The sequence below is a fragment of the Streptomyces sp. NPDC050625 genome, from assembly GCF_040654755.1.
Classification (GTDB): domain Bacteria; phylum Actinomycetota; class Actinomycetes; order Streptomycetales; family Streptomycetaceae; genus Streptomyces.
Genome location: NZ_JBFAIQ010000001.1, coordinates 427,092 through 482,613, shown reverse-complemented (window position 1 = coordinate 482,613; position 55,522 = coordinate 427,092). Strand labels below are relative to the sequence as shown.

Here is a 55,522-nt window from a genome sequence, read left to right as displayed (position 1 = left end):
CTGCCGGGACAGTACGTCGCCGTGGGCGGAGGAGCCGAGGTTGTCCGTGAAGCCGAAGACCCTTACCTGGGTCGCGTTCTGCTTCTTGATCTCCTCGGCGATCGCGTCGATACGGGACTTTGACTCGGCGCTCAGCTTGGCGCTGTCCTTGCTGAACAGCACCTCGGCCTGGAGCGCGAACTTCACGTCCGCGTTGGTGTCCTCGCGGCGCTCGTCCCCGCTCTGGTCCTCGACGACCGACTTGATGTCCAGCACCTTGGGCTGGGCGAGGGTGGCGCCCTCGGGGAGCTTCAGGTCGGGGTCGGTGGGGTCGATTTTCACCGGGGCGGTGGCGGTGGCCTCGGTGCCTGGGGGGACGCTGGGGCTGGTGTCGTCGGCGTGGGCCGCCACGGTGCCGCAGAGGTTGGCGGCGAGGACGAAGCTGGTGACGACGAGGCGGCGTTTTGTGGTCACGTTTGGCCTCATCCGGAGATCTGGATGGTGGCGGATGCGAACGTGGGCAGCTGGAAGTCGACTTCGGCCGTACCCGCCGGGGGCGACGGGAACTGCATGAAGACCGCCAGGCTGTCACCGGGCTTGAGCGTCGAGAAGCCTGTGGTGGTCAGGGGCCGGCCGTCGGTGTCCCGCAGGACGTAGTAACGCTTCTTGCCCTTGGGGTCGACCAGCGTGGCACCCCCCAGAGACCTGCCGTTCTTGATGATCTCGGTCTCGTTACCGCTCAGGGCGGAGGGGACGACGATGCTCTTGGCCCCGTCGTTCTTCAGAGTGCCGTTCACGGTGACGAAGCCACCGGAGTCACGCTGAGCAGAGGTGATCTGGAGCAGCAGACCGTCCGAGCCCTTCAGTTCCGCCAGGGGCGCGTCCGACTGCCCTTCCTGCGCAGTCGGCCCGGAGCCTCCGCCCTTGGAGGCAGATGCCGACGTCTCCGGCTTCTTGTCATCGCCGCCACCGCCGCCACAGCCGCCCGCGGCAAGGGCCAGACTGGTCGCCACCGTCAGCGCGACCAACCCCCTGCGAGCGTTCGCAGTGAACCGAATGATCATCGCTCTGCTTCCTTCTTGAATCGTCGTTCGCTTGTCAGTCGGCCAGGTGGACGTCGAAGAGGTCTTCAGGTCCGGGGAGGTCGGTGAGGTCGTCCGGGTTCAGGTCCCAGTCCCGGTCCTTGCAATTGAGCTGCGGCAGCGTGTCGTCCGGGGCGTCCTCGCCGGGCAGCTTGAACTTGCACAACGGCTCGATCACGGCCTTGGCGGTCGCCGTCGAGTGCACGTTCTCCGTGCCGGGGACAACCGAGTCACCAACGGACTTGGAGGTCTTGACCCGGACCTCGAAGTTCAGCAGCCATGGACGGCAGTACTCCACGGCGGCGTCGTTCTGGGCGGCAAGCTGATATGCCCGCCAGCACGAGGGGGCGACTGGCCCGACGCCGTCGAAGATGTCCTGCCACTTGGTGGGGTCGAGCACGTCCAGCTTCCACTGGTCGGCGAGCTGGTCGCGTGTGTTCTGTGCAGCCGCGAGAGCGGCCGCGTCCGCGGCCGTCTGGGCGCTGTTCCGATTCGCCGCGGCCTGGCCGACCGCGAGGTAGGCGAACGCAAGAAAGAGCAGACCCGCCACCACCGTGATGTAGATGGGGAAGGCCTGCCCTGCGTCGCGGTAAGTACGGAGGCGGGTCAGCCGCCGGTCACCTCGGCGATCTTCGCTGTGATCGCGTCGTAGATCGACTGACCGATGCTCGTACCCGTGATCGCCAACACGATCGCCACAACCACCGCGATGATGCCGAGGTACTCCACCGCGGTCTGGCCCCTGTCGCTGCGGGCGGCGCGGGCCTGCAAGTAAGCGACAGTGGTGTTGAACCAGTTGCTCATGGTGTTCCCCTCCGGATTCGCTTCCGACGCGGGCACCGTATGCCCCGTCCCCCCGCCCCCCGGAGGGTCCCAGGGCCCATTCCCGGGCCCAATCAGAACTCCCCACTTCACGCCACCCCCAACCACTTCGCCGCCGCCTGCGAGCGGCTCGTGCTCTGGAGCTTGGCGAAGATTCGGTTGATGTGGTTCTTGACCGTCTTCTCGCTGATGAAGCAGGTCGCGGCGATCTGCTGGTTGTTCATGCCGGACGCGATGAGGTCCATGATCTCCGCCTCCCTGGAACTCAGCCGGAACCGCGACCTTACCGACTGTCCCACACCAGGTTGCAGTTGCGAAAGGTTTTGAGAAGAAATAGGCGTTGGAAAGTCCGGAAGTTCACGAACCGCGTGTGCAGTTGCACGCACTCCAAGCTGCTCCAGTAACGCCTCGGCCGCCGTCGGAGTGAAGTGCGGCCGGCCCTCCCCGATGTCCCGTACCGCCCTGACCAGTTGCTCCACGCCGAACTCGCCGTGCACCAAGTAGCCCCCGGCTCCCAGGCGTACGGCCTCCTGGACGATCTCCGGCTCGTGGCTGTACGTGAGCATCATGACCGGCGCCAGGCGCACCAGGTACGGAAGCGCCGAGATGCCGTCCACGCCGGGCATGCGGATGTCCAGGAGGATGACGTCGGGGCGGTGTTGCAGGGCCGCCTCGCAGGCCTGCCGGCCGTTCGCCGCCTCCGCTACCACGGTGATGTCCTCCCGGCCGGAGAGGAGGGCCGTGAGGCCCGCGCGGACCACGGGGTTGTCGTCGGCGACCACGAGCCGAAGCGGTGCGGCCGGGGTGGCCGGTGGGAGGTTCTCGAAGGAGTTGCCTGGCATCGGGTGCCTCCTCTCATGCGTCTGGGGACTGTTGGGGGGTGGGGAGGGTGGGGAAGGTGGGGGGTGAGGGCGTGAGGGCGGCCAAGGGGAGTTCCAGGCGGACCTCCGTGCCCCGGGCCTCCTTGCCCGTGCCCATCCGGACGCGGGCGCCCACGGACGCCGCCCGTTCGGTCATGCCGATCAGGCCGAAGTGGCCTGAGCTGCACAGTCGTTCGACCGTGGTATCGGGAGGCAGGCCCCGGCCGTCGTCGTAGACGCTCATGCGCAGGACGTCTTCGTGGACTCCCGCTTCCACCTCGACCCGCGTGGCCGACGCGTGGCGGTGCGCGTTCTCCAGTGCTTCCGCGGCGATCGCGAGGAGTTGGCGGGCCACCGCGGGCGGGATCGGTGGGAGCGGGTGGTCGCCCGTCCGGTGGTACTCGGCGGGCAGGCCCGTGCGGGACGCGAAGTCCTCGGTGCGGGCGGCCAGTTCGGTGAGGACGTCCACGCCGTGCGCGGGATCGTGCTCGCGGCGCAGGTCGGTGAGGAGTTCACGGGCCTCCGTGGCCGCCCTGCGGGCCGAGCGGGACACCAGTTCCGCCTGTTGCTTGATCAGGGCCGGGTCCATGCGCGCGCCCTCGGCCGCCGAGCCCGCCAGGCCGTCGGCGGCCAGTGCCACCCCGTACAGGGTCTTCGCCACCGAGTCGTGCATCTCCCGGGCCAGCCGGGCCCGTTCCGCGCTCACCGCCTCCGCCACCGCCAGCCGGGCCTGGACCGTCGTCAGGGCCTGGGTCGCGGCGCCGAAGCGGAGCATCAGATTGCGCAGGGTCGAGCCCACCGCGCCCGCGATGACACAGAGGCCGGGCAGGAGGAGGGACTCGGCGACCTCCGCCCGGTGGGCGTCCTTCAGCGTCGCGTGGACCAGCAGCAGGATCAGCGACTGGAGCGAGGCGAAGCAGGCCGCACCCCGCCAGCTGTAGACCAGCCCGGCAAGGAGGGGGGTGCAGACGCTGACGTAGGCGAGGGTGGTGTCCGGGCCCGCCGAGACCAGGAGCAGGGAGCCGAAGAGGGTGTCCGCGGCGAGGAGCGAGGGGTGGCGCAGGAGGAGGGGGCCGAAGCGCTCCCAGTCGCGGAACAGGACGTACGAGACCATGAAGGTGACGACCACGGCCGCGCCCACCAGGCGGACGCCCAGGCCGGGCGCGGCGTTGACGAGCGCGGCGGGCGCGGCCAGCGCGATCATCGCCAGGCGGAAGCCGAAGACCTGACGGCACATCGCCTGGAGGGCGCGGATCTGGATCTTCTCGGGGTCGAGGAGGGGGGCGGGGATGCCGCCCGCCGGGAGTCGCGTCTCCAGCGGCGCCTGCTGTGCGGCCGACGATGCGTCGAGCGGGGTCGCAGGCGGCCGTGCGCGGCGCCACCGCAGTCGCGCGCGTTCCCTCGCCCCCACCCCCACGCTCGCCCTCGTCATCGCCCTCGTCGTCGCCATCGCCGTCACCGCCCCGCCTACTTCCCCGTGACCGAGCCGAAGTCCACCCCGGAACCCAGCAGCAGACCGGCGCCGAGCAGCAGCAGGGTCGCCGGGACCATGAACGTGGTGATCATCAGCGTGGCCCTGGGGACCGCGCGGGCGGCCTTGCGGCGGGCGTTCTGGGCGTCCGTGCGGCGCATGTCCTTGGCCAGGGCGACGAGGGTGTCGACGATCGGCGCGCCCAGCTCCTCGCCCTGCTGCAATGCGGTCACGAACATGGCGACCTGCTCGGAGTCGTTGCGGCGACGCAGCTCGGTGAAGGCCTGGCGGCGGCTCATGCCCAGGTCCATCTGGCGCAGCGTGATGCGGAGTTCGTCCGCCCAGGGGCCCTCGTACCGGGACGCCACGCGGTCCAGCGCCTGGCGGAAGCCGAGGCCGGCGCTGACGACCACCGCGAGCACGTCGAGGAAGTCGGGCAGCGTCCGCTCGATCACGTCCCGGCGGATCCGGATCGCCGACCAGATGCCGACCTCCGTCCAGAACGCGCCGAAGGCGAGCAGGATCAGGGCGACGAGGTAGTTGCCGCGCATCAGCATCACCAGGAAGCCGACGCCGCCGAGTGCGCCGTAGACCGCGCGGCGGGCCGCGTAGCGATCGATGGTCAGGCCTCCGGGGTTGCCCGCGAGGTCGATCCTGCGGCGGTACTTGGCGACCTGTCTGGGGCCCATCAGGCGCAGCACCGCGGGCGCGTAGCGCATGCCCATGCGGTCGATGAGGGAGTCCACCGCGCCGGTGCGGGTCGCGCCGACCTCCAGGGCCACGGCAAGGTCCCCGGGCAGTTTGGTGTCCGCGCGGTACATGCGGATCCCGGCGAAGACGCCCCAGACGCTCAGGCCCATGGCCAGTGCGAGAAGAAGTCCGATTCCCATGTCGTCAGCCCCCTCAGACGTCGATCCGGCTCATACGGCGGATGAGGACGAAGCCGATCGCGTACAGCCCGAACGCGATGATCACGCAGGCCTGGCCGATCGGTGAGCCGGTCATGCGTTCCAGGGCGCCTTCCTTGACGCCGTCCATGAGGAACAGGGCGCCGATACCGAGGACTGGGACGGCGTACGAGGTCATGGTCACCTGGGAGAGCTGGGTGCGGATCTCGCGCCGGGTCTCCTTGCGCTCCTCCAGCGTCTCGGTGAGGTTGCGCAGGGCGGAGACCACCTGGCCGCCCGCCTTGTTGGACAGGACGAGGGTGGTGACCAGGACGACCAGTTCGCGGGACGGGAGGCGGTCCGCGAGTTCGCCCAGCGCGTCGTCCATGGAGTGGCCGATCGACAACTGGTTGGCCACCTTGGCCAGTTCCTCGCCCGCCGGGGCCTCCAGCTCCTCCGCCGCCATGCCGATGGCGGTGCGCAGGGCGAGGCCCGCCTGGGTGGCGTTGGCCAGGATGCGGGCCAGTTCGGGGAGTTGGTTGATGAAGCGCTCGATGCGCTTCTGGCGTTGCCAGTTGAGGAACTGGAACGCCGCCCCGATGCCGAGCAGACCGGCGAGCGGGCCGAAGAAGGGGGCCAGGGCGGCCTGGCCGATGAGCCAGAGGGCGGCGACCGTGGCGAGCATGTAGGCGAAGAACTCGCCCGGGGTGACGTCCAGGCCGGTGGCCGCCAGCCGCAGTTCCAGTTTCCGGCCGGGCCGGGTGCGGCGCAGCCGGCGGTCGAGGGTGCGGAAGCGCCGCCTGCGGCCGGTCTCCGGGAGCCGGCCGGTGTAGGAGAGGCGGTCGATGAGCTCGGCGCGCTGTGCCCGGCCCGAGGCGTAGGTGTGGACGCCGACGACGGCCAGGACGCAGGTGAGCAGGGTGACACCGGTGGTGAGGGTGACGAGGTCGTGGAGATCCATGGGTGGCCTACCTACCTGGCTTCTCGGGTGGCGAGCTGGTCCGCGTGCTGGGCGACGCCGAAGGCCTGGGGCAGCGGCTGGCCGGCCATGTAGAGGCGGTCGGCGGTGCGGCGCGGGAGGGGGAAGTGCTGGAAGGCGCCGTGGACACGGCCGTCGGGGGTCATGGGCTGTGCGTGGAAGTGGGCGACCGTCGCCAGCCGGTAGGGCTCGCCGCCGTGGCTGTCGAGCAGTGCGATCTCGGTGATGCGGCGGGCGCCGTCGGCGAAGCGGGTGAGCTGGACGATGACGTCGACGGCGCTGTTGATCTGGTCGTGCAGCGCCACGAAGGGGACCTCGACGTCGGACATCGAGGCGAGGGTCTGGAGCCGGGTGAGCGCGTCCTCGGCGCTGTTGGCGTGCACGGTGGCCAGGGAGCCGTCGTGGCCGGTCGACATCGCCTGGAGCATGTCCAGGGACTCCCCGCCGCGGACCTCGCCGACGACGATGCGGTCGGGGCGCATGCGCAGGGAGTTGCGGACCAGGTCGCGGATGGTGACCTGGCCCTTGCCCTCCACGTTCGGGGGGCGTGACTCCAGGCGGACGACGTGCGACTGCTGGAGCTGGAGTTCGGCCGAGTCCTCGATGGTGATGATGCGTTCGTGTGCCGGGATGAGCCCGGAGAGGGCGTTGAGCAGGGTCGTCTTTCCGGTGCCGGTGGCTCCGGACACGATGATGTTGAACTTCGCCTGCACCAGGCCCGCGAGCAGGAACAGCATGTGCTCGTCCAGCGAGCCGAACTCGATCAGCTCCGGGAGGGTGTAGGAGCGCGGGAAGCGGCGGATGGTGAGGGTGGGTCCGGTGAGGGACAGCGGCGGGATGATGACGTTGACGCGCTCGCCGGACGGGAGGCGGGCGTCGACCATCGGATTGGACTCGTCCACCCGGCGGTTGACCGTCGAGACGATCCGCTCGATCGTCTGCATCAGCTGGTCCTGGGAGGCGAAGCGCAGCGGCAGCTGCTCGACCCGGCCGCCGCGCTCGACGAAGATCGCGTCGGGGCCGTTCACCATGATCTCGGTGATGGACGCGTCCTCCAGCAGCGGTTCCAGGATGCCGAGGCCCAGCGCCTCGTCGACCACGCGGCGGATCAGCTGGGCACGCTCCACCGTCGACAGGACCGGGCCCTCGCGGCTGATGATGTGCCCGAGCACCCGCTCCAGCCTGGCCCGGCGCTCGGCGGCGGCCAGTGAGCTCATCTCCGCGAGGTCGATCTCCTCCAGGAGCTTGGCCCGGTAGGAGGCGACCAGATGGCCGTCCTCGCCCCGGCTGCCGTGCTCCTCGGGGGAGTTGATGCGTGCCCGCAGGCTCATGGGTGGGGTGCTCCTCGTTCCTGGTCAGTGGTCGAGCGGCATCGTGGCGGTCCGGCTGGCGGAGCCGAAGTCCCAGACGATCCTGGGGATACGGACGGTGGCGGTGACGGTGACGGTGTCGCCCCCCTCCGAGGAGGCGCACCGCACGTCGAGGCCGCCGCTGACCGCGTCCGCGCACGCCTGTGCGACGCCCTGTCGCAGGGAGGCGGCACGCGCCCCCGCGTGGGCCGCCGTTCCGGCCTGCTCGGCCGCGTAGGCGACGGCTCCGATCTGGATGCCGGCCAGGGCGACGATCAGCAGGATCGGGATGAAGCCGAGGTACTCGATGGCGACCTGCCCGCCGTCGCGTCGCCCCGGCCTGCGGAGGTACGGCATCTCAGTCCTTCACCTCCTCCACGGCGCCGGCGTGGCCGTGCACCGTGACCGGGAAGCCGATCGCGCCCGGGAACAGGACAGGGACCTTGAGGTACACGTCGGCGGTCACAAAGCCGACCCCGCCGCAGTTCACCGTGGCATCCCCCCTCCATGCCGCCGACAGGTGCCTCATCCCCGCGGCCCGGCAGGCGGCTTCGCGTTCCCCCCGCGGCGCCGCCGTTCCCGCCCGCACCGCCTCGTCGGCAGCATTCCCGGCGAGCGTGAAGGTGTACCCCACGAGCACGCACTGCCACATCAGCACCAGCGTCAGTACGATCAGCGGAGTCATGCCGAGGAACTCGATGCTGACCTGTCCCTCGTCCCCGCGTGGCCGTCTCATCCCCTCACTCCTTCCGGCGCCGCAGACTCACCGACCCCCGGTCCCCGCGCATCCGGCCGCCCCGGTGGGAGCCTTCGGGCGCACGCGCGAGTCCCAGCTCCCCGGCGAGCCGCCACAGGGCCTGTTTCACCGTGCTCCTGCTGTCGAGCTCGTGGATGCGTCCGGCGTCCACGGCGCTCTGGAGTTCCTTGAAGTTGGCGGGCACTGCCGTGCCGGCCAGCGCGGTGCCGGTGATGCGCTGGACCAGCGGCGGCTGGATCTCCGTACCTCGGTTGTGGCGGTTGACGACGACCGTGGTCTCCTCGGCCTTGCGGATCTGCAGCCGGTCCCACATGCGCACGGTGCGCTTGGCGGCGCGTACCGCGACCACGTCGGGGGTGGTCACCAGCAGTGCCGTGTCGGCCATCTCGACGGCTGCGGCGCTGGCCCCGCTGAGCTGGGCGCCGCAGTCGACGACGACGACCTCGTAGCGGGAGCGCACGGCGCCGACGATCTGGCGGGCGGCGCGCTCGGTGACCTCCTCGCCGCGTTCGCCGTCGCCGGGGGCGAGGAGCAGGGCAAGGCCCGTGTCGTGGCGGAAGACGGCGTCGGCGAGGACGCGCGGCGAGATGTCGGTGATGGCGGCGAGGTCGACGACCGAGCGGCGGAACTGGACGTCGAGGAAGGAGGCGACGTCGCCGGCCTGGAGGTCCATGTCGATCAGGGCGGTGGCGCGGCCGGAAGCCTGGGCGGCCAGGGCCAGCTGGATGGCGGTGAGGGTGGCGCCGACGCCGCCCTTGGCGCCGCTGACCGTGACGACCGTACCGCCGACGCCGGAGAACACGTCGGCGCCGTGTCCGAGATGGCGTCGTACGCCGTTGGACCACTGGGCGACGGCATGGACGCGGCTGGCCAGCTCCTCGTAGTTGAGCGGGAGGCCGACCAGGCCGCGGGCGCCGGAGTCCATGGCCGCGGAGAAGAGTCCGGAACTGACGTCCGTGGTGACGAGGATGACGCCGACGGCCGGGAAGCGCAGGGCGACTTCGCGGATCAGCTCCAGTGCGGGGACCGGGCCGATGCGCTCGTGCACGACGACGACCTCGGGCAGTTCGTCGACGGACTCGGCGGCGAGGCGCGCGAGGGTGTCGATCAGCTGGGTGGAGTCCGTCACCGGGACGAGCGGTTCGGCGTCGGGCAGCTGGCTGAGCAGGGTCGTGAGCGAGCGGACCGCGTCCGGGTCCGAGACGGCCGGGAGGATCCTGGTGGGCATGCGGGCCGCCTCTCACTTGTCCGTCGCGAGTTCGTACGTGCGGTCCTTGTCCGGGACGGTGGTCGCGCTGCCGGGTGCCACCAGCGCGAGCCGCACCCGCTGGGCGAACGACTCGGCGTAGGTGATGCGCTGGGCGTCGATGGTGGACAGCGCGAAGGTGATCGGGACGGCGTCGGTGGGCTGCTGGTTCTTGTTGTCGGGCTCCAGGGAGGTGAGCTTGCCGACGTCGAGCACCCGGGCGTTCGTCACGATGATCTTGGACTGGTCGGGGTCGCCCTGCTTCTTGCCCTCGAAGGTGGCGTAGACGTTGACCCGGGAGCCCGGGGTGATCTTGCCGGCGACGCCGGTGGCCGCATCGATCATGATGGCGACCTCCTGCTGGCCCGCCTGCAGCGCGGGCTGTTCGACGATCATGTCGGTCTGCAGCAGGGAGCCCTTGCGCAGGGTGGTCACGGCGATCTTGCCGTCGATCTGGCGCAGGCTCGTGACCGCGTTGGCCGACAGCCACCGCTCGGGCATCTTGATCTTCTCGAACTGGCCCGTGTTCAGCGTCGTGTACGGCGCCACGTCGGACCTGAGCCGGTACGCGGTGACCTCGGGGCCGACCTTGGACTTCACGTCGTCGATGACGGAGAGCACGCCGGCGAACGCGCCGAGGGCGCAGAGCACCGACAGGATCAGGAGTATCACGCCGCGGCGCTGACGGGAGTTCATGAACCGTGCAACCTCATTGGGGGAATCGGTCGTGCGGGATCGAAGGGGACTGAGCGGGCCGGGCAGGTCAGGCGGGCGTTCGTTGCTCCAGGGCCCGTGGAGCGGGTGGTTCATGGCCGGGCGGGGTGGCCGAGCAGAAGACGCAGCGGTCGCCGATGACGTCGATGCCGCACCAGTGGCAGCTGTTCTGGCGTACGGAGGTGACCAGTTGGTAGAGGACGGAGAGGTCGGCGAGGTAGCTGCAGAACTCGACGACCCGGCTCGTGCCCCACCAGTGGGCGGACTCGGCTGGCAGCGGGGTCTCGCGCAGCCCGTGCACGCTCCAGGCCTTGGAGAGGGTGCCGGTCCACTCGGACTGCAACTGGCCCTTGGCGACGAGCATCCAGGTGGCGAACTCGGGACCGGCCAGGGTGGCGTCGGGCCCGATCCGGACGAGCTGCGGCTCGGGATGGGCGAGGACGGCGAACTGGCTGCCGGGCACCCAGGACTTGGCGTGCGCCTTCAGGCTCACGGGGACGCGGTCGAGCCTGGCCACGGAGCCGAGGACCGCGCCGGAGTGGATGTAGTGGGTGAGCAGCCGTCCCGCGGAGGCGAGGACGCCGGCGCTGAGGTCGCAGGAGGCGAGCTGTCTCAACTGGCGGGCCAGGACGGCGATCCCGAGCGGTGGCAGCTCGGGCCGGAACAGGGCTATGCGGTCGCTCTCCATGAGCGAGCGCAGGGTGTGCAGCCGCTGTGTCACGGCGGCCGGTACGGCCTGCGAGCACACGACGATCACATGCCCGTGCTGTTCGACGAGCCCCTGGAGTTCGGCGAGCGCATGCTCCAGCGGCCGCTTGTCGATGTCCCTCAGCACGACGGCGGGCACGGTCCGTTCGTCCTGCGGCGGCAGCGCCAGGTCGGCGCTCGTCACGGCAATGGCAGTTGGCACGCGCAGCTCCCCGCTCTTCCCACCCGTCGGCCCACCGGTGTTACTCCAATGCGCCGGGACGACTTCATTGCGTGACTACCTCAGCACTGTATCCACGGCTCCGTGACCGGAGAACAGCGTTTGGGTAGCCGGTCGGGATCCGTGTGTGCGCAAGAGCCGTCAAATCAGGACAGGTTGAGCATCGGGCGGGTACTTCATTTGGTCTGGACCTATTGACAGGCGGATTGGTCTGGACCAACTTGTTGTCATGCCCAGACAGAGACGACGCACACGAACCTGGTCGGCGGTCGCCGCCCTCTCGACGGCGGTGGCACTGGCGGGGATGTCCGGGAGTCCGGCATCCGCCGCGGATGTGAACAACGTCAAGAACGCCGGCTTCGAGTCGGCCCTGAGCAACTGGACCTGCTCCGCGAGCAGCGGTACGACGGTCTCCTCCCCCGCCCACTCCGGCACGGCCGCGCTGAAGGCGACACCGGCCGGGCAGGACTACGCCCAGTGCTCCCAGACGGTGGCGGTGAAGCCCAACTCGTCGTACACGCTGAGCGCGTGGCTGCAGGGCGGCTACGCATACCTGGGCGTGACCGGTACGGGCACGACGGACGTGTCGACGTGGACCCCCGACTCCACGTCGTGGAAGCAGCTGTCGACCTCGTTCACGACGGGTGCGTCGACGACGTCGGTCACGGTGTACACGCACGGCTGGTACGGCCAGCCCGCGTACTACGCCGACGACGTGTCGGTGTACGGCCCCGACGGCGGCGGAGGCGGCGACCCGGCCCCGACGGTGCCGGGCGCACCGGCCGGCCTGGCCGTGTCCGGTACGACCTCCTCGTCGGTCTCGCTGTCCTGGAACGCGGTGTCGGGCGCGACGGGCTACAACGTCTACCGCGACGGCACGAAGGTGACGGCGGTGTCCGGCACCTCGGCGACGGTGACCGGTCTGGCCGCGTCGACGTCGTACTCCTTCCAGGTCACCGCGACCAACTCGGCTGGCGAGTCACCGAAGTCGGCGGCGGTGACGGGGACGACGGCGGCGACCGGGGGCGGAGGCGGGGGCGACCTGCCCAAGCACGCGGTGACCGGCTACTGGCAGAACTTCAACAACGGGGCGAAGGTCCAGAAGATCTCCGACGTGCCCTCGTCGTACGACATCATCGCGGTGGCCTTCGCGGACGCGACCTCGACGCCGGGCGCCGTGACCTTCAACCTGGACTCGGCCGGTCTCGGCGGATACACCGTCGACCAGTTCAAGGCGGACATCAAGGCGAAGCAGGCGGCCGGGAAGAAGGTCATCGTCTCGGTCGGCGGCCAGAACGGCACGGTGTCGGTGAGCGACCCGACGTCGGCGGCGAACTTCGCGAACTCGGTCTACTCGCTGATGCAGACGTACGGCTTCGACGGCGTCGACATCGACCTGGAGAACGGCCTCAACACGACGTACATGACGCAGGCGCTGCGTGCGCTGTCGGCGAAGGCGGGCTCGTCCCTGATCCTGACGATGGCCCCGCAGACGATCGACATGCAGTCGACCTCGAACTCCTACTTCCAGACGGCCCTGAACCTCAAGGACATCCTCACGGTCGTCAACATGCAGTACTACAACAGCGGTTCGATGCTGGGCTGCGACGGCAAGGTCTACTCCCAGGGCTCCGTGGACTTCCTCACCGCCCTGGCCTGCATCCAGCTGGAGGGCGGCCTGTCCCCGTCCCAGGTCGGCCTCGGCCTGCCGGCTTCGACGAGCGCGGCGGGCAGCGGCTACGTCTCCCCGACCGTGGTGAACAACGCCCTTGACTGCCTGACCAAGGCCACGGCCTGCGGCACCTTCAAGCCGTCGAAGACCTACCCCGGCCTACGGGGCGCGATGACCTGGTCGACGAACTGGGACGCGTCCGCGGGCAACGCCTGGTCGAACTCGGTGGCCCCGCACGTGCACGCGCTGCCGTAGGAGCGACCGGAAGGCGGCAGGACCAGGACCCCCGGCGGCCACTCCGGCCGCCGGGGGTCCGGGCTTTTCGGGGCTACGGCTGTCGCCGGTCGCAGCCGTCGCAGTCGCAGGTGCCGAGTTCGAACCAGACCGTTTCGCCCGGGCCTTCGCGGTGGCAGCCCCAGCGGCGGGCGAGGGCGTGCACCAAAGTCATGCCCCGGCCGCTCTCCGTGATGCCCGCGTCGAGTACCTCGGGTGCGCGGTGGTCGGTGTCGGCGACCTCGCAGCGCAGGACGCCGTGGGAGGCCAGGAGGGTCAGCCGGAAAGGGCTCGCCGCGTGCCGCAGGGCGTTGGTGGCCAGCTCGCTGACCAGGAGTTCGGCCACGTCGACGACCTCGTCCCGCTCCGCGAGCCCCCACTCCTCCAGCTGCCTGCGCACGACCGTGCGCGCCTCGTGGGCCGCCGAGGGAACGGGGTCGCACTCGACGCTCAGATGACCGGCCCGTATGGGCGGCTGCGGATACGCGGCGTACTGAGGGCCGGGGTCCGGAAGGCTCGCTCGACGCGGGCCGCCATCCGTCCGGCGAGGCGGGTCCTGCCGACGCCGCCGGGACCGGTGAGCGTGACCGGACGCGTCCTGGCCGGCAGTTCACGGCCCCGCGCCTGCTCGTCCCGCCGGTCGACGAAGCTGGTCGTCCCGACCGGCCGACGGGAGTCGCGTCGTGGCGCTGATCCGCCCGTGATCAGCCGGCCCTCCTCTTGGCCGGACCCCCCACTCTTCTCCGGTGGGTGCGCGGGTCCGCGCGCGCTCATCACGCCAACGAGTGCTCTTTGACCGGGGACACTCCGGTCGGTCGGCGCGCGCGTACACTGCCCGGCCGGTTTGGGCCGATACCGCTTGAACTGCTCTTGACCTGGTCATGCCAACGCTTCACCATGAGCGCCACCCACGCACGGCATCCGCACCTTGCTCGTCGCACTGAAGCACCCCCCAGCTCCGCTCCACCCCACATCCGGCGACCCCGGAATTCCTGGAGACCCAAGGAGAATTCATGCGACTTCGCACACGCGGCTCAGGCGCCCGCGGCAGCAGATGGACCGCCGCCCTCGGCGCCCTGCTGGCCCTCGCACTGGCGGCACCCGTGTCGACGACGGCCACGCACGCCACCGCCGACAGCGCCCGCAGGGCGGCACCCTCCGCCGACGACGTCCGGCAGTACGAGATCCACCAGGGCACCAACCCCGTGACCCGCACGGCCATCCAGCGGACCGGCGTCACCGTGGACGAGGCGGACGAGGAGACCGTGGTCGTCTCCGGACGCGCCGCCCAGATCCGCAAGCTGAGGCAACTCGGATACGACGTCACGCCGTTGGGCGCCGCCCCCGACCGGTCGAGCCCCGCCGACGAGCTGCGGCTGTTCGACTTCCCCTCGGCCGACTCGAAGTACCACAACTACGCCGAGACGAACACGGAGATCGACCAGCGGCTCGCCGCCTACCCGACCATCATGAGCAGGCGGGTGATCGGCAAGTCGTACCAGGGCCGGGACATCGTCGCCATCAAGGTCAGCGACAACGTGGCCACGGACGAGAACGAACCCGAGGTACTCCTCACCTTCCACCAGCACGCCCGCGAGCACCTCACCGTCGAGATGGCCCTGTATCTGCTGCGCGAGCTGGGAGCCGGGTACGGCACCGACTCACGGGTCACGGGCATCGTCAACAGCCGGGAGATCTGGATCGTGCCGGACCTGAACCCGGACGGCGGCGAGTACGACATCGCCACCGGGTCCTACCGCTCGTGGCGCAAGAACCGGCAGCCCAACAGCGGGTCGTCGTACGTCGGCACGGACCTCAACCGCAACTGGAACTACAAGTGGGGCTGCTGCGGCGGGTCCTCGGGCTCCAAGTCCTCCGAGACCTACCGGGGCTCCGCGGCGGAGTCCGCGCCCGAGGTGAAGGTCGTCTCCGACTTCGTGCGCGGCCGGGTCGTCGGCGGGAAGCAGCAGATCAAGGCGGGCATCGACTTCCACACGTACAGCGAGCTGGTGCTGTGGCCGTACGGCTACACCTACTCCGACACGGACACCGGGATGACCGCCGACGACGCCGCCGCGTTCAAGGCCGTGGGGCAGAAGATGGCGGCCAGCAACGGGTACACGCCGGAGCAGGCGAGCGACCTGTACATCACCGACGGGTCGATCGACGACTACCTCTGGGGTGCGCACAAGATCTTCGACTACACCTTCGAGATGTATCCGACGTCCGCCTGGAACGGGGGGTTCTACCCGCCCGACGAGGTGATCGAGCGGGAGACCTCCCGGAACCGCGACGCGGTGTTCCAGCTGCTGGAGAACGCGGACTGCATGTACCGGTCGATCGGGAAGGAAGCCCAGTACTGCGGTTAGCCGGTCACTCCTCGAAGTAGGCGTCCAGCACCGCGTCCAGCTGCTCCTCCCACTCCGTGAAGCGACTCCTGGCCGTCGCCTCGATCTCGATCGGGTACCAGCGGCGGTCAGGGGTGTGCACCGTGACGGTGAAGCGCTTGCCGAAGCGGGGGGCCTCCGTCTCGACCGCGCCGATCTCGTCCCAGCGGAACTCGCAGGACTCCTCGTCGAGGGTGAGGCGGACGCCCTTGCGGTCGGCCACTATCTTGGCGCGACGGTCGGCGGCCTCGAAGACGGGACCCTCCGGGGTCTCCGACTCCTCCGGCTCCTCCGACTCCGCCGATTCCTCGGCGTCCTCGCTCTTCTCCGCTGCCCCGGCGTCCGCGTCCTCCACCGATGCCGCGTCCTCGTCCGACACCGCCGCCTCGGCCGCCTCGGCCTCCGCCTCGTCCGTCTCCGGCTCGGCGTCCTCCGGCTCCGCGGACACTGGGGAGGTGAGCCCGGGGATGAAGGCCGGGTCGAATCCGGCGCCCTTCAGGGGCTTGCTGCTCGATCCTATGCGCTGCTCCACGGCGGCAGTATGGACGACATACCTGTGCCGGAACCAGCCGGACCACCCTTCACCCGGGTTCACCCCGATTGCTCGTCCTCGGCCCTACTCGTCCATGAACACGATCCGCCGCGTCCGTCCCCCGTCACCCGGCACCGGTGTCACCGCGGCCCGGCCGGCCGGCACCGCGCGCTCGCGGCCCCAGGCGCGGATCTCCTCGATCTGCTCGGGATTGCTGACGCTGAGCGGGCGTACCTGCGCGAAGGTGTCCATCACATACGAGTCCTTCAGCTGGCCCACTCCGCCCCGGCGCACCGCCTCCTCGCCCACGTCGTGCAGCGCGGCCTCGATGTCCGAGCCGGCGAAGCCCTCGGAGAGGTCGACGAGCCGGTCCAGCCGGTCGGGGTCGAGATCGGCCTGGAGATAGCGCCGGTGGTAGATGCGGATGATCTCCTTGCGGTCCTGGGCGTCGGGCAGGTCGACGAAGAACAGCTCGTCGAAGCGGCCCTTGCGCAGGAGTTCGGGCGGCAGGCTGCGGATGTCGTTGGCGGTGGCCACGACGAAGGCGCGGGACTGGGACTCCTGGAGCCAGTAGAGGAACTGGCCGATGATGCGCTGCGGCACTCCGGACATGTCGTCGCGGCCGGCCAGGCCCTTCTCGATCTCGTCGATCCACAGGACGCAGGGCGCCACCCGGTCGGCCATGGCGAGCGCCTCCCGGAAGCGGCCCTCGGACTCACCGAGGTACTTGCCGTGGATGCTGGCCATGTCGAGCCGGTACAGCGGGAGTTTCCAGTCGTGGGCGATGGCCTTGGCGGACAGGGACTTGCCACAGCCGGGCACGCCGACCAGCAGCACTCCGCGCGGCGGCCGCAGGGCGGTGTGCCTGAGGTCGCGGGAGATCATGTCGTGCTTGCGCTCCAGCCAGGTGCGCAGACCGCTCAGCCCGCCGATGGCGTAGTCGCTCTGCTTGAGCTGCACCCGCTCCAGGCCGGTGAGGTCGCTGAAGATGCGGTCCTTGGCCTGGGCGAGGCCGAGGACGTCGTCGCGCCGGATGGAGCCCTTGGCGGCGATGGTCGCCATCAGGTTGACGCACTCCGCCTCGGTGACCCCGCTCAGGAACTCCGCGGCACGGCGGGCGTCCTCCTCGGTCCACTCGATGGGGATGTGGCCGTGGTGATCACCCAGAAAGCCGCTGAGGATGCCGTACATCTCCTCGGAGTCGGGCAGGTCGAGACGCAGGCTCATGCCGAGGCGCTGCAGACCGCTCCAGATCGGTGTGTCCGTGATCAGCACGATGCTGCCCATGTTGCTGTCGGCCAGCCGCGCCAGCTCGGCGAAGTGCCGGGTGACCGGGGTGTCCGACTCCAGCTCGTCCGGGTCGACGAAGACGACGGTGGCGTTGGCGCGGCTGCCGAACTGGGCCGCGGCGAAGTCCATGGCGCCGGTGAGCGAACGGTCGTCCTGCACGGGCGCGTTGGTGCGCAGGTCGCGCAGGCCGGTGGCCCGGGTGTAGATCCAGAACGGCATGCTGCTGCGCCGGGACTGGGTCGCCGCCTCGCGCAGCAGCCTCAGGGCGCGCTGCTGCTCGATGGTACGCATCGCGATGACCGGGACGCGGGCGGAGATATAGCTGTCGAGGTGGCTGAGGCTCTCGGCGTAGTTCGACATTCGGGCCTTCTCGGAGGGTGGATTGCGGGCGGCGGGGCGGCGGGGCCGCTCACCCGGGCACGATGCGCCGTCGCGACGGTGCCGCCGGGTCGTACGCCCAGCCGTCCTGGGTCGTCCGCACGGTGAGGGCTCCGGTCAGCGCGTTGTCCCGCAGGGTGCGGCGGCGGCGCTCGACGGTCCTCGGGTCCGCGCCGCGCCGGGCCTCGTGGTCCAGGTTCTGCTCCAACTGGGCCTGAACCTGCGGGATCTGGCGGTCCACCAGCTCGGTGAGCCGGGTGCGCAGGGACTCGGGCAGGCCGGGGTGGGCCGCCAGGGCGCGGACGGTGTGCAGACCGGTGCGGGCCTGGGCGAGCTCACGGCCGTACGAGAACTCGTCCCGGGCCTGGTCCAGTGCGCGGACGAGGGACTCGGCCCAAGTGCCGAGCCGGGTGTCCAGGGCGGTCGTGAGGTGCTCGGTGAGGCGCACCCAGGTGTCGGCGTCGTACTGCTCCTGGAAGAGCGCGGGCAGCGTGGCCGGGTCGGCGGGTTCCAGGGCGGCCCAGCGGCGCAGGAAGCCGACCCAGGCCTGGTAGGCGCCGCCGTCGCCCCACAGCCCGCTCACGATGTGCTGCCCGGCCGGCGCACGACGGTCTCGCCGGGCGGCAGCGGCTCCCAGTCGGGCAGCCCCTCGACGACCCGCCGGAGCCTGCTGGTGACCCGCTCCTGCTGCGGACGGCGCTGGGCGGCCCAGGGGGAGTTCTGGGCTCGTGCGCCGTCGGCGGAGGCGGCCCACGGGGAGGCCGGAGCCTCCGGCTGGGGGGCGGTCGCCGCCCAGGGCGAATCGGCCGGCGGTCTGTACGGCGGCGGTGGGGTGGGGTCGGGCTGGGCGGCGGGGGGCGGGGTGCTCATCGGACGGTGTCCTCCTCGGGCGCCTTGGTCACGGGCTCCTTGACCTCGGACGTCTTGGCCTCGGGCTCCTTGGCCTCGGACGTCTTGGCCTCGGGCTCCTTGCGTACGGTGCGGCCCTCGAACGGCGAGGCGCCGCCGCCCGCCGTCGGCAGGGTGGCGATCAGCTCGCGGACCCGGGCCTCGATCCGGTCGGCGGCCTGGAACTTCTCGTACCAGTCCGTCAGCTCGGCGGACGCTGCCCGCAGGTGGTGCAGCGACTCGGTCTTGGCGCGGGCCAGCAGCTCACGCGCCGCGTCCTGGTTGCGCTTGGCGGTCTGGGAGCCGTTGTACAGGACCAGGCCCCAGACGATGCCGACGATCGCGGCGGCGCCGAACGCGAACCCGGGGAAGATGCCGACGAAGACCAGCAGGATGCCCGCGACCACCGCGATCAGCGGGGCCGCCTTCTTGAGCCAGGGGTAGGCGAGCGCGTCGACGAACGGGCCCGTGCAGTGGTCCCAGTGGTCGCTCAGCGCCTTCTCCAGGGTGGCCAGCGGCTGGGTGAACGAGCCGATCCACGGCGGCAGCTGGAAGGTCTGCGCGCCGACGCTGTGCGCGGTGCCGAACTGGGCCTGCACATCCTGCGGCACGGCCGCCCGGTAGTCGCGGGTGTGGCCGGCGTGCGCCTGCTGGAACCACTCGTGGCAGGCGGCCACGGCCAGCCGCTGGGTGGCCGGGGAGGTGCCGATGGCCTGCGGGTTGAGGGCCGCGGTGGTCTGCACGGTGAGGTAGTCGAGGGTCTCCTCGTACGAGGCGGCGTCCGCGTCGGCCGTCTGCCGGGCGGCGCCGAGGTCACCGTCGTGGTCCACGACCGCCTGGTTGAAGGCGAGGTCGCGGCGGAGCGGCAGCTCCTCGTTGTCGTACTCGGAGACCAGCCGGTCGAGGATGTCGTCGACGGCGTCCTCGATGCGCTCGGACGGCTCGAACTCCCGCTCCAGGATGGCCTTGTACTTGTCCAGGAGGGGCGTCTGCCCGCGCGCGGCGGACAGCACGCCGTCGAGGGTGACCCACTGCGGCGAGACGGCGGCCAGCCGCGGGAACTCGCCCTGGGCGGACGGCGCGCGCAGCGTGTCGATCTCGTCGCGCCACCGCTTGATCTGCCGGGCCTGCGCGTCCGCGCTGTCCATCAGCTGGGCGCGCCACTCGGCGAGGGTGCGGTCGAGCAGATCACGGCCGACGAGTCCGAAGGCGCCCTGCGCGATGGCCTCCAGGATGACGGCGAACTCACGCCCGAGGGCGGCCGGGTCCTGGGCCAGCAGATAGTGCCGCAGCCAGCGCACCGCCGACTCGGACCGGCCCTGGCGGCGCAGGACGAGCGCGAAGAACAGCGAGGTGCGGTCGGGCGAGCGGCGGAACGCCTCGTCGACGGCGCGGTCGCACAGCTGCCGGTCGTCGGCCGACCAGGAGGCGAGCGCGACCAGGGCGGGCGCCAGCCAGTAGCGGGGCGTCTGGATCATCAGCTGGTCGCTGACCATCCGGACGTTCTCCTCGGAGACCAGGCCGACGTCGAAGGCCTGGAGCATGCCGACCGCGGTGCGCCGGACCGTCTTGTGATGGCCGAACTCGTGGTCGATCTTGTCCTCGATGGCCCCGATCCGGGTCTCGGCGCGCTGCACGTTCGCCGTGGACTCGGCCTGTCTCACGAAGGCCAGGAACTCGTCCCGCAGCTGCTGGAGCTCGGTACGCGTCTGCTGCTGGTTGGACTCGACCGTGGAGACCTGGCCGGACACCGAACCGACCTGTTCGCTGAGCCTGATGACGAGGTTGCTGACTTCCTGCACCTTGCGGTGCAGGGCGAGGTCGACCTCGGACATGCGGGAACTCCGTTCACGTGCTGCGTCTGGGGGTGTGGAGCGTGGGGGCGGCGCCGGCTCAGGGCCGTACGACCGTGCCGTCGTCCAGTACGGGCAGGACCAGGCCGTCGGCGTACACCTCGACGTAGGCGTAGCCGCCCGAGCGGGCGAGCATCCGGGCCGCCGAGAACGGCTCGGGCATCTGCTCGGCCGGGGCGAAGTGCCGCACGATGACGTGGAACAGGTTGAGCTGGTGGTCGACGTACGGCGGGCCCAGATAGCAGCGCGCGACGAATCCGAGCGGCACCGAGCCGTACGACGTCGTGTACTGCTCCCGGACCCAGTCCGCCAGCGAGCGGCTCGCCTGCTCGTCCAGCCCCGCGTCGAGCCGGCGCACGGCCTCCAGCAGTGGTGCGGAGCGTGGCCCGTAGAGTTCGCGGCGCGCGATGCCGGGCGCGGGAGCGGCGGGCGCGGCGGACGCGTGCGACTGGCCGGTGCCGAGCGTGGGCCGCACGATACGTCGCGGACGTTCGGTGTACCCCATGTGTCCCCCGATGTCATGGGTGGTGTTACCAGGAGCAAAGTTTAGTGACGTCACGTCAAGAGTGCGAGCTCGAAGCGCAATTGACACACTCGAACTCATGGGAAGGATCAAGGCGCTCCTGGTCGGGGTCGACGACTATCCGGAATCCGTGGCGACACCACTGGGTGGCTGCGCCAACGACATTGCCGCGGCACACCGGCTGCTGACCGACCTCGCGGGCGAACGGGCCGACGTCATGGTCCTGTTGGACGACGAGGCGACGGTCGACGCGGTGACGGACGCGGTCGTACGGCACCTGGGCGCGGCGGGCGACGGGGACACCGCGCTGCTGTGGTTCTCCGGGCACGGCACCCAGCGGGAGGCCACCGGCGACGACCTGCTGATCGAGGCGACGGGGCTCAACCAGGCCCTGGTCTGCGTGGACGGCCCGCTGCTGGACAAGCGGCTGGGCGCCCTGCTCGACACGGTCGCGGCCGGGGGTGCGCAGGTGGTGGCGGTGTTGGACTGTTGTCATTCCGGGGGTGCCTCGCGCGACGCGGAGTTGACGGCGCGGTACGCACCGCCGTTGCCCGCCTGGGACTTGGAGGCACGTGACACGCAGGGGTCCCACACCACTGCCCGGCATCTGCTGCTGGCCGCGTGCCGGCTCGACCAGCAGTCGTTCGAGGGCTGGTTCGACGGGGTGCGGCAGGGTGCGTTCACGCGCGCGCTGGTCGGCGCGGCGCGCGCCGCCGGGGACGACGCCACCTGCCGGGAACTCCTGGCGACGGCCGCGGTGGGGGTGCAGCGACTCGGCAGCGGGCAGCGGCCGGTGCTGTACCCGGATCTGCCGGGCGGCGCGGCGGACCGGCCGTTCCTGGGAGGCGGGGCGGGCAGGGTGCCGAGTCCGCATCTGCTGAGCCACGGGCCGGACGGCTGGGAGGTGGACTGCGGCAGCGTGCACGGTGCGGGGGCACGGGGGACGGAGTTCGCGGTGGTGGACGGAAGATCCGTCGTACGGGCGTGGGAAGTGGGGGTGGGCCGGACGCTGGTCACGCCCGTCGGGTGGGTCCCGGAGCGGGAGCGGGTCTATCCGGTGGAACTCTCGGCGGTCGCGCTGCCGCCCGGGACGGTGGCGGTCGACGGGTCCGCCGCGGACGCACGGGAACTGACCGAAGCCCTCTCGGATGCGCCGCTGGTGCGATGCGTGGACGGGCCCGAAGAAGCTGGTGATCTGCACTTCCGGGTACGGGTACGGGACGGTGCGGCCGCGGTGCTGCGGCGCGACGGCACGCCGTTCAGCGAGCCTCTGCCGTACGGTGGCGGTGCGGACGCGCGACGGGTCGTGGACTGTCTGACGCACCTCACCCGCTGGCACCAGCTGCGCGACATGGCTCCGCGGCCCTCGCTGCTCGACGAACTGGTACGGGTGGAGATCACTCCCTGGGGCTCCGACGAGCCACTGCGACGTGATGCCGCCGGGGATATCGTCTGTCCGTACACGGACGGGCAGGCGCCCTGGATCTCGATCCGGCTGCACAACAGCTCCCCCGACCGCACGCTGTGGTGCCTGCTGCTGGACCTGACCGAGGGCTACGCCTGCCATTCCCTCCTGTATCCCGGGCACTTCATCGGCCCCGGGCGTACGGGGTACGCGCTGGACGGCGAGCCCGTACAGCTGTCGTTGCCGCGCGGCCGTGCGGCCGTGCCCGGGGCCGAGGGGCGGGACTGGCTCAAGCTGATCGTCGCGGAAGGGGAGTTGAACACGCTTCCGTTCCAACTGCCTACCTGGGATCCCTGGACCCCCTCCGGCGTCCGCGACCTGGGGCCGGTCCCCGGGACAGGGCCCGGCCGCTGGACCGCCGTCACCCTCCCCCTGCGCACACTCGTGCCCCAGCCCATCAGCGGCCCAGGTGGGTGAACCCCGCCCACGCGCTCAGGTCGTGCGGGTCGATCCGGCGGGCGCGGTCGGCCAGGGCCGGAGGGAGTTCGGCGGGCAGTTCGCGGTCGGGGTTGAGCATCCACAGCTGGGCCCGGCGCAGGGCCTTGGCCGGGGGTTCGCCGTGGGTGCGCAGGAAGTGGTGGGTGAGGAACATCAGCACCGAGGTCGCCTCGTCGGGGACCGGCCACAGTGAGCCGACGACCGAGCGGGCGCCCGCGACGAGGAAGGCGGTGGCGAGGCTGTAGGCCTCGTTGTGGCCGCGGCCGGAGACATGGCTGCGGCAGGCCGCCAGCAGGACGAGGGCCGGGCCGCCGCCGTCCCCGGCACCCGCGCCGGTGATCTCCTCGGCCGCCAACTGGCCGTCGCTGAGGGAGAGATACGAGCTGCGGCGGGCGTTCGCGGCGACGGAGGCGTGGCAGGCGAGGTGCAGCACTCCCCCGTCGGCGCCCTCGCGCAGCCAGTCCAGCACCTCGCCCGGGGTGCCCGTGCCGTCCGCCGGGCCGGTCCCGCGGCGGCCGAGGAAGCGGCCCCGGGGGTAGAACGCGCGCTGGACGGCGTCGGCCTCCTCGCCCGCGTAGTGGAGGTCGCCGGTGGGGTTGCCGACGACCAGCGCCCCGCCGGTGTGGTCGGTGGCGGGGCGGGCGGCCACCTGGCACAGGAGCCGGGCGGAGGCGGCGTAGGAGATCTCGGCGGCCTGGAGGGCGTACTGGCGCCCGCGCGGGCCGCCCGCCTCCCACGCGGCGTGCCAGGGGACCAGGCCGAGCGTCCCCATGGGGACGAGGACGAGCCGGGGCAGCCGGCCCCGCGGCATCTCGAAGGCCTCGAGGAGCGGGCGCACGGCGGCGTACCAGGCCCAGCCGCACAGGCGGTCGAGCTGTTTGCGCAGGGAGGGCGGGGCCGCGGAGAACGCGGAGCCGGGGACCGGGCCGAGGTCGCGGGTGAGGGCGCCCGCGGGGGCGTACTCCTTCAGCGGTGCCGCGTCCTCCGTGAGCGTCGGCAGGGGTATGGCGTGCACCGTGCCGTTGGAGGTGACGACCAGGGCGGTGCCGGGCGCGTCGTCGGAGGACGGGACCAGGTAGACCAGCGCGTCCTTGGCGAGGGCGCGCAGGGCCTCGGCGATCTCGTCGGGGGCGGGCGGGTCGAGGAGCCGGGCCGCGAGGGGGGCGCCGGACTCGGTGTCGGTGAGCGCGGTGAGGACGCGGCGGCGCAGGGTGCTGGGGACGGCGAGGGGCGCGCGGACGGCCGTCAGCGGGTCGGTCGGCCGGTCGGCGGCGTCCGCGCCCGTGGCCCGCCATTCCTCGGCGAGGTCGGCCCGGCCCGCCGTGGTGAGGAGGTCGGGCACGGTGGTGGAGGTCAGCGCGGCGTGCAGGACCAGGCCGCGGCAGGCGTCGAGGGCCTGGAGCGCCTCCTCGGGGCGGTCGTCCTTGAGGCACCAGCCGGCCACCTCCAGCGCCGAGCGGGTGGCGTGGGCGGCCGCGAGGGCGGCGTGGTCGGTGCCGGACTGGAGCAGTGCGGCCCAGGCGTGGCCGCGCAGGGACGTCAGGCCGAGGGTGCGGGCGGTGGCGCGGTCGCGGCGGTGGAGGTCGTCGCGGGTGCGGTGGGCACGGGCGAGCGCGAGGCCGATCTCGGCGTACAGGCGGTGTTCGGGCCCGCCCGCCTCGGCGAACCCGCGCTCCAGGAGTTCGATGCCCCGGGCCAGCCGCTCTCGACGGCGGACGCGGTCGAACTCCAGGCCGGACAGGGCGCAGTGGGCGATGCCGAGGCAGTGGCCGTATCTGAGGCGGCTGTCGCTGCCCGGCTCGGACAGCTCGTGGGCCTCCTTGAGCAGGCCGATCGCCTCCGCGATGCCGGGTCCGTCCATGGCGGCCCCGGCCCGGGTGAAGCGGGTGATGCCGGAGTCGCCGAGCACCCAGGCGCGGTGGTCGCGGGGCAGTCTGCGGGCCTGGCGGCGCAGTTCGGCCGCGCCGGGGCGGCCGGGGAGCGGTGGCAGGGGCGGGGCGCCGAGGGTGCGGGCGAGGTTGTCGCGGGCGGCACGGGCGTTCTCCAGCGCGGTGTAGATCTCGATGCGGGAGGGGTCCTCCTCGCTCATGGCGGCGTGGCCCTCGGTGAGCGCGGCGATGTGCCGGTCGGCGGCGGCCAGGTCGCCGCGCTGGATGGCGGTGTGCGCGTCGAAGCCGGCCTGCTGGAGGTCCATCATGCGGCGCAGATGCCCGGGCAGGGCGGGGTCGTCGCGCAGCCGGCGCCAGGTCCGGGCGCCCGCCTCCATGTCGTCGGCGGCGCCGCCGGTCTGGCCGCGCTGGGTCTGTGCCATGAGCCGGGCCATGGCGAGGCCGTAGCCGCCGTGGCCGTCGGCCTCCGGGACACCTGCCTCCTGCGCCCGGTCGAAGTGGGCGAGCACCTCGTCGAGGCCCGCGCCGGTGCCGACGGTCGTCTCCTCGTGCAGCCGGGCCATGCCGGCGACGACGTGTGCCTGTCCGCGCCAGGCCGGGTCCCGCTCGGCGCGTTCGAGCACCGCCTCGGTCAGCTCCCGCCGGTGTTCGACGGTGATGTAGGTGCCCTCCGGGTCGACGACGGTGAGGTTGCACAGCATCATCGCGGCGAGCTGGGCCCGGCCCGCGCTGCCCGGTTCGGCGGCGCGCAGCTGGGCGAGGGCCTTCTCGAAGCCCTCGATACGGCGTTTGCGGCCGGTCACGTCCCGTTCCATGCCGCGCAGGAATTCCTCCTCGCCGAAGTCGAGGAAGGCGCGTCCCTCGCGCAGGTCGTCGAGCATCGTGTCGACGGTTCCGCGGAACGCCTCCGCGTCGAGGCCCTCCGGGAGTCCGTCGTCGGTCCGGGCGAGGAGTCCGTGCTCGGCGAGGGTGAAGCGGGCCCAGCCGTCCAGCATGAGGGCCGACTGCGTCAGTTCGTGGTTGCCGTGCTGTCCGTCCAGGAGCCGTCCGGCGGCCTCCAGGACGTCCTGGGCCCGGCGCGGGTCCGGGTCGTCGTGGTAGCGGGCCTGCTGGAGGAGGGCGAGGAACAGGGCGGCGGGCGCGACCTCGCCGTCGCGGTCCGGGTCCCACTCGGTCACGGACCGCCGTACCAGCGCGATCCCGCGGTCCCGGCCCTCGGCGTCGTCGCGTTCGGCGGCCCGCTCGTACAGCAGCCGTCCGAACGCGTCGAGGTACTGGGGCAGCAACTGGGCCTCGGCGCCGGGACGGTCGAGCAGCCGGCGCAGTTCGACCTCGGCGGCGAGGGCGTGCCCGACGTCCTTCCAGGTGGACCAGATCACGGCGCGTACGAAGATGGCGTTGACCTCGGCCTCGAAGGCCCAGTCGGGCTCGGGGCCGCCCGCCCTGCGGGCCTCGGTGAGGGCCGTGTCGAAGGCGTCCCGGGCCGTCTCCAGCTCCTGCTGGTCGCCGGTGGCCCGGCCGTGCAGCATCGTGGCGAGGCCCATGCTGTAGCGGATGTGCGGGAGGTCCTGGGGCCCGGCCGTGCCGAGTACGGCGCGGTAGTGCGCGGCCGACTCGGCGGCGGCTTCCAGGTCGCCGTACCGGCGGGCCCGTTGCAGCTGGAGGAAGCCCAGTGCCGTCCGCAGGTCGGCCTCCTCCTCCCCGTCCGGTGCCACGTCGTCCAGCGCGTCGGCGTGGCGGCGCAGGGCCTCGTCGAGGGCGTCCCGGTCCGGGGCGGCGAGGTAGCGGGTCTTGGCGCAGACGGCGAGCAGATACCGGCCCCACGCCCGCTCGTTGCCGAAGTCGGGGTCGTCGGCCGCCAGCCCGTCGACCCCGGCCCGCAGCAACTCCCAGCCCTCGTCGAGGAGTCGGCGCTCCCCCTCCTCCTCGTACTGCACGGCCCGCAGGTGCCCGAAGCGGATCCGCCAGGCCGACCACACCGGCTCCGCGCCGGGATTGCGGAAGGCGTGCTCGAACGCGTCGGCGGCCAGGGCGAATTCCTCGTCGTCGGCGCCCCGGGCGCGCAGCAGATACAGCCGGTGGCTCAACTCGCCCGCGTATCCGCACATGCCGGGCGCGTCCGGGTCGCCGGAGGACAACTGGGCCAGCGCGTCGAGCACTTGGTCGCGCTCGGCGGCCAGTTCTTCGAGGAGGTCGTCGGTCACAGGGCCCATCCTGCCCGGACGGTCAGCCCAGTACGGCCAGGGCGTCGATCTCGATCAGCAGGCCCTTGGGGAGACCGACGTACACCGTCGTACGAGCGGCCGGAGGCTGGGTGAGCCCCTGCTCCTCGAAGTAGGCATCGTAGATCTCGTTCATCTCCGCGAAGTGCGCCGTGTCCGTCAGATAGACGCGGAGCATCATCACGTCGTCCCAGCTCGCGCCGCCCTCCCGAAGGACCGCCTCGACGTTGGCGAAGGTCTGGAGGGTCTGCTCGCGCAGGCTGGGCCCGGCGGGCGTCGGGGGCCTGCCCTCCTCGGCCGGGAGGAAGCCGACCTGACCGGCCACCTGGAGGATGTTGCCCTTGCGCACACCGAAGGAGAACTTGGCCGGAGGGGTGTTGTGGGTCTTCGGGTTGAGTGCGATCTTGTCCGTCATACGGGGTCCTTTACCGGAGTTCTGCCGGAGTATTCGCCGCTGATCGCGTCCGCGGTACGACGCACCAGCGGGAGCAGGGTGAGGATTTCCTCGGCGGTGACGACGACGTTCGGCGCGGAGAGCGACATCGCGGCGACCACCCGGCCGTCGGCGCCCCGGACGGGGGCCGCGACACAGTTGATGGACTCCTCGTGGCCGCCGAGGTCGGTGGCCCAGCCCTGTTCGCGCACCTTGTCCAACTCCCGTAGGTAGGCGGGGGCGTTGGGTGTCGAGCGGGCCGTGTACATGGGGTATTCGAGCCGCTCCGCGACCGCGCGGCGCTCGGGTTCGGGCAGATCGGCGAGCAGCAGCTTGGCCACGGCCGCGACGGTGATGGCGACGGGCTTGCCGATCCGTGAGTACATGCGCACGGGGTAGCGGCTCTCGACCTTGTCGAGGTAGAGCACCTCGTTCTCCTCGTACACCGCGAGATGGACGGTGTGTCCGCACTGCTCGTTGAGGCGGACGAGGTGGGGGTGGGCGATCTCGCGGACGTCGAGGTTCTCCATCGCCTCCTGGGCGAGGGCGAAGAGGCGGGCGCCGAGGCGGTAGCGCTGGTCGGACTGGCGGTAGACGAGGCCGTGCTCGTGCAGGGTGCGCAGCAGCCGCAGCGCGGTGGACTTGTGCACGCCGAGCCGGTCGGCGACCCGGCCGAGGTCGGCGGGGCCCTCGGCGAGCAGCGGCAGGATGCTCAGCGCGCGGTCGACGGTCTGGCTCATGGGGTGATCGCCTCCTCCGGGGCCCGGTCGGCCCGCGTCCAGCCGGGGCCGAGTCGAAGTCTCCCCCACGACTCCTCGTCCAGGGCGGCGAGCCGGTCGGCGTGGTCGCGGGAGGGGGGTGCGGCGAGGTCGCCGGGCACGGTGAGCGCGGCGGCGGCCATGAGGTGGCCGTGCCGCAGGCGGTCGCGTACGGGCAGTCCGCGCAGGGTGGCGGAGAGGAAGCCCGCGGCGAAGGCGTCGCCGGCGCCGACGGCGGCCACGACGTCGACGGAGAGGGCGGGGACGAAGGCGACTCTGTCCTGGTCGTGGACGGTCGCTCCGGCACCGCCCTGCTTGACGACCAGCACCGTGGGAGCGGGCAGGGCCGTGCGGATGGCGTCGGGGCCGTCCAGGCCCCACAGCTGGGCCGCCTCGTCCTCGCCCACGAACACGATGTCGGCCCCGCGGGCCAGATCGAGGAGGACCCGCGCGCCGGTGCCGTCCGGCCACAGTCCCGGCCGGTGGTTGACGTCGAAGGAGACCAGCGGCCGCCCGGCACCGGGGGCGGTGAGCGCCCGTACCAGTTCCAGGCAGTCGGCGGAGAGCGCGGCGGTGATGCCGGTCAGGTGCAGCACGCGCGCCGCGCGCACCGCCGCCAGGTCCACGTTCCCCGGAGCCATCGCCGAGGCCGCCGATCCGGCGCGGTAGTACGCCACCTCGTGGTCGCCGGCCGCCCGGTCGCCTGCCGTGCGGAAGTAGAGGCCCGTGGGCCGCTCCGGGTCGCGCCGCACGGAGGCGACGTCGACGCCGTACGCCCCGATCGTCTCGACGAGGTGGTCGCCGAAGCCGTCCGACCCGACCCGGCTCACCCAGCGCGCCGGATGTCCGGCGGCGGCCAGGACGCAGACCACGTTGGACTCGGCGCCGCCGATGGCGCGGTCGAAGGCGGGGACGTCGGCGAGGCGGCCGGGCCGGGTGGGCAGGAACGTGACCATGGACTCGCCGAGCGCGACGACGTCCACGACGGCGGGGGCGACAGCCGTGTCGTCAGTAGCGTCCAGGATGATGGCTCCTGACTCCTGTCGATGTACGGGCCGCGGCGGCTCCGTTGACCCGGTTGTCGGCGAGATGCTAGACACCGATCAGCGCCATACGCAATGAACGTTGCATATGTTGCAACCACCCTGAGAGGGAGGCTCCATGAGCACCGAAGCGCTCGCCCGGCTGGCCGAGGAACGCGTCGACCACCGCTTCAAGGGCCTTCCCCCGGACGCCGACGGCCTGACCGTCGGCGAGCTCGCGGCCGAGCGGCGCAACCTCTTCACCGACGGCTTCACCACGCCCGTCCTCGCCCTGTCCGCCGAGCGCCTGGAACACAATCTGAGGCTGATGGAGACCTACGCGGCCCGGCACCACCTCGCCTTCGCCCCGCACGGCAAGACCTCCATGGCCCCGCAGCTCTTCCGGCGCCAAATCGAGCACGGCGCCTGGGGCATCACGCTCGCGCTCCCGCACCAGGTGCGGGTGGCACGGGCGTTCGGGATCGAGCGGGTGTTCCTCGCCAACGAGCTGGTGGACACGGCGGCGCTGCGCTGGATCTCCGCCGAGCTGGACGCCGACCCGTCGTTCCGCTTCATCTGCTACGTCGACTCCGTGCGCGGGGTGGAACTGATGGACGCGGCCCTGCGCGGCGCGGCCCGTCCGGTGGACGTCGTCGTCGAGCTGGGCGCGGGCGAGGGTGCCCGCACCGGCACGCGCACGGACGCGGATTGCGCGGCGGTCGCGGACGCGGTGGCGGGCGCGCGGACGCTGCGCCTGGTGGGCGTGGCGGGCTACGAGGCCCAGGTCCCCGGCGCCGCGGTGGACCCGGTGCGGGCGTGGCTGCGCCGGCTGACCGGGATCGCCGTGGAGTTCGACAAGGCGGGGCGGTTCGCGCGGGCGGACGAGATCGTGGTGAGCGCGGGCGGCAGCGAGTGGTTCGACGCGGTCGCCGACGTCTTCGCCGAGATCCCCCAACTCTCCCTGCCGGTGCTGAAGTTGCTGCGCTCTGGCGCCTACGTCTCGCACGACGACGTGCACTACCGCAGGCAGACCCCGTTCAACCGGGTGCCCGAGGAGGGCGCCCTGGAGCCCGCGTTCCGGCTGTGGGCGCAGGTGGTGTCCCGCCCGTCGGCGAGCGAGGCGTTCGTCAACGCGGGCAAGCGGGACGCCGCCCACGACCTCGACCTGCCGGTCGCCCAGGTGGTACGCAGGGACGGTGTCGAGCGCCCGGCGGCCGGGATCGAGGTGACCGCCCTGTCCGACCAGCACCTGTGGCTGCGCACCGGACCGGAGGCGGACGTCGAGGTCGGCGACTGGCTGGGCATCGGCCTGTCCCACCCCTGCACGTCCTTCGACAAGTGGCAGCTGATCCCGCTGGCCGAGGCGGACGGGACGGTCGTCGACTACATCCGTACGTTCTTCTAGGAGGTCACCGCTCGTGGAGCAGCTCGTCGTCCGGGACGCGGACGTGGTGGACGGCAGCGGGGAGCCCTCGTACCGCGCCGATGTGGTGATCGACGACGGCCGTGTCGTCTCGATCGTCAAGGAGGCGGCGGCCGCGGGCTGTCAGCGCCCCCAGGCCATGCGGGAGCTGGACGCCGAGGGCCTGGTCCTGGCCCCCGGCTTCATCGACATGCACGCCCACAGCGACCTCGCCCTGCTGCGCGACCCCGACCACAGCGCCAAGGCGGCGCAGGGCGTGACGCTGGAGGTGCTCGGCCAGGACGGGCTGTCGTACGCGCCGGTCGACGACCGTACGCTCGACGAGATGCGCCGGGCGGTCGCCGGCTGGAACGGGTACGGCGAGGACGTCGACTTCGACTGGCGGTCGGTGGGCGAGTACCTGGACCGGCTCGACCGCGGAATCGCGGTCAACGCGGCCTATCTCGTCCCCCAGGGCACGGTCCGCGCGCTCGCCGTCGGCTGGGAGGACCGTGAGGCCACGCCCGAGGAGCTGGACCGGATGCGGCAGCTGGTCGCCGAGGGCATGGCACAGGGCGCGGTCGGCATGTCGTCCGGGCTCACCTACACGCCGGGCATGTACGCCAGGGACAGCGAACTGACCGAGCTGTGCCGGGTGGTGGCGTCCTACGGCGGCTACTACTGCCCGCACCACCGCTCGTACGGCGCGGGCGCCCTGGAGGCGTACGCGGAGATGGTGGAGCTGGCCCGGCAGGCCGGTTGCCCGCTGCATCTCACCCACGCCACCATGAACTTCGGCGTCAATGAGGGAAGGGCGCCCGAACTGCTCGCGCTGCTCGACGACGCCCTGGCCGCCGGTGCCGACATCAGCCTCGACACGTATCCCTACACGCCCGGCTGCACGACGCTCGCCGCGCTGCTGCCGAGCTGGGCGGGCGAGGGCGGCCCGGAGGCGGTCCTCGCCCGGCTCGCCGACGAGGCGGCCGCCGAGCGGATCCGGCACCACCTGGAGGCCGTCGGCTCGGACGGCTGCCACGGCGTGCCGGTGGACTGGGACACGATCGAGATCTCGGGCGTGACGGACCCGGCGCTCGGGGAGTACGTCGGCCGTACGGTCGAGGAGTCGGCGCAGCTGCGCGGCGAGGCCCCCTGGACGACCGCGCGCCGGCTGCTGGTCGAGGACCGGCTCGGTTCGACGGTCCTGCATCACGTCGGCCACGAGGAGAACGTCCGGGCGATCATGCGCCACCGCGCGCACACCGGCGGCTCGGACGGCATCCTCCAGGGCGCCAAGCCGCATCCCCGGGCGTACGGCGCCTTCCCGCACTACCTCGGCCGGTATGTGCGGGAGCTGGGCGTGCTGTCCCTGGAGGAGTGCGTCGCCCATCTCACCGCACGGCCCGCGGCCCGGCTGCGCCTGCCGGACCGCGGGCTCGTCCGTGAGGGGTACCGCGCCGACCTGGTCCTGTTCGACCCGGAGACGGTCGCGGCGGGGTCCACCTTCGAGCAGCCGCGCGCGCTGCCCTCCGGCATTCCCCACGTCCTGGTCGACGGCCGGTTCGTGATCGAGGACGGGCGCCGGACGGACATACTGGCGGGGCGGGCGGTCCGCCGGACTCCGGTGTGACCGCCCGCGCCCCGCTCCCCGCTCCCCGCTACGGCTTGGGCAGCGTGCAGCCGCTTGCGCTCAGGTTCAGCTTGTTGCCGGTGGTGAAGCAGGCCGGGATGTTGTAGGTCTCCTGGGCGTAGTTGATGCCGTAGCGGACGGTCACGTTGCCGTTCGCGTCGACCTCGCAGGGGTTGTTGTCGGTGCAGCGCTGACCGTCCTCGTTGCCGGTGTTGTTGACGGCGACGACCTTGCCGGTGGCGTTGTCGATGACCGGGGACCCCGAGGTGCCGCCGATGGTCTGGCAGGCGGAGGTGTAGCGGACCGAGTCCTTCCAGGTCCAGCTGCCCTCCTTGAGGCGGTAGACGAACCCGTCGATGTTGCAGGCGTAGGTCCGCTTCCAGTAGCCGGAGACGACGGTGATGGCGGTTCCGGCGGTCGGGTGCGTGTCCTGCACCGTCAGCGCGTCGATCCCGTACGAGCTCTTGATCTGCGCGTACGTCCGGGTCAGCTGGTAGATCGTGACGTCCGTGTCGGTCATCGTCGAGTACGCGACCTTGCTGGCGCGCAGTGTCGCGACCCGCGTGGCCGACGCGTTGAGCAGACCGAAGCTGCGGCTGGAGGCCTGGTCGACGATGACCTCGCCGGGCGACGGGAAGCCGGTCTCCAGGCAGTGGCCGTTGGTCATGACCAGCGCCGGGTCGCTGTCCGCGGAGGCCGGGAAGCGGATGACGGAGCCGGAGCAGTTGCTGAGCGAGACGGTGCCGGCGAAGTTGACGGCCTTGAGCGTGGGTGCCGCGCTCTTCGTCTCCGTGGCCGTCTTCTGCGTCGCCGTGGCGGCCGCCGCGGGTGCCATGCCCGCCCCGGTGATCACCAGGGTGGCGAGCGCGGCAAGGAGAGGCTTGTTCATGTGGGGGTCCCCTCTGCAGACGTGAGCGACCGGAGATCTTCCGGTCACCTGCCGTCTTGTCATGTGCATTGTGAGGGGCGCCCGACGCGGGCGGCAAGAAGTCGTATGCGGTCCGCACGTAGCGGACCGCACACCCAACTCACCTCAAAAGACGTCTACTTGGGGTACTTGGTTCGGCCCCAGCCACGCCCGGGACGGCCACCCTGGTCGCCGCCCTGGTCGTCCTGACCGCCGCCCGAGGTGGCGGTCGCCGACGGACGGGCGGTGACCCTGGCGGGGGCGGACGACGCGGACGGGGCACCGCCGCCTGCGGAGGGGCTCGCCGAGGCCTTCGGGGTCGCGCTCGCGGAGGGGGCGGGAGCCTGCGTCGCGCCGTCCGAGGGGGCGGTGGCGGCCGGCGCGCCGGACGACCGCGCGCCGGTGGGCGACCCGGAGTCGTCCTTGGCGCTCGAACCGCTGCGCTCGCCCTGGTCCTGCGGCCCGCCCGACGAGGACCCCGAGAAGGCGGACACCCCCGCGATCACGGCGAGGGAGACGGCACCCACGGCACCGGCGGCCACCGCGATCCGGCGCCGCGACGCGCCGCGCCTGCTCCGCGCTCGCCGCGCCGCGGCACGGCCCTGTCCCGCCGGCGCGCCCAGGGGCGCGCCCTCGGGCATGCCGGCCGGCGCGACCGGCGCGGCCGACACCGGAGCCGGCAGCAGGGCCGTCTCGTCGGCCACCCGGGGCAGCTCGCACGTCTCGTCGTACGCGTTCTGCCAGCCGTGCGCGGTCGCCGGATCGGCGTACGCGTCGTACGCGGGCGCCGCCGCGGCCTGCGGGTGGTAGACGTTCGGTACCGCCGCGGGCCCACCGCCCGCGGGACCCGCCTCGTGGGCGTCGCGCGCCCCGGGCGTGCCGTTCGCGTCGTTCACACCCTCGGCCCCGTTTCCGTGCTGGCGATGGCTGGACATGGCCGAGAATTCTAGGTACGAGAGGGGCGGCTGGGACAGCTACCGGCGATAACAGCACAAAACGCTTTGTCTCACGTGGTGGAAAACACGGCCCATGGGGCGTTACCGGGCCGTAAGCTCACGGACATGCAGGTGATCCAGTCGACGAAGCTCGCCAACGTCTGTTACGAGATCCGGGGCCCGGTTCTTGAGGAGGCGATGCGTCTTGAGGCGGCCGGCCACCGCATCCTCAAGCTGAACACCGGCAATCCGGCGGCGTTCGGCTTCGAGTGCCCGCCCGAGATCCTGGAGGACATCCTCCGCAACGTCTCCACGGCGCACGGCTACGGCGACGCGAAGGGCCTGCTGGCCGCCCGCCGCGCGGTCGTCATGCACAACCAGACCATCGGCATCGAGACGGACGTCGAGCACGTCTTCATCGGCAACGGCGTCTCCGAGCTGATCGTGATGGCGATGCAGGGCCTGCTGGACGACGGCGACGAGGTCCTCGTACCGGCGCCGGACTACCCCCTGTGGACGGCGGCCGTCTCCCTCTCCGGCGGTACGGCGGTCCACTACCGCTGCGACGAGCAGTCCGACTGGATGCCCGACCTCGCCGACATCGAGCGCAAGGTCACCGACCGCACCAAGGCGATCGTCATCATCAACCCGAACAACCCGACGGGCGCGGTGTACGACGAGTCGGTGCTCAAGGGCCTGACGGACATCGCCCGCCGGCACAATCTGCTGGTCTGCTCGGACGAGATCTACGACAAGATCCTCTACGCGGACGCGACGCACATCCCGACCGCGTCCGTCGCCCCCGACCTGCTGACACTGACCTTCAACGGCATGTCGAAGGCGTACCGGGTGGCCGGCTACCGGGTCGGCTGGATGTCGATCTCCGGCCCGCGCGCGCACGCCGACTCCTACATCGAGGGTCTGACGATCCTGGCGAACATGCGCCTGTGCGCGAACATGCCGGGCCAGCACGGGGTCGTGGCCGCGCTGAGCGGCCGCCAGTCGATCAGTGACCTGGTGCTGCCGGGCGGGCGGCTGAAGGAACAGATGGACACCGCCTACGAGCTGCTGACCCAGATCCCCGGCGTGACATGCGTACGGCCGAAGGGCGCGCTGTATCTCTTCCCGCGTCTGGACCCCCAGGTCTTCAAGATCAAGGACGACCGTCAGATGGTCCTCGATCTCCTCCGCCAGGAAAAGATCATGGTCGTCCAGGGCACCGGCTTCAACTGGCCGGAGCCGGATCACTTCCGCGTGGTGACACTGCCGTCGGTGGGGGACCTGCGCGACGCCGTGAGCCGGATCGGCACCTTCCTGGACGGATACGGCCAGCCGTAGCCGGTGGACCGCAATCCGTGACAGGACTCAACTTTAGACGAAATCTAAGCTAGGATGGCTTCCTGTCAGAGCACAGGAGGCCATTCATGTACGAACCGATCCGCACCAAGTCGGTCCACAGCACGATGGCCGGCACCACCTCGGACTTCCCCCACCGGTCGCGCGAGGAGGAGCTGGACATCCAGCTCGCGGGACATCTCGCGGCCCTGCTCGCCGTCACGGACGAGCTGCGGGCGCTCGCGCCCTCCGGCGACCTGGACCTGGCGGCCGAACGGCTCGCCGAGCAGGTGGCCCGGCTGCGCGGCGGGCGCACCCCGGCCCGCGCACCCGGCACCGGGCCCGACTCCCGGCCCACGGCCCTGCACGAGCGGGCCCACACCCTCGCCGGTCGCGCCCTCGTCGTCGCGGCCTCCCGCGCCGATACGGCGGCGGCGATCCTGTCCGCCGAACGCATGGACGCGCACACCGCCGCGCTGGCCGACCCGAAGGAACTCAGCGCGGCCCACTGACCCCTCGCCCGGGGTCCCTCGTCGGCCCCGGTCCGCGTGCACCCGCAGCGACGCGCGGACCGGGCGCCATTTTTTTTGTGATACGACGCGTACATTCGGGTGGACTGCGCGTCCCTCATGCCCGCCAAACGGCGGCCGCGTCACCACTGCCTCGTAACGTCGGTGGAAATGACGGTGGTTCGGACTCCGACCCCCCATCGTCCCTCACTATTCCACGAGATGTGACAAAGTGAAACGTAGGCAATTGTTGGTGGGGCTCTTCGCTGTGGCCGGGGTTGCCACCGGAGTGACGTCGTGGGCGATTCTTTCCTACTCGGCAGTGTCCCCGGACGCCAAGGCCCCGTCATCGGCGGACCAGAACCTGCGTGACGCCGATACGCTTTTGCAGGCCGGCATCGCGCAGCAGCAGAACCATGACATCGAAGGGGCCGACCGCACCTACCGGCGCGTCCTGGAGCTGGACCCGCAGAACAAGTACGCCTGGTACAACCTGGGAGTCATGGCGCACCAGGCCGGCCGGGCGGCCGATGCCCGTGCGGACTACGACAAGGCCCTGAAGATCGACCCGGTGTTCTCGTCGGCTCTGTTCAACGAGGCGCTTCTGGTGGAGTCGAGCGATCCCGACCAGGCCGGCGAACTCCTGAAGCGTGTCATTGCCGGAAATCCCAGTGCGGCCACGGCACATCTTCACCTCGGACGAATCCGGGCACAGCAGAACCGTGACAAGGACGCCGCGAACGAGTTCCGGCGCGCAATCACCGCCGATCCCTCACTGCGTTCCCAAGTGCCGGAGGAATTCCGGTGATTCCCGACCCCGTAACCCCCTCACCGACATCGAGCCAAGCAGGGAGCAACAGATGACGTCGACCGCGACACCGAGGTTCTCCGTCTTCACCCCCAGCCACCGGCCCCGTTTCCTCGATGAGTGCCTGGCGACCCTGCAGGCGCAGACCTGTTCGGACTGGGAGTGGATCGTCCTGCTCAACAACGGCGCCCGGTGGCGGCCGGAGCGGCCCGACGACCGGGTCCGCATCGAGATCGCGGACGACGTCGACGGCGTGGGGGCCGCGAAGCGCAGGGCCTGTGAACTGGCGCGCGGCGAGATCCTCGTGGAACTCGACCACGACGACCTGCTCGCGAAGGCGTGCCTGGCGGAGCTCGGCAAGGCGTTCGACGAGCATCCCGACGCCGTCTTCGTCTACAGCAACACCGCGCAGATCGACGAGGACGGGAAGCGGGACGACAGCCGCTTCGACGAGACGTTCGGCTGGCAGTACGAGGAGGTGAAGGTCGACGGCCGCAAGCTGCTGCAGGTCGTCTCCCTGGCGCCGACGCCGCACAACGTCGCCTACATCTGGTACGCGCCCAACCACGTGCGGGCGTTCCGCAAGGAGAGCTACGAGAAGGCCGGCGGGTACGACGCCGCGCGCACGGTGCTGGACGACCAGGACCTGATGTGCCGTCTGTTCCACCTCGGCGACTTCCACCACATCAACCGCTGCCTCTACCTGCAGCGGGTGCACCCCGGGAACACCCAGCGCGACCCGGAGATCAACGCGCACATCCAGCGCGAGACGGTCGCCCTGTACGACAAGTACATCGAGGCCAACGCCCTCGCCTGGACCTACCGGCGCAAACTGATCGCGCTGGACCTCGGCGCGGCCCACCGGAAACCGCCGGGCTACGTCGGCGTGGACCGGCGGCCGGGCAAGGGTGTCGACATCGTCGCGACCCTGCCCGGGAAGCTGGACCTGCCCGACGGCTCCGTCGGTCTGATGCGGGCGGTGGACTTCCTTGAGTACGTGCCCGCGAAGGTGCCGCTGATCAACGAGCTGTACCGGCTGCTGGCACCCGGCGGCATGCTCCTCACCATGACGCCCAGCTCCGACGGCCGCGGCGCCTACCAGGACCCGACGCACACCGCCTACTACAACGAGAACTCGTTCTGGTACTACACGGACGACCAGTACCGCGCCTTCGTGCCGGACCTGGAGGCCCGGTTCCAGTCGTCGCGTCTGGTCACCTACTTCCCGAGCGAGTGGCACTCCAAGAACGACATCTCGTACGTGGTCGCCAACCTCATCGCGATGAAGGACGGCACCGCACGGTGCGGCGGCAAGCTCCTGGTCTAGACCCGTGAACCCATGAACCCCGTGAACCCGTGAACCCGTGAACCCGTGAATCCATCCACCACCATTCCATGAGATGGGACAAAGTGACACGTAGGAGATTGTGGGCAGGGCTCGTCGCGACGGCGGCGGTCGCCGCCGGGGTGACCGTCTGGGCGCTTCCCTCCCCGTCGACCGTGCCGTCGGAATCCAAGCACGCGTCGACCGTGCGGCCGGGATCCGAGCCCGCGCCCGCGACCCGGAACAGCGAGCAGACGGACGCGCTCCTGCGGTCCGCGCTCGACCGCCAGGCGCACCAGGATTTCCTCGGCGCCGCCCGGGACTACCGGCATGTGCTCGAACAGGATCCCGGGAACAAGCAGGCCTGGTACGGCATCGGCCTCATCGAGCAGCAGAACGGCAGGACGGCGGACGCCCGAGCCGCGTACGAGAAGGCCCTGGAGTCCGATCCATCCTTCATGTCCGCCCTCTACAGCGAGGCGAATCTGCTGAGGTCGAGCGATCCCGACCGGGCCATCGAGCTCTTGAGGCGTGCCGTAGCCGCCGATCCGAAGGGCACCGCGGTCCAGATGCAGCTGGGTTTCCTGCTGACGGAGCAGCACCGCAAGGACGAGGCCGTGGACGTGTACCGTCATGCGGTCGAGATCGAGCACGGGCTGCTGTCCCAAGTGCCGGAGGAGTTCCGGGATTCCGTGAGCCGATCTTCTCGATGAGTGGCCGGCGGCGCGGAGGGCGCCCTGCGGACCGTCCGGTTCCGCAGGGCGCCTTCTACTTGGGGCGGGCGCTCGCGCGTGCCGCGGCGGCCAGGTCGGCGAACGCCGGTTCCTTCAGGGCGGCCGCCAGCTGGTCGTCCCAAGGCGCGAGCGGGGCGAGGCCGGCCCGCGGCCAGTTGTCGTGGCCGAGGACGCCGAAGGCCGGGCGGGCGGCCGGACGCGGGAACTTGTCCGAGCCGACCGGGCGGATCCGCTCGGGATCGAGGCCGCTGAGCCGGAAGGTCTCACGCGCCAGACCCCACCATGTGGTGCGGTCGGCCGCCGTGCCGTGGTAGACGCCGGCCGGCGCCCGTCCGGCCGGCGCGGCCCGGCCGAGGGCGATCAGCTGCCGGGCGAGGGCCCGGGACCAGGTCGGCTGGCCGTGCTGGTCGGCCACCACGTCCAAGGTCGCGTGCCGGGTGGCGAGTTCCAGCATGGTGGCCACGAAGTTCGGGCCGTGTGCGCCGTAGAGCCAGGCGGTGCGCACGACGTAGCCGGTGTGCGGCAGCAGTTCGAGGACCGCCCGCTCCCCCGCGAGCTTGCTTCGCCCGTATGCGTTGACGGGCCCCGTCGGCGCGTCCTCGGGGTACGGCCGACGGGCGTCGCCCGGGAACACGTAGTCGGTGGAGACGTGGAGCAGAGTCGCGCCGCTGTCGGCGCAGGCGCGTGCGAGGTGCCGGACGCCCGTGCCGTTCACGGCCGTGGCCGCCGCCTCGGACCACTCGGCGCCGTCGACGTCCGTCCATGCCGCACAGTTGACGACCACTCGGTGACCGGCGACGGCGGCACGGACGGCTGAGGGGTCGGTGATGTCGAGCCGGTCGCGGCTCAGCCCCGTGACCACGGCGTCCGGATCGCCGGCGAGCTCGGCCAGCACGTCCTGCCCGAGGAGCCCGCGCGCGCCGGTCACCAGCCAGCCCGTGGTCATCGCAGCGCGGCCCTCTCCTTGAGCGGCTCCCACCAGGAGCGGTGTGCGCGGTACCAGGCGACCGTGTCGGCGAGGCCCTCGGTGAAGGACACCTGCGGGACGTACCCGAGGTGCTCGCGGATCTTGCTGTCGTCCAGGGAGTAGCGCAGGTCGTGGCCCTTGCGGTCGGCCACGTACTCGACCCGGTCCCAGCCCGCGCCGACCGCGTCCAGCAGCAGGCCGGTGAGCTTGTGGTTGCTCAGCTCGGTGCCGCCGCCGATGTTGTAGACCTCCCCGGCCCTGCCGCCGCGCAGGACCAGGTCGATGCCCCGGCAGTGGTCGGAGACATGCACCCAGTCGCGGATGTTGCGGCCGTCTCCGTAGAGGGGGACCGTCTTGCCGTCGATGAGGTTGGTGATGAAGAGCGGGACGACCTTCTCGGGGAACTGGTACGGCCCGTAGTTGTTGGAGCACCGGGTGATCACGACGTCCAGGCCGTGGGTGCGGTGGTAGGAGAGCGCCAGCAGGTCGGAGCCGGCCTTGGACGCGGAGTAGGGGGAGTTCGGCGCCAGGGGCCGGTCCTCGGTCCATGAGCCTTCGCCGATGGAGCCGTAGACCTCGTCGGTGGAGACGTGGACGAAGCGGCCGACACCGTGCCGGTGGGCCGCGTCCAGGAGCACCTGCGTGCCCATCACATTGCTGCGGACGAACGGGCCGGCCCCGTCGATCGACCGGTCGACGTGCGACTCGGCGGCGAAATGGACCACCGCGTCCTGGCCCGCCATCACCTGGTCGACCACGTCCGGGTCGCAGATGTCGCCCCGGACGAAGGTGTGTCCCGGGTGCCCCGCCACCGGTGCCAGATTGGCCTCGACGCCCGAATAGGTGAGTTTGTCGAGGACGGTGATCCGCGTTGCCGGACCCGAATTCAGTTGTCGGCGGACGAATTCCGAACCGATGAATCCAGCACCGCCGGTCACAAGGATGCGCATAGTTCTCCGAGTCCTTCTTGCTCCCCGGGAGCGGGCGCCAGGGCTTCGGGCGCCGGTTCGCGGGCGCGGGCAGAATGCGAACGGTGCCCGCGAGGCCGAGGCCTCGGGGCACCATCGCTCAGTCTCACCGGAAGCGGATGGCCGGCAGTGCGCCACCGCTCACGTGCGAGTTACAGGTTGTTGCAGACCACGTAGGCGTCGAACGTGGGCGGGGCGGTCGGCGGCAGCGCGACACCCGGCGGGATGGTCACCTGCCACCCGATGGGGGTGACTCCTGTGGAGCTGGGGATGGGCCTGCTGGTCTCGACGACGGGGGCAGGTCCATTGAATCCGCCGCCGGTGGCTTCGTCACCGGGCAGGCAGAAGACAGTCACCCCCCCATCGGCGACAGTGAACGTGTCGTGGACGACGTACGTGTGGATGGTCGCACCCTGAGCACCCTGGGCACCTTGCGCGCCTTGGGCTCCCTGAGCGCCCTGGGCTCCCTGAGCACCCTGGGCTCCCTGAGCACCCTGGACGCCGTTCGTACCGTTCGCGCCCTGAGCACCCTGGGCGCCCTGGGCTCCCTGAGCACCCTGCGGACCCTGCGGGCCCCTCGGACCCTGCGGCCCCTGCCCGCCCTGGGCACCCTGCGCGCCCTGGGCACCCTGCGGACCCTGCTTGCCCGGCTTGCCGTCATGGCCCCGCGGACCCTGAGGGCCCCGGTCGCCACCCCTGCCGGCGGCCTGTTCTTCGTGCGTGCTGGTGGAGGTCGTCGCGTGAGGCGCGGAGCTCGACCTGTGGATCGCGTCGGCAATGGCCACCGAGCTCTGCCCAACGTTGAGCGCCACCGCGAGAGCGCCCGCGGTCACCAGCGTGGCGGACCTCAGGCGTGAACTTCGGATCGTTCTACGGTTCAAGAGAACCTTCCTCAGTAACTGGGAGGGAGTCAGACCGCAAGCGCGCGCACCCGGTGCGCTTTTTTCGCATGCGCGTCACGTCGCCTCTGGCTACGGACGAATCCATTCTTAAACTCGCGGCAATTGAAAGGTCACGGGTCACGCCACGAGTTGCGTGAGGATCACCCGTGCGGCCTCAATGAACCTACTTTCTCCGTGCCTTCCTCATGGATTCCTTCGGCGAGCGCTCGGCGATACGTGACGCAGTCCTCGAAGGAAGGCAGCAGACCTTGTCGCCCGGCCTCCTCCAGCGTGGGCGCGGATGCGTCCTTGTCGGAAAGGTGCGGGACGAGTTCCTCGGGCCAGGCGATGGCCAGATCGGGGTCGAGCGGGTTGATCCCGTATTCACGGTGCGGCGCATATCCCGCTGAACAGAGGTAGACGACGGTGGAATTGTCCTCCAGCGCCATGAAGCCATGGCCCAGGCCCTCCGAGATATAGACGCAGCGGTTCGTCGTGTCGTCGAGAGGGACCGCTTCCCATTTCCCGAAGGTCGGAGAACCGATACGGATGTCGACCACCACGTCGAGGACGGCGCCGCTGACGCAGGTGACGTACTTGGCCTGGCCCGGTGGGACCGATGCGTAGTGGATGCCGCGGAGAGTGCCGAGAACGGAGCGCGAGCAGTTGGCCTGCTCAAGTCGGAGTCCCTGGCCGGTGGAATCTCGAAACTGTTCCGCCTTGAACCACTCATGGAATCCGCCCCTGGTGTCCATGAACACCTTGGGCGTGTCCACCCAGGCCCCTTCGATGCCAAGTGGCTCCATGGGGATGCTCCTTTCCGCCGCGCATTCGGTTCAGGGACGGCCCGTCGGTTCCTCGTGGCGCGCCGCGCCGCCTCTCTGCGGCACGACGACAGGCCGGTAGTCCTCCAGCAGCCCGAGCAGGTAGTGGCCGTATCCGCTCTTGAGCAGCGGCCGGGCCAGTTCCCTGAGCCGGTCGTCATCGATCAGGCCGGCGCGCCACACCGCTTCCTCCACGCACCCGACCTTGAAGCCCTGGCGCTCCTCGATCACCCGGACGAACTCCGACGCCTGCATCAGGGAGGTGAAGGTCCCGGTGTCCAGCCATGCGGTGCCCCGGTCCAGCCGGGTCACCTGCAGCGTCCCGGCTTCCAGATAGACCCGGTTGAGGTCGGAGATCTCCAACTCAGCCCGGGCGCTGGGGCGCAGACCGCGGGCGACCTCCACGACGTGACGGTCGTAGAAGTAGAGGCCGGGCACGGCGTAGCGGGACTTCGGGCGGGCCGGTTTCTCCTCGATGGACAGCGCCCGGCCCGCCTCGTCGAACTCCACGACCCCGTAGGCGGAGGGGTTGGCGACCGGGTAGGCGAACACCCTTCCGCCCTTGAGGTCGTCGTGGCGGGCCAGCCGGGTGCCGAGGCCGCTCCCGTAGAAGATGTTGTCGCCCAGGATCAGGGCCACCGACTCGTCGCCGATGAAGTCGGCCCCCAGGAGGAAGGCCTGGGCGATGCCCTCCGGGCGCTCCTGCGCCATGTATGCGAGCCGCAGGCCGAGTTGACGGCCGTCGCCGAGCAAGCGGCGGAACTGGTACTGGTCTTCGGGGGTGGTGATGACAAGAATCTCGTGCACACCGGCCATCACCAGTGTGGAAAGCGGGTAATAGACCATCGGTTTGTCGAAGACCGGCAGCAGCTGCTTCGACACCGAGCGGGTCAGTGGCCACAGTCGCGAACCGGTGCCCCCGGCCAGAAGAATTCCGCGCATGGCAGCACCCTAGGCGAATTGCCCTTGATTCCCGGTTTGTTACACGTCACCGAGGAATGTTTCGGACATACTGATCGCCGTCGCGCCCGGATGCCGTCCGGGCGGCGCGATCGAGCGCGACCTGAACGGAGTCCGGAATGCCCGACACAGCCGCCGAGGCCCCCCGCCGGAACACCGCCGATTCGACGGTGCTGGCACTGGCCGCGTACATCACGGTGACGGTGGCCGTCCTGGTCCGAATTTTTCTGCTGCCCGGTGAGTCATGGGACTTCGAGAACTTTCTCCAGCCCTGGTACTGGCACATCGTGAGCCACGGCGGGTTCCACGCGCTCGCCGATCCCAGTTTCTCGGACTACAACGTCCCCTACCTCTATCTGATGGCCGCAGTGACCTATCTGCCGCTGTCGTCGCTGGTGGCCATCAAATGGGTCTCGGTGCTCTTCGACCTGGCTCTGGCGTACTACACCTTCCGGACCGTGTCCCTGTTCCGGCCCACGCGCCGCTGGACGGCCCTCGGTGCGGGCGCGGTCGTGCTCTTCCTGCCCACCGTGGTCACCAACAGCGCCTGGTGGGGACAGTGCGACGCCGCCTACACGGCCTTCCTCGTCGGCGGGATCTCCTATGTGCTGCGCCACCGGCCGTGGTGGGCGTGCACGTTCTTCGGGATCGCGCTGGCGTTCAAGTTCCAGGCCGTCTTCCTCTTCCCCTTCCTGCTCGTGCTGGTGGCGGTGGGACGGGTGCCGTGGCGGAGCCTGCTCGCCGTTCCCGCGGTGTACCTCGCGTTCGATGTTCCGGCCCTCCTGATCGGCGCCGATCCGGGGCAGTTGCTGTCGGTCTACGCCCGGCAGACGGACACGTACCACTTCCTCACCATCAACGCGCCGTCCGTCTACCAGTTCGTGTCGGTGCCCGGTGACACCGATCCCGTGCGCAGCGCGGGCGTGCTGGTCGCGGGAGTGCTGGTGACGCTGCTGATGGGGCTGGCGGTCCGCTCCCTGCGGCGCGGCCGGGGCGGCGTGCCGGGCTCCGGCCTTCGCCTGCCGGAACTCACGGACACCCAGGTCGTGCTGCTGGCCGCCTGCTCCGCGACCGTGGTGCCGTTCCTGCTGCCTTCCATGCACGAGCGGTACTTCTACGCCGCGGACGTGCTCACCGTGATGGCCGCGCTGCGCCGGCCCCGGCAGCTCTGGTACGTGCCGGTGCTGGTGCAACTCGCCTCGTTCGGCAGCTATCTGAAGACCATCGCCCCGGAGCTGTCGCCGTATCTGTCGATGCCCGCACACGGCGCGCTGATGCTGCTGGCGTCGGTGTTCGTGCTCCGCACGACGGTCCAGGAGCTCCGCCGCGAGCCCGAGGCACCGGCCCTGCCCAGCCAGCCGACCACCGACGGCACCGCGGCCGAGGCGGCCCGGACCTAGGGGGCCCGGGCCTAGGAGGTCCGGACCTAGGGCCTGTCCGGCGGATCAGGCCGGCTCCAGGCAACGGTGCCTCATCAGCGCAGGTGAGCGGGGCATGGTGCGTCCAGCTGCAAGGCGGAGGAGGGCGTCGACGCGATGGGGGTCCCCCCTGTTCGAGCGCAGTCGAGAACTTGGGGGAGTCGGCAACCGACGACAACGCCTGGGGGTCCCCCCTGCTCGAAGAGCTTGGGGGAGGGCGTGCCATGCCCCGCGACTCCGGCATGATCCGCCGGACAGGCCCTAGCGCTCAGCCGCCGAAGAAGTCCTGCCGGGTCCCGTGGCCGCGTCGCGGGCCCGGCCAGGAGATGCCCTGCACCGGCGTGCGCGCCGCGCCGGTGTCGTCGGCGACGAAGTAGGTCGGGCGTTGCTGGACGGCGGAGTAGACACGGCCGATGTACTCGCCGAGCACGCCCAGACAGATGAGCTGGACGGCGCCGATGAAGAGCACGGCGATGATCAGGGAGGCCCAGCCGGGGGTGGTGTCGCCCGCCGTGTACACGGCCAGCGTGTACACGAGCGTGCCGAGGCAGACGAAGAAGGCGAGCGTGCCGAGCCAGGTGGCCAGGCGCAGCGGGGCGACGGAGAAGCTGATGATGCTGTCGACCGCCAGCAGGACCATCTTGCGCAGGGGGTACTTGGTGTGGCCGGCGACGCGTTCGTCGCGGTGGTAGGTGACCTCTCCGCTGGGGAAGCCGAACCAGGGCACCAGAAGCCGGTACACCTGTGGCTGGTCGGGCAGGGCCTTCAGGGCGTCGAGGACATTGCGCGACAGCAGGCGGAAGTCGCCGGCCTGGGCGGGGACGTGGTTGCCGACCATGCGGCGCATGAGCCAGTAGTAGGCGCCGGCCGTGTGGCGCTTGAAACCGGTGTCGGTGGAGCGGTTGGCGCGCACTCCGTAGACGATGTCCAGGTGCCGGGAGCGGGCCAGGTCGAGCATCTCGGGGATCTTCTCCGGGGGGTCCTGGAGATCGGCGTCGAGGCTCGCGGCGTAGCGGCCGCGGGCATGGTGCAGGCCTGCGGTCAGCGCTGCCTGGTGTCCGCTGTTGCGGCGCAGCCGAACCATCCGCAGCTGCGGCCAGCCGGCCCGCAGCTCCAGCAGCAGTTCGACCGTCCGGTCCGTGGAGCCGTCGTCCACCGCGACGACCTCGTACGGCTCGCCCGTGGCGTCCAGCACCGGCCGCAGCCGCCCCACGAGCGCCGGCAACGCCTCTTCCTCGTTGAACATCGGAATCACGACCGACAGTTCGACGGCCGGCTCAAGGCGGTCGGCGGAGTCGTGGAGCACATCAATCATTCGGAGTTGCCAGCCCATTCTCGAGCGGGTCGACGCAATAATGCGCCCGATTTGCTCGCATACGGTACTGTCTGGGGTTGTTTCAGTGCGTCAGACACACGTTCTCGAACCCCGGGTGCCGTAATCGATGCCGAACTCCACCGAGACCGCCGCCGCTGCGGCCGAGACCGGGGTCGCCCGGCAGCTGCCCGTGTTCGCGATCGTCGGCGTGCTGTCCACCGCCGCGTATCTCGGCCTGTACACGGCGCTGCGGCCGGTGCTCGACGCCCAGTCGGCCAATCTGGTCGCGCTGCTGGTCACGGCCGTGGCGAACACCGCAGCCAACCGCCGGTTCACCTTCCGGGTGCGCGGTACGGACGGGGCCGCCCGGCATCAACTCCAGGGACTGGTGGCCTTCTTCGCCGGGCTCGCGCTGAGCAGCGGGGCCCTCGCCGTGGTGCACCGGACCCTGCCGGACGAGACGCAGGTGGAGGTCGGCGCGCTGATCGTGGCCAATGCCGCCGCGACGGCGCTTCGCTTCGTGCTGCTGCGGCTGTGGGTCTTCAAGACACCCTGACGCCAAAGGACCCTGCCTCCGGGGGACCCCGACTCCCCGAAAACGGGTCGGGGCCCGCTCCGTACGCCGTTGTACGGTGCGGGCCCCGGGCCCTTCTTCATGGTGCTGTCACCGCGGCCGGCCGTGACGATCGCTGGTCAGGGCATCCGAGGACCGGCCGCGGAGTCTTTCTTCCGGGCGGGGCTCAGCCCAGGCGCTCGACCAAGGCCCGGTACTGGTCCCACAGTTCCTTCGGGGTGTGGTCGCCGAAGGTGTTGAGGTGCTCGGGGACCAGCGCCGCCTCCTCGCGCCAGACCTCCTTGTCCACCGTGAGGAGGAAGTCCAGGTCGGAGTCGGCCAGTTCGAGCCCGTTGGTGTCGAGGGCCGTCTTGGTCGGCAGGATGCCGATGGGGGTCTCGACGCCCTCGGCCTTGCCGTCGAGGCGCTCGACGATCCACTTCAGGACGCGGCTGTTCTCACCGAAGCCCGGCCAGACGAACTTGCCCTCGTCGTTCTTGCGGAACCAGTTGACGTAGTAGATCTTCGGCAGCTTGGACTGGTCCTTGTCCTTGGCCACGTCGATCCAGTGGGCCATGTAGTCGCCCATGTTGTAGCCGCAGAAGGGCAGCATCGCGAAGGGGTCGCGGCGCAGCTCGCCGACCTTGCCCTCGGCGGCGGCGGTCTTCTCGGAGGCGACGTTGGCACCCAGGAACACACCGTGGTTCCAGTCGAAGGACTCCGTCACCAGCGGCACCGCGCTGGCCCGGCGGCCGCCGAACAGGATCGCCGAGATCGGCACGCCCTTCGGGTCCTCCCACTCCGGCGCGATGATCGGGCACTGCGCGGCGGAGACCGTGAAGCGGGAGTTGGGGTGCGCGGCGGGCTCCGTGGACTGCGGCGTCCAGTCCTGGCCCTTCCAGTCGGTGAGGTGGGCGGGGGTCTCCTGCGTCATGCCCTCCCACCAGATGTCGTCGTCGTCGGTCAGCGCGACGTTGGTGAAGATCGCGTTGCCCCACAGCGTCTTCATCGCGTTGGCGTTGGTGTGCTCACCGGTGCCGGGCGCGACGCCGAAGAAGCCGGCCTCGGGGTTGATCGCGTACAGCCGACCGTCCTCGCCGAACCGCATCCAGGCGATGTCGTCGCCGATGGTCTCGACCGTCCAGCCGGAGACCGTCGGCTCCAGCATGGCGAGGTTCGTCTTGCCGCAGGCGCTCGGGAAGGCCGCGACGACGTACTTCGACTCGCCCTGCGGCGGGGTGAGCTTGAGGATCAGCATGTGCTCGGCCAGCCAGCCCTCGTCACGCGCCATGACGGAGGCGATGCGCAGCGCGTAGCACTTCTTGCCGAGCAGGGCGTTGCCGCCGTAGCCGGAGCCGTAGGACCAGATCTCGCGGCTCTCGGGGAAGTGCGAGATGTACTTGGTCTGGTTGCACGGCCACGGCACGTCGGCCTGGCCCTCCTCCAGCGGGGCGCCGACGGAGTGCACGGCCTTGACGAAGAAGCCGTCGGTGCCGAGCTCGTCGAGGACGGCCTGGCCCATGCGCGTCATCGTGCGCATGGAGACCGCGACGTAGGCGGAGTCGGTGATCTCGACGCCGATCGCGGAGAGCTTCGAGCCCAGCGGACCCATGCAGAACGGGACGACGTACATGGTGCGGCCGCGCATCGAGCCGCGGAAGACGCCCTTCTCGCCGGAGAAGACCTCGCGCATCTCGGCGGGGGCCATCCAGTGGTTCGTGGGGCCGGCGTCCTCCTCCTTCTCGGAGCAGATGAAGGTCCGGTCCTCGACGCGGGCGACGTCGGTGGGGTCGGAGGCCGCGTAGTAGGAGTGGGGGCGCTTGACCGGGTCCAGCTTCTTGAAGGTGCCCTTGGTGACGAGCTCGTCGCAGAGTCGCTCGTACTCGGCCTCGGATCCGTCACACCAGACCACGTTGTCCGGCTGGGTCAGTTCGGCGATCTCGTTGACCCACGAGATCAGTTCCTGATGGTTGGTGGGGATGACGGGGGGAGCCGCGATATCGCGCGCCACGATTGCTCCTAAATGAGGGATTTTGTCCTTGTCTGCCCCGTGGGGGCCGCGGCCCGGACGCTTCGTAGCCGCTCATCCGGTGCCGACCGCACTCATTTGATCATCCGATGGTAGTGCGCATATGTCCAGAGCGCATCACAGGTGAGCGACGTGAGGAAGGCCACGCTTACCGCGTTTCTTTGCGTGCATGTTGGGTTCGCCTGAAGGTCTTTTTGCGTTACCCGTGGTTTGCCGGTCGCGACCGGACGCAACAGCGGCGCGAGAGCACGCCCCGTGAGACGATGGCCACTATCGACCCGCCATCGAGCCGGAGTGGCCCGTAACTTACGGTTCCGTAGGTACGATTCCGGTCATGACTGCGTCCGCCCCCGACGCGCCCACGGACCCGCCCGCCGCCGGCCGCGGTCCCGTCGCGCTCTCCCTGCCGCACCCGGTCAAGCCCAAGCTCCGGGGCTGGCTCCATCTCGGCATGTTCCCGGCCGTACTCGTCGCGGGGCTGGTGCTCACCGCCCTCGCCGACTCCCCCCGCGGGCGCGTGGCCTGCGGCATCTACGTCCTGACGGCATGCCTGCTGTTCGGCGTGAGTGCGCTGTACCACCGGGGCAACTGGAGCCCGCGGATGGACGGCATCCTGCGCAGGCTGGATCACGCCAATATTTTCCTGATCATCGCGGGCACCTACACCCCGCTGACCATGCTGCTGCTGCCGGGCGCCAAGGGGCAGTGGCTGCTGTGGGGCATCTGGGCGGCCGCGGCCGCGGGGATCGTCTTCCGTGTCTTCTGGGTCGGCGCCCCGCGCTGGCTCTACACCCCCTGCTACCTCGCCATGGGCTGGGCGGCGGTCTTCTTCCTGCCGGACTTCATGCGCAGCGGCGGCATCGCCGTCCTGGTCCTGGTGATCGTGGGCGGCCTGCTGTACAGCGCGGGCGGCGTCATCTACGGGATCAAGCGCCCCAACCCGTCACCGCGCTGGTTCGGCTTCCACGAGGTGTTCCACTCCTTCACCCTGGCCGCCTTCGTCGTCCACTACGTCGGCATCTCCCTGGTGGCGTACCAGCACGCGTAGCCCCCGCACTCCTTCTCATGGCCACGGCTTGCGAGCCGTGGCCGTTTTTGCGTTGCCTGACATAGGCACTCTATTGACAGTCTATCGATTTTGAGAGCTACTCTCATTTCATGGTTACTGTCACTCCTGCGGAGGAAGCGCGGCGCGACCCCCGCCGCTGGTGGGCCCTCGGGGCCCTGGTCGCGAGCATGCTGGTGCTCGGCTTCGACATGACGATCCTCAATGTCGCGCTGCCGACCATGGCGGAGCAGCTCGGCGCGAGCACCGGTGAACAGCAGCAGATGGCGGACTCGTACGTCGTCGTCTTCGCGGCGCTGATGCTCCCGGCGGGGCTGCTCGGGGACCGGTTCGGGCGGCGGCGGATGCTGATCACCGGGCTCCTGGTCTTCCTGGCAGGATCGCTCGTCGGCACCCTGGCCGGCGATGTGAACTGGGTCGTCACCGCCCGCGCGGTGATGGGTGTGGGCGGGGCACTGGTCATGCCGCTCGCCCTGTCCGTGCTGCCCTCGCTCTTCGGGCCGGACGAGCGCACCAAGGCCGTCGGCATCATCTCGGCCGCCTCGGCGCTCGGTCTGCCGCTCGGCCCGATCATCGGCGGCTTCCTGCTGAACCACTTCTGGTGGGGCTCGGTGTTCCTGGTCAACGTCCCGATGGTCGCCATCGGCGTCGCCGCCTGTGTCCTCCTGCTGCCAGAGACCTGCGACCCCGCCTCGCCCAGGGTCGACGCGGCCTCCACCGCGCTCACCGCGTCCGGACTCGCCGCCCTCGTCTACGCGATCATCGAGGCGCCCGACCGCGGCTGGGGCGACACGCTGGTCCTCTGTCTGTTCGCGGCGGCCGCCGTCCTGCTCACCGGGCTCGTCCTGCGCGAGCGCATCGCCGTACGGCCCATGCTCGACATGTCCTTGCTCGCCCAGCGCGGCTTTCTGCTCAACACCGTCGCCGCGACCCTGGTGATGTTCGTGCTCTCCGGCCTGATGTTCGTCCTGCCGCCGTACCTCCAGGCCGTCCTCGGCCATGACGCCCTGGGCACAGGAGTGCGGCTGCTGCCGATGATGGGCGGTCTGATGGTCGCCGCGAAGACCGCGCAGCTCGTCGTCGAGCGGTTCGGCGCGCGTGCCGTGGTCAGCGCGGGCCTGGTCGTCCTCGCCTTCGCGGCGCTCCTCGGCAGCCGTACGACGGTCGACTCCGGCTACGGCTTCACCGCGCTGTGGCTCTCCGTCGCGGGTGTCGGCTTCGGCTTCTCGGTCGTCCCAGCGATGGACGGCGCCCTGGCCGCGCTGCCCGCCGACCGCGCCGGCAGCGGCTCCGGGCTGCTGATGACGCTGCGCCAGGTCGGCTCCGCGGTCGGCATCGCCCTGCTCGGCAGCCTGCTCGCGGGCGCCTTCCGCGACCGGCTCGACGTCACCGGGCTGCCCGCGCGGGCCGCCGACACCGCCGGGGACTCCGTGGTCGCCGCCCACCTGATCGCGCAGCAGGCCGGCCCCCAAGGCGCGGCCCGCCTCACCGCCTCCGCCGACGCCGCGTACGTGCACGGCATGACCCTGGTCCTGCTGGTGTGCGGTATCGCCTCGCTCCTCTCCGCGCTGCTGGCGGCCGCGTTCCTGCCGAGCACGCCGGGCGGGCGCGCCACACCGCGGGAGGAGGCCCCGGCCATGGCCACCTCCGTCACGGATGCCGGAGAATGACCACCATGACGGCCGCACGTACCTCTTCTCCCACCGACCCCTCCCGACTGGGACTCCGCGAGCGGAAGAAGATCAAGACCCGCGAGGCGATCCGCACCGCGACGTACGAACTGATCGAGGAGCAGGGCTACGACGCCACCACGATCGACCAGATCGCCGAGCGCGCCGAAGTGTCGCCGTCGACCGTCTTCCGGTACTTCCCGACCAAGGAGGACATCGTCCTCACGGACGAGTACGACCCGATCATCCTGGAGGAACTGAGGGCCCGGCCCGCGGAGGAGCCCTGGACGGAGTCCATCCGGTACGTGATGCGACGGGCCGTCCGGCTCGGAGTCGAGAAGGACGCCCGGGTGACCCGGCTGCGGACCCGGCTGATGGTCGAGGTCCCCGCGGTGCGCTCGCGGATGATGGAGAGCATGTCGGTCACCGGCCGGATGCTCTGCCTGGCCATCGGCGAGCGCACCGGCCGGGACCCGGAGAGCCTGGAGGTCCGGGTCTATGCGATGTCCCTGATCGGGGGCCTGATGGAGACCTCCCTGTACTGGGCGGCGAACGATCACCGGGACGACTTCGCAGCCCTCGTCGACCGCACCCTGGACGTCCTGGAGCACGGCCTGCCCAGGGAAAACCCCTGAGCCCACGCCGCTCACCCGTGACATCCTGACGAGGTGAACGGACCCGAGATCCACGTCGAAGTAGCCCCCGAGCTCCGGCTGTTCGTCCCGCACGCCCGCCGCCACGGCACCACCCCGCTCGCCACCGACGGCGTCTCGACCCTCGGCCATGTCATCGAGTCCCTCGGGGTCCCGCTCACCGAGGTCGGCGCGCTGGTCGTGGACGGCAGGCCGGTGCCGGTGTCGCACATTCCGACGGCGGGCGAGTCCGTGAGCGTACGGGCGGTCGAGCGGCCCCAGCGGGTCCCCGGCGCTCCCCTGCGCTTCCTCCTCGACGTCCACCTCGGCACCCTCGCCCGCCGGCTGCGCCTGCTCGGCGTGGACACGGCCTACGAGTCCACAGACATCGGCGACCCGGCGCTGGCCACCCGCTCCGCCGCCGAGAAGCGGGTCATGCTCAGCCGCGACCGCGGGCTGCTGCGCCGCCGCGAACTGTGGGCGGGCGCGTATGTCTACAGCACCCGCCCCGAGGACCAACTCCGTGACGTCCTCGACCGGTTCGCGCCCGAACTGCGCCCCTGGACACGTTGCACGGCGTGCAACGGCCTGCTGAAGGAGGCCACCAAGGACGAGGTGGCGCACCAGCTGAAGGGCGGGACGCAGCGGTCGTACGACGTCTTCGCCCGGTGCTCGGAGTGCGGGCGCGCGTACTGGAAGGGCGCGCACCACGACCAGCTGGAGGCCATCGTGGAGCGCGCCCTGACGGAGTTCAGCGGGCGGGGCTAACGCTTCCTCACATCAGCCTTTCCGCAGGCGATCCCGTCCTTGTTGCGGTCCAGGCCCAGCGGATCGTCCCTGCCGTTGGTCTTGAGCCGGCCGTAGTGGTTCTGCTTGAGCCAGGTGCAGCGCGCGGCCGTCGTCCTCTTCACCTCGGGCGGGAAGACGGTCGGCACACAGACGTTGACCGAGCCGTAGTGCCGGTCGCAGCCGGAGATCGTGGTGCTGACCTTCTGCGACGACCGCTTATTGCCGGGCCCGGAGACCTTGCCCCCCAGGGAGTCGGCGAAGGAGTGGACGTGCGCCGAGGCGGCGGTGGCGGCGAGCGCGGCCGGTCCCTGCAGATGCACCCACTTCGCCACCGACGGCACGCCGTTGGCGTCCACCGCGAACAGCATGTACCAGCCGGGCGGGGCCAGGTTGGGGTTGCTGGTCACGTTCAGGTCGACGTTGTTGCCGTCCACGGCGAGGGGCAGGTCGACGAACCGCTGGTTCGGGTCGGAGGAGTGGGTGACCGCGGCCGGGCGGATCAGCTCCGCCTTGGCGATGGGCCGGTCCACCGTGATCCGCTGGGTGTCGCCGTACTTCCACTCCTGGTTGATCACCGAGGTGATCGTCGGGCGCGTGCCCTTGTAGAGGTAGGGCGGTGTGTAGATCGACACGTTGTGGTTCCAGCTGCCGTTGCCCGGGTTGTCACCGGTGGCCATCACCCGGCCGTCGGGCAGCAGGAACGCCGACGAGTGGTAGCCGCGGGCCTCCGGGTCGGCGGCCACCGGGTCGAAGGTGCCCGCGTCCGGGTCGTAGATCGACGACTCGTACACCGGGTCGGCCCGGTTGTGCAGGGCGCCCCCCGTCTCCAGCACCTTGCCGTCGGGCAGCAGCACGGCGGAGACGTACATCTTGCCCTGGTCACCGGTCTCGGGAACCTTGCCGCCCCCGAGGTCGACCGTGCCCTGCGGGAGCGGCGGCCCGGCCACGTACGATGGGCTGGCCTGCTTGAGGTCGATGACGTCGGTCAGCCGGTTGCCGTCCGGGTTGGTGTCGATGTTGCCGCCGCCGATGGTCAGCACCCGCTGGTCCTGCGCCGGGGGCAGCAGCACGCTCGCCGACTGGTCGCGCTCGTCCTTCCTCTGCAGGCCCGGGATCTGCGTGACCGTGTTGGCGTTGTAGTCGTAGATCGCCGACCCGGTGCCCGGGATGTTGTTGCCGAAGACATGGCTGCCCGAGTAGAAGAGGCGGCCGTCCTGCATCAGGATCATCGACGGGTACAGGCCCCAGAACGACCAGGTCTGGTTCACCTTCCACAGCGGCTGCCACGCCTGGTCCTTGTCCGACCAGTACTCGGCGGTCACAGAGCCTGACGAGTCCTCGCGCAGCCCGCCGAAGGAGATGACGTCACCGTTGCCCAGCTCGGTCGCCGAGGGGTACCAGTGGCCGTCGTTGAGGTCGTTGGTCTTGCTGTAGGTCTCGGTCGTCGGGTCGAAGATGTACGAGTCCTTGAAGCCCTCGTAGCCGTGCCCGCCCGCGACCGGGTACGCCTTGTTGCCGCTCATGACGAGCACACGCCCGTCCTGCAACTGGATGTGGCCCGCGCAGAACATGTCCTTCGGCGTGGGGATGACCTTGTACGTGCCGTTCGCCGGGTCGTACACCGCGCTGGTGAACGTGCCCGCGTTGAAGTTCTCCTCGCTGTTGCCCGAGCCGGCGATCAGCAGCACCTTGCCGTTGTTCAGGACGACGGAGTGCATCGAGCGGACCGGGTTCTGCGTCGGCAGCACCGACCAGCTTCCGTTGGCGCACTGGTCGCCCGTGCCGGTGCACTGCGGCGGCGGGAGAGTGTCGGGGACCTGCTCCATGGTGTAGTCGTCGGTGGTCACCGAGCCGGTGCCGTACACCGACACACCCCACGTGATGCGGTCGGTGCCGGCCGGGACCTCGGGGGTGCGGACGGTGGCCTGGGTGTAGCCCGACGCCATGTCGAGGGTCTTGAGGTCGGTCCAGTACTGCCAGCCCGCCGTCGCGTCGTGCCGGAAGAGCGTGACGGCGGTGTCGGGCGTCGTCGACTTGTACCAGAGGGACAGGTCGTACTGCTTGCCCGCCGTCACCACCGGCGCGCACTCGGTCGACTCGGTGATCAGCGCCTTGCGGTCACCGTCCACCCGCCGGGTGAGCGTGACCTTCATGGCCTTGGAACCGGAGTGGGCGTCGGCGACGGTGGCGAAGCTGAAGTCGTTGTTCCCCCAGCCGGACTTCTCCCAGCAGTACGGCATGTCGTCCGTGCCGGCGGTCTCGAAACCCGGGTTCTTGACGAGGTTGGCGGCCTCGGCGGACTGCGGTGAGGTGAGGAGGAGACCGACGGTCAGGGCCCCCACCCCGACCAGTGCCGTCCTTCTTCGGTGCAGGTTCACACGGCTCTCCTTGCTGTGGCACGACTCCCGCCGCGGCGGCGCGGGAGGTAGACCAGCGCTTCGGTACCGACGAAGCGCAGGACGAAGGTCGTCACCAGCGCGAGCGCGGTGGCGGGCAGCGCGCCCATCCCGAACCGGTCGACGAGCAGCGCGATCAGCGGGATGCGCAGCACCAGGTCGGCGTTGGCGAGCAGCGCGAACCGGCCGACACGGTCCCACCAGCGGCGGTGCGCGCGCCGGTCGCGGAACAGCAAATGCTCGATGAGCAGGAAGTTCCAGGCGACGCCGAGCTGGTTGGCGAGGATCTCGGCGGGGACGTAGTGCATGCCAAGCACGGTCAGCGCCCACAGGCCGACCAGGTTGGGCACGAAGCCGGTGGCGCCGATCAGGCCGA

The 55,522-nt window shown here is 70.7% G+C and carries 53 protein-coding genes and 1 pseudogene (2 of these 54 only partly in view); 17 read left to right on the top strand and 37 right to left on the bottom strand.

Annotated elements, in window-relative coordinates; genetic code table 11:
- The 14 genes from AB0I54_RS02285 to AB0I54_RS02220 form a co-directional block, all read right to left on the bottom strand.
- Window positions 1-465, bottom strand: the 5' portion of a protein-coding gene (locus AB0I54_RS02285; protein ID WP_363293953.1) for an OmpA family protein. Its footprint begins 168 nt before the window's first position; the window shows 465 of its 633 coding nt (coding positions 1-465); its start codon is at window positions 463-465; the stop codon falls past the left edge of the window.
- On the bottom strand, window positions 462-1,043 hold the full coding sequence (locus tag AB0I54_RS02280; protein ID WP_363293952.1) for a hypothetical protein: 582 nt from the start codon (window positions 1,041-1,043) through the stop codon (window positions 462-464). Before AB0I54_RS02280 ends, AB0I54_RS02285 begins: the two co-directional genes overlap by 4 nt.
- A gap of 34 nt (window positions 1,044-1,077) precedes the next feature.
- Window positions 1,078-1,671: a pilus assembly protein TadG-related protein gene (locus AB0I54_RS02275; protein ID WP_363294356.1), complete on the bottom strand. Its 594-nt coding sequence runs from the start codon at window positions 1,669-1,671 to the stop codon at window positions 1,078-1,080.
- Window positions 1,668-1,865 (bottom strand): hypothetical protein, encoded by a 198-nt coding sequence (locus AB0I54_RS02270; protein WP_363293951.1) that lies wholly within the window; start codon window positions 1,863-1,865, stop codon window positions 1,668-1,670. The genes AB0I54_RS02275 and AB0I54_RS02270 overlap by 4 nt, the downstream gene beginning before the upstream one ends.
- Before the next feature lie 107 nt (window positions 1,866-1,972).
- Entirely contained in the window at window positions 1,973-2,725 is a 753-nt protein-coding gene (locus AB0I54_RS02265; protein WP_363293950.1) for a response regulator transcription factor, read from the bottom strand.
- 13 nt (window positions 2,726-2,738) lie between these two features.
- Complete coding sequence (locus tag AB0I54_RS02260) at window positions 2,739-4,193, bottom strand: histidine kinase (protein ID WP_363293949.1); 1,455 nt, start codon at window positions 4,191-4,193, stop codon at window positions 2,739-2,741.
- A 17-nt stretch (window positions 4,194-4,210) separates the two neighbouring features.
- On the bottom strand, window positions 4,211-5,098 hold the full coding sequence (locus AB0I54_RS02255) for a DUF5936 domain-containing protein (protein WP_363294355.1): 888 nt from the start codon (window positions 5,096-5,098) through the stop codon (window positions 4,211-4,213).
- Window positions 5,099-5,117: 19 nt separating this feature from the next.
- Window positions 5,118-6,062, bottom strand: a complete 945-nt coding sequence (locus AB0I54_RS02250) for a type II secretion system F family protein (RefSeq protein WP_363293948.1) — start codon at window positions 6,060-6,062, stop codon at window positions 5,118-5,120.
- Between the two features lie 11 nt (window positions 6,063-6,073).
- A complete protein-coding gene (locus AB0I54_RS02245; protein WP_363293947.1) occupies window positions 6,074-7,411 on the bottom strand; it encodes a CpaF family protein in 1,338 nt (445 codons plus the stop codon).
- Between the two features lie 24 nt (window positions 7,412-7,435).
- Window positions 7,436-7,786, bottom strand: coding sequence for a TadE/TadG family type IV pilus assembly protein (locus tag AB0I54_RS02240; RefSeq protein ID WP_363293946.1), 351 nt, complete (start codon window positions 7,784-7,786; stop codon window positions 7,436-7,438).
- A 1-nt stretch (window position 7,787) separates the two neighbouring features.
- A complete protein-coding gene (locus AB0I54_RS02235; RefSeq protein WP_363293945.1) occupies window positions 7,788-8,165 on the bottom strand; it encodes a TadE/TadG family type IV pilus assembly protein in 378 nt (125 codons plus the stop codon).
- Window positions 8,166-8,169: 4 nt separating this feature from the next.
- Window positions 8,170-9,414 (bottom strand): AAA family ATPase, encoded by a 1,245-nt coding sequence (locus AB0I54_RS02230; protein ID WP_363293944.1) that lies wholly within the window; start codon window positions 9,412-9,414, stop codon window positions 8,170-8,172.
- Between the two features lie 12 nt (window positions 9,415-9,426).
- Entirely contained in the window at window positions 9,427-10,128 is a 702-nt protein-coding gene (gene cpaB, locus AB0I54_RS02225; RefSeq protein ID WP_363293943.1) for a Flp pilus assembly protein CpaB, read from the bottom strand.
- A 67-nt stretch (window positions 10,129-10,195) separates the two neighbouring features.
- Complete coding sequence (locus AB0I54_RS02220; RefSeq protein ID WP_363293942.1) at window positions 10,196-11,056, bottom strand: hypothetical protein; 861 nt, start codon at window positions 11,054-11,056, stop codon at window positions 10,196-10,198.
- Between the two features lie 247 nt (window positions 11,057-11,303).
- Here AB0I54_RS02220 and AB0I54_RS02215 point away from each other — a divergent pair, with 247 nt between their 5' ends.
- Window positions 11,304-13,001 (top strand): glycoside hydrolase family 18 protein, encoded by a 1,698-nt coding sequence (locus AB0I54_RS02215; protein ID WP_363293941.1) that lies wholly within the window; start codon window positions 11,304-11,306, stop codon window positions 12,999-13,001.
- Between the two features lie 73 nt (window positions 13,002-13,074).
- On the opposite strand, the gene AB0I54_RS02210 is transcribed toward AB0I54_RS02215, so the two are convergent.
- Window positions 13,075-13,419, bottom strand: a complete 345-nt coding sequence (locus AB0I54_RS02210) for an ATP-binding protein (RefSeq protein ID WP_363293940.1) — start codon at window positions 13,417-13,419, stop codon at window positions 13,075-13,077.
- Window positions 13,420-13,529: 110 nt separating this feature from the next.
- A pseudogene (locus AB0I54_RS02205) lies at window positions 13,530-13,727 on the bottom strand (hypothetical protein); the annotation flags it as partial.
- A gap of 305 nt (window positions 13,728-14,032) precedes the next feature.
- On the opposite strand from AB0I54_RS02205, the gene AB0I54_RS02200 reads away from it, so the two are divergent.
- Window positions 14,033-15,388 carry a M14 family metallopeptidase gene (locus AB0I54_RS02200; RefSeq protein WP_363293939.1) on the top strand — a complete coding sequence of 452 codons (1,356 nt, stop codon included), beginning with the start codon at window positions 14,033-14,035 and terminating at the stop codon, window positions 15,386-15,388.
- 4 nt (window positions 15,389-15,392) lie between these two features.
- Here AB0I54_RS02200 and AB0I54_RS02195 read toward each other — a convergent pair whose 3' ends face one another.
- From AB0I54_RS02195 to AB0I54_RS02170, 6 genes are all read right to left on the bottom strand, one after another.
- A complete protein-coding gene (locus AB0I54_RS02195; RefSeq protein ID WP_363293938.1) occupies window positions 15,393-15,938 on the bottom strand; it encodes a hypothetical protein in 546 nt (181 codons plus the stop codon).
- Window positions 15,939-16,022: 84 nt separating this feature from the next.
- Window positions 16,023-17,588 carry an AAA family ATPase gene (locus AB0I54_RS02190; RefSeq protein WP_363293937.1) on the bottom strand — a complete coding sequence of 522 codons (1,566 nt, stop codon included), beginning with the start codon at window positions 17,586-17,588 and terminating at the stop codon, window positions 16,023-16,025.
- A gap of 49 nt (window positions 17,589-17,637) precedes the next feature.
- Window positions 17,638-18,189, bottom strand: a complete 552-nt coding sequence (locus AB0I54_RS02185) for a hypothetical protein (protein WP_363293936.1) — start codon at window positions 18,187-18,189, stop codon at window positions 17,638-17,640.
- Window positions 18,186-18,476: a hypothetical protein gene (locus AB0I54_RS02180; RefSeq protein ID WP_363293935.1), complete on the bottom strand. Its 291-nt coding sequence runs from the start codon at window positions 18,474-18,476 to the stop codon at window positions 18,186-18,188. Before AB0I54_RS02180 ends, AB0I54_RS02185 begins: the two co-directional genes overlap by 4 nt.
- Window positions 18,473-20,329, bottom strand: coding sequence for a hypothetical protein (locus AB0I54_RS02175; protein WP_363293934.1), 1,857 nt, complete (start codon window positions 20,327-20,329; stop codon window positions 18,473-18,475). Before AB0I54_RS02175 ends, AB0I54_RS02180 begins: the two co-directional genes overlap by 4 nt.
- A gap of 58 nt (window positions 20,330-20,387) precedes the next feature.
- Entirely contained in the window at window positions 20,388-20,852 is a 465-nt protein-coding gene (locus AB0I54_RS02170) for a hypothetical protein (protein WP_363293933.1), read from the bottom strand.
- A 97-nt stretch (window positions 20,853-20,949) separates the two neighbouring features.
- On the opposite strand from AB0I54_RS02170, the gene AB0I54_RS02165 reads away from it, so the two are divergent.
- A complete protein-coding gene (locus AB0I54_RS02165) occupies window positions 20,950-22,752 on the top strand; it encodes a caspase family protein (RefSeq protein WP_363293932.1) in 1,803 nt (600 codons plus the stop codon).
- Here the strand turns inward: AB0I54_RS02165 and AB0I54_RS02160 are convergent.
- The 4 genes from AB0I54_RS02160 to AB0I54_RS02145 are packed head-to-tail and all read right to left on the bottom strand — an operon-like array spanning window position 22,733 to window position 29,058.
- Entirely contained in the window at window positions 22,733-26,866 is a 4,134-nt protein-coding gene (locus AB0I54_RS02160) for a CHAT domain-containing protein (RefSeq protein ID WP_363293931.1), read from the bottom strand. The two genes, AB0I54_RS02165 and AB0I54_RS02160, sit on opposite strands and share 20 nt — an antisense overlap.
- A gap of 22 nt (window positions 26,867-26,888) precedes the next feature.
- On the bottom strand, window positions 26,889-27,299 hold the full coding sequence (locus AB0I54_RS02155) for a RidA family protein (protein ID WP_363293930.1): 411 nt from the start codon (window positions 27,297-27,299) through the stop codon (window positions 26,889-26,891).
- Window positions 27,296-28,057 carry an IclR family transcriptional regulator gene (locus AB0I54_RS02150; protein ID WP_363293929.1) on the bottom strand — a complete coding sequence of 254 codons (762 nt, stop codon included), beginning with the start codon at window positions 28,055-28,057 and terminating at the stop codon, window positions 27,296-27,298. Before AB0I54_RS02150 ends, AB0I54_RS02155 begins: the two co-directional genes overlap by 4 nt.
- Window positions 28,054-29,058: a sugar kinase gene (locus AB0I54_RS02145; protein ID WP_363293928.1), complete on the bottom strand. Its 1,005-nt coding sequence runs from the start codon at window positions 29,056-29,058 to the stop codon at window positions 28,054-28,056. The genes AB0I54_RS02150 and AB0I54_RS02145 overlap by 4 nt, the downstream gene beginning before the upstream one ends.
- 178 nt (window positions 29,059-29,236) lie before the next feature.
- On the opposite strand from AB0I54_RS02145, the gene AB0I54_RS02140 reads away from it, so the two are divergent.
- Both AB0I54_RS02140 and AB0I54_RS02135 read left to right on the top strand, forming a co-directional pair.
- Window positions 29,237-30,502 carry an alanine racemase gene (locus AB0I54_RS02140; protein ID WP_363293927.1) on the top strand — a complete coding sequence of 422 codons (1,266 nt, stop codon included), beginning with the start codon at window positions 29,237-29,239 and terminating at the stop codon, window positions 30,500-30,502.
- 13 nt (window positions 30,503-30,515) lie between these two features.
- The gene (locus tag AB0I54_RS02135; protein WP_363293926.1) at window positions 30,516-32,126 is read left to right on the top strand and encodes a D-aminoacylase; all 1,611 of its coding nucleotides are present in this window, start codon (window positions 30,516-30,518) and stop codon (window positions 32,124-32,126) included.
- A gap of 28 nt (window positions 32,127-32,154) precedes the next feature.
- Here the strand turns inward: AB0I54_RS02135 and AB0I54_RS02130 are convergent, their stop codons facing one another.
- Window positions 32,155-33,015 carry a serine protease gene (locus tag AB0I54_RS02130; protein WP_363293925.1) on the bottom strand — a complete coding sequence of 287 codons (861 nt, stop codon included), beginning with the start codon at window positions 33,013-33,015 and terminating at the stop codon, window positions 32,155-32,157.
- Window positions 33,016-33,170: 155 nt separating this feature from the next.
- On the bottom strand, window positions 33,171-33,968 hold the full coding sequence (locus tag AB0I54_RS02125; RefSeq protein ID WP_363293924.1) for a hypothetical protein: 798 nt from the start codon (window positions 33,966-33,968) through the stop codon (window positions 33,171-33,173).
- A gap of 126 nt (window positions 33,969-34,094) precedes the next feature.
- On the opposite strand from AB0I54_RS02125, the gene AB0I54_RS02120 reads away from it, so the two are divergent.
- The 5 genes from AB0I54_RS02120 to AB0I54_RS02100 all read left to right on the top strand — a co-directional run bounded on the left by AB0I54_RS02120 (window position 34,095) and on the right by AB0I54_RS02100 (window position 38,657).
- On the top strand, window positions 34,095-35,306 hold the full coding sequence (locus AB0I54_RS02120) for a pyridoxal phosphate-dependent aminotransferase (RefSeq protein ID WP_363293923.1): 1,212 nt from the start codon (window positions 34,095-34,097) through the stop codon (window positions 35,304-35,306).
- Between the two features lie 86 nt (window positions 35,307-35,392).
- Window positions 35,393-35,815, top strand: a complete 423-nt coding sequence (locus AB0I54_RS02115) for a hypothetical protein (protein WP_363293922.1) — start codon at window positions 35,393-35,395, stop codon at window positions 35,813-35,815.
- Window positions 35,816-36,065: 250 nt separating this feature from the next.
- A complete protein-coding gene (locus tag AB0I54_RS02110) occupies window positions 36,066-36,620 on the top strand; it encodes a tetratricopeptide repeat protein (RefSeq protein ID WP_363293921.1) in 555 nt (184 codons plus the stop codon).
- Window positions 36,621-36,672: 52 nt separating this feature from the next.
- Complete coding sequence (locus tag AB0I54_RS02105; protein WP_363293920.1) at window positions 36,673-37,947, top strand: glycosyltransferase; 1,275 nt, start codon at window positions 36,673-36,675, stop codon at window positions 37,945-37,947.
- An 83-nt stretch (window positions 37,948-38,030) separates the two neighbouring features.
- Window positions 38,031-38,657, top strand: coding sequence for a tetratricopeptide repeat protein (locus tag AB0I54_RS02100; RefSeq protein ID WP_363293919.1), 627 nt, complete (start codon window positions 38,031-38,033; stop codon window positions 38,655-38,657).
- A gap of 55 nt (window positions 38,658-38,712) precedes the next feature.
- Here the strand turns inward: AB0I54_RS02100 and rfbD are convergent, their stop codons facing one another.
- The 3 genes from rfbD to AB0I54_RS02085 all read right to left on the bottom strand — a co-directional run bounded on the left by rfbD (window position 38,713) and on the right by AB0I54_RS02085 (window position 40,969).
- Window positions 38,713-39,624 (bottom strand): dTDP-4-dehydrorhamnose reductase, encoded by a 912-nt coding sequence (gene rfbD / locus AB0I54_RS02095; RefSeq protein ID WP_363293918.1) that lies wholly within the window; start codon window positions 39,622-39,624, stop codon window positions 38,713-38,715.
- Complete coding sequence (rfbB, locus tag AB0I54_RS02090) at window positions 39,621-40,595, bottom strand: dTDP-glucose 4,6-dehydratase (RefSeq protein WP_363293917.1); 975 nt, start codon at window positions 40,593-40,595, stop codon at window positions 39,621-39,623. The genes rfbD and rfbB overlap by 4 nt, the downstream gene beginning before the upstream one ends.
- Window positions 40,596-40,765: 170 nt before the next feature.
- Window positions 40,766-40,969 carry a hypothetical protein gene (locus tag AB0I54_RS02085; RefSeq protein ID WP_363293916.1) on the bottom strand — a complete coding sequence of 68 codons (204 nt, stop codon included), beginning with the start codon at window positions 40,967-40,969 and terminating at the stop codon, window positions 40,766-40,768.
- 27 nt (window positions 40,970-40,996) lie between these two features.
- Between AB0I54_RS02085 and AB0I54_RS02080 the strand changes: the two genes are divergently transcribed.
- Window positions 40,997-41,470 (top strand): hypothetical protein, encoded by a 474-nt coding sequence (locus tag AB0I54_RS02080; protein ID WP_363293915.1) that lies wholly within the window; start codon window positions 40,997-40,999, stop codon window positions 41,468-41,470.
- 185 nt (window positions 41,471-41,655) lie between these two features.
- On the opposite strand, the gene rfbC is transcribed toward AB0I54_RS02080, so the two are convergent.
- Together rfbC and rfbA are read right to left on the bottom strand one after the other, a co-directional pair.
- The gene (gene rfbC / locus AB0I54_RS02075) at window positions 41,656-42,300 is read right to left on the bottom strand and encodes a dTDP-4-dehydrorhamnose 3,5-epimerase (protein WP_363293914.1); all 645 of its coding nucleotides are present in this window, start codon (window positions 42,298-42,300) and stop codon (window positions 41,656-41,658) included.
- A gap of 30 nt (window positions 42,301-42,330) precedes the next feature.
- Window positions 42,331-43,260: a glucose-1-phosphate thymidylyltransferase RfbA gene (rfbA, locus tag AB0I54_RS02070; protein ID WP_363293913.1), complete on the bottom strand. Its 930-nt coding sequence runs from the start codon at window positions 43,258-43,260 to the stop codon at window positions 42,331-42,333.
- A 137-nt stretch (window positions 43,261-43,397) separates the two neighbouring features.
- Between rfbA and AB0I54_RS02065 the strand changes: the two genes are divergently transcribed.
- Window positions 43,398-44,678: a hypothetical protein gene (locus AB0I54_RS02065; RefSeq protein ID WP_363293912.1), complete on the top strand. Its 1,281-nt coding sequence runs from the start codon at window positions 43,398-43,400 to the stop codon at window positions 44,676-44,678.
- Window positions 44,679-44,964: 286 nt separating this feature from the next.
- On the opposite strand, the gene AB0I54_RS02060 is transcribed toward AB0I54_RS02065, so the two are convergent.
- Complete coding sequence (locus tag AB0I54_RS02060; RefSeq protein WP_363293911.1) at window positions 44,965-46,011, bottom strand: glycosyltransferase family 2 protein; 1,047 nt, start codon at window positions 46,009-46,011, stop codon at window positions 44,965-44,967.
- 127 nt (window positions 46,012-46,138) lie between these two features.
- On the opposite strand from AB0I54_RS02060, the gene AB0I54_RS02055 reads away from it, so the two are divergent.
- Window positions 46,139-46,567, top strand: a complete 429-nt coding sequence (locus AB0I54_RS02055) for a GtrA family protein (protein ID WP_363293910.1) — start codon at window positions 46,139-46,141, stop codon at window positions 46,565-46,567.
- 184 nt (window positions 46,568-46,751) lie between these two features.
- Here AB0I54_RS02055 and AB0I54_RS02050 read toward each other — a convergent pair whose 3' ends face one another.
- Window positions 46,752-48,575, bottom strand: coding sequence for a phosphoenolpyruvate carboxykinase (GTP) (locus AB0I54_RS02050; protein WP_363293909.1), 1,824 nt, complete (start codon window positions 48,573-48,575; stop codon window positions 46,752-46,754).
- Window positions 48,576-48,927: 352 nt separating this feature from the next.
- On the opposite strand from AB0I54_RS02050, the gene AB0I54_RS02045 reads away from it, so the two are divergent.
- The 4 genes from AB0I54_RS02045 to AB0I54_RS02030 all read left to right on the top strand — a co-directional run bounded on the left by AB0I54_RS02045 (window position 48,928) and on the right by AB0I54_RS02030 (window position 52,729).
- On the top strand, window positions 48,928-49,641 hold the full coding sequence (locus tag AB0I54_RS02045) for a hemolysin III family protein (RefSeq protein ID WP_363293908.1): 714 nt from the start codon (window positions 48,928-48,930) through the stop codon (window positions 49,639-49,641).
- A 110-nt stretch (window positions 49,642-49,751) separates the two neighbouring features.
- Window positions 49,752-51,329 carry an MFS transporter gene (locus tag AB0I54_RS02040; protein ID WP_363293907.1) on the top strand — a complete coding sequence of 526 codons (1,578 nt, stop codon included), beginning with the start codon at window positions 49,752-49,754 and terminating at the stop codon, window positions 51,327-51,329.
- Window positions 51,326-51,964 (top strand): TetR family transcriptional regulator, encoded by a 639-nt coding sequence (locus AB0I54_RS02035; protein WP_363293906.1) that lies wholly within the window; start codon window positions 51,326-51,328, stop codon window positions 51,962-51,964. Before AB0I54_RS02040 ends, AB0I54_RS02035 begins: the two co-directional genes overlap by 4 nt.
- Before the next feature lie 33 nt (window positions 51,965-51,997).
- The gene (locus AB0I54_RS02030; RefSeq protein WP_363293905.1) at window positions 51,998-52,729 is read left to right on the top strand and encodes a Mut7-C RNAse domain-containing protein; all 732 of its coding nucleotides are present in this window, start codon (window positions 51,998-52,000) and stop codon (window positions 52,727-52,729) included.
- Here the strand turns inward: AB0I54_RS02030 and AB0I54_RS02025 are convergent.
- Both AB0I54_RS02025 and AB0I54_RS02020 read right to left on the bottom strand, forming a co-directional pair.
- Window positions 52,726-55,128 carry a galactose oxidase-like domain-containing protein gene (locus tag AB0I54_RS02025; protein ID WP_363293904.1) on the bottom strand — a complete coding sequence of 801 codons (2,403 nt, stop codon included), beginning with the start codon at window positions 55,126-55,128 and terminating at the stop codon, window positions 52,726-52,728. The two genes, AB0I54_RS02030 and AB0I54_RS02025, sit on opposite strands and share 4 nt — an antisense overlap.
- Window positions 55,125-55,522: the 3' portion of a glycosyltransferase family 2 protein gene (locus AB0I54_RS02020; RefSeq protein ID WP_363293903.1), read on the bottom strand. Its footprint extends 799 nt past the window's final position; the window shows 398 of its 1,197 coding nt (coding positions 800-1,197); its start codon lies beyond the right edge, outside the window; it ends in the stop codon at window positions 55,125-55,127. Before AB0I54_RS02020 ends, AB0I54_RS02025 begins: the two co-directional genes overlap by 4 nt.

Excerpts from the sequence above, each read along its gene's own strand:
- AB0I54_RS02280 (WP_363293952.1), bottom strand. The coding sequence starts at position 1,043 with ATGATCATTCGGTTCACTGCGAACGCTCGCAGGGGGTTGGTCGCGCTG.
- AB0I54_RS02270 (WP_363293951.1), bottom strand. The coding sequence starts at position 1,865 with ATGAGCAACTGGTTCAACACCACTGTCGCTTACTTGCAGGCCCGCGCC.
- AB0I54_RS02265 (WP_363293950.1), bottom strand. The coding sequence starts at position 2,725 with ATGCCAGGCAACTCCTTCGAGAACCTCCCACCGGCCACCCCGGCCGCA.
- AB0I54_RS02260 (WP_363293949.1), bottom strand. The coding sequence starts at position 4,193 with ATGGCGACGACGAGGGCGATGACGAGGGCGAGCGTGGGGGTGGGGGCG.
- AB0I54_RS02250 (WP_363293948.1), bottom strand. The coding sequence starts at position 6,062 with ATGGATCTCCACGACCTCGTCACCCTCACCACCGGTGTCACCCTGCTC.
- AB0I54_RS02245 (WP_363293947.1), bottom strand. The coding sequence starts at position 7,411 with ATGAGCCTGCGGGCACGCATCAACTCCCCCGAGGAGCACGGCAGCCGG.
- AB0I54_RS02240 (WP_363293946.1), bottom strand. The coding sequence starts at position 7,786 with ATGCCGTACCTCCGCAGGCCGGGGCGACGCGACGGCGGGCAGGTCGCC.
- AB0I54_RS02235 (WP_363293945.1), bottom strand. The coding sequence starts at position 8,165 with ATGAGACGGCCACGCGGGGACGAGGGACAGGTCAGCATCGAGTTCCTC.
- AB0I54_RS02230 (WP_363293944.1), bottom strand. The coding sequence starts at position 9,414 with ATGCCCACCAGGATCCTCCCGGCCGTCTCGGACCCGGACGCGGTCCGC.
- cpaB (WP_363293943.1), bottom strand. The coding sequence starts at position 10,128 with ATGAACTCCCGTCAGCGCCGCGGCGTGATACTCCTGATCCTGTCGGTG.
- AB0I54_RS02215 (WP_363293941.1), top strand. The coding sequence starts at position 11,304 with ATGCCCAGACAGAGACGACGCACACGAACCTGGTCGGCGGTCGCCGCC.
- AB0I54_RS02200 (WP_363293939.1), top strand. The coding sequence starts at position 14,033 with ATGCGACTTCGCACACGCGGCTCAGGCGCCCGCGGCAGCAGATGGACC.
- AB0I54_RS02190 (WP_363293937.1), bottom strand. The coding sequence starts at position 17,588 with ATGTCGAACTACGCCGAGAGCCTCAGCCACCTCGACAGCTATATCTCC.
- AB0I54_RS02180 (WP_363293935.1), bottom strand. The coding sequence starts at position 18,476 with ATGAGCACCCCGCCCCCCGCCGCCCAGCCCGACCCCACCCCACCGCCG.
- AB0I54_RS02175 (WP_363293934.1), bottom strand. The coding sequence starts at position 20,329 with ATGTCCGAGGTCGACCTCGCCCTGCACCGCAAGGTGCAGGAAGTCAGC.
- AB0I54_RS02170 (WP_363293933.1), bottom strand. The coding sequence starts at position 20,852 with ATGGGGTACACCGAACGTCCGCGACGTATCGTGCGGCCCACGCTCGGC.
- AB0I54_RS02165 (WP_363293932.1), top strand. The coding sequence starts at position 20,950 with ATGGGAAGGATCAAGGCGCTCCTGGTCGGGGTCGACGACTATCCGGAA.
- AB0I54_RS02155 (WP_363293930.1), bottom strand. The coding sequence starts at position 27,299 with ATGACGGACAAGATCGCACTCAACCCGAAGACCCACAACACCCCTCCG.
- AB0I54_RS02150 (WP_363293929.1), bottom strand. The coding sequence starts at position 28,057 with ATGAGCCAGACCGTCGACCGCGCGCTGAGCATCCTGCCGCTGCTCGCC.
- AB0I54_RS02140 (WP_363293927.1), top strand. The coding sequence starts at position 29,237 with ATGAGCACCGAAGCGCTCGCCCGGCTGGCCGAGGAACGCGTCGACCAC.
- AB0I54_RS02130 (WP_363293925.1), bottom strand. The coding sequence starts at position 33,015 with ATGAACAAGCCTCTCCTTGCCGCGCTCGCCACCCTGGTGATCACCGGG.
- AB0I54_RS02125 (WP_363293924.1), bottom strand. The coding sequence starts at position 33,968 with ATGTCCAGCCATCGCCAGCACGGAAACGGGGCCGAGGGTGTGAACGAC.
- AB0I54_RS02120 (WP_363293923.1), top strand. The coding sequence starts at position 34,095 with ATGCAGGTGATCCAGTCGACGAAGCTCGCCAACGTCTGTTACGAGATC.
- AB0I54_RS02115 (WP_363293922.1), top strand. The coding sequence starts at position 35,393 with ATGTACGAACCGATCCGCACCAAGTCGGTCCACAGCACGATGGCCGGC.
- AB0I54_RS02105 (WP_363293920.1), top strand. The coding sequence starts at position 36,673 with ATGACGTCGACCGCGACACCGAGGTTCTCCGTCTTCACCCCCAGCCAC.
- rfbD (WP_363293918.1), bottom strand. The coding sequence starts at position 39,624 with ATGACCACGGGCTGGCTGGTGACCGGCGCGCGCGGGCTCCTCGGGCAG.
- rfbB (WP_363293917.1), bottom strand. The coding sequence starts at position 40,595 with ATGCGCATCCTTGTGACCGGCGGTGCTGGATTCATCGGTTCGGAATTC.
- rfbC (WP_363293914.1), bottom strand. The coding sequence starts at position 42,300 with ATGGAGCCACTTGGCATCGAAGGGGCCTGGGTGGACACGCCCAAGGTG.
- rfbA (WP_363293913.1), bottom strand. The coding sequence starts at position 43,260 with ATGCGCGGAATTCTTCTGGCCGGGGGCACCGGTTCGCGACTGTGGCCA.
- AB0I54_RS02065 (WP_363293912.1), top strand. The coding sequence starts at position 43,398 with ATGCCCGACACAGCCGCCGAGGCCCCCCGCCGGAACACCGCCGATTCG.
- AB0I54_RS02060 (WP_363293911.1), bottom strand. The coding sequence starts at position 46,011 with ATGATTGATGTGCTCCACGACTCCGCCGACCGCCTTGAGCCGGCCGTC.
- AB0I54_RS02055 (WP_363293910.1), top strand. The coding sequence starts at position 46,139 with ATGCCGAACTCCACCGAGACCGCCGCCGCTGCGGCCGAGACCGGGGTC.
- AB0I54_RS02045 (WP_363293908.1), top strand. The coding sequence starts at position 48,928 with ATGACTGCGTCCGCCCCCGACGCGCCCACGGACCCGCCCGCCGCCGGC.
- AB0I54_RS02040 (WP_363293907.1), top strand. The coding sequence starts at position 49,752 with ATGGTTACTGTCACTCCTGCGGAGGAAGCGCGGCGCGACCCCCGCCGC.
- AB0I54_RS02035 (WP_363293906.1), top strand. The coding sequence starts at position 51,326 with ATGACCACCATGACGGCCGCACGTACCTCTTCTCCCACCGACCCCTCC.